General features: G+C 70.4%; 48 protein-coding genes and 2 pseudogenes (1 of these 50 running past the window's edge). 28 read left to right on the forward strand and 22 right to left on the reverse strand.

From position 1 onward, the window contains the following. Positions 1-738, reverse strand: a pseudogene (locus Aco03nite_RS25405) (hypothetical protein); the annotation flags it as partial. 427 nt (positions 739-1165) lie between these two features. Between Aco03nite_RS25405 and Aco03nite_RS25410 the strand changes: the two are divergent. Both Aco03nite_RS25410 and Aco03nite_RS25415 read left to right on the forward strand, forming a co-directional pair. Continuing rightward, on the forward strand, positions 1166-1573 hold the full coding sequence (locus tag Aco03nite_RS25410; RefSeq protein ID WP_203798591.1) for a hypothetical protein: 408 nt from the start codon (positions 1166-1168) through the stop codon (positions 1571-1573). A 21-nt stretch (positions 1574-1594) separates the two neighbouring features. Further along, on the forward strand, positions 1595-2014 hold the full coding sequence (locus tag Aco03nite_RS25415; RefSeq protein ID WP_203798592.1) for a hypothetical protein: 420 nt from the start codon (positions 1595-1597) through the stop codon (positions 2012-2014). Here Aco03nite_RS25415 and Aco03nite_RS25420 read toward each other — a convergent pair. From Aco03nite_RS25420 to Aco03nite_RS25440, 5 genes are read right to left on the reverse strand one after another with little or no spacing between them, the layout of a single operon-like run. Next, positions 1928-2833, reverse strand: coding sequence for an STM4011 family radical SAM protein (locus tag Aco03nite_RS25420; protein WP_203798593.1), 906 nt, complete (start codon positions 2831-2833; stop codon positions 1928-1930). The genes Aco03nite_RS25415 and Aco03nite_RS25420 overlap by 87 nt on opposite strands. Then, the gene (locus Aco03nite_RS25425) at positions 2830-4134 is read right to left on the reverse strand and encodes an STM4012 family radical SAM protein (RefSeq protein WP_203798594.1); all 1305 of its coding nucleotides are present in this window, start codon (positions 4132-4134) and stop codon (positions 2830-2832) included. The genes Aco03nite_RS25420 and Aco03nite_RS25425 overlap by 4 nt, the downstream gene beginning before the upstream one ends. Next, positions 4131-4916 (reverse strand): STM4013/SEN3800 family hydrolase, encoded by a 786-nt coding sequence (locus Aco03nite_RS25430; protein WP_203798596.1) that lies wholly within the window; start codon positions 4914-4916, stop codon positions 4131-4133. Before Aco03nite_RS25430 ends, Aco03nite_RS25425 begins: the two co-directional genes overlap by 4 nt. Next, positions 4904-5941 (reverse strand): STM4014 family protein, encoded by a 1038-nt coding sequence (locus Aco03nite_RS25435; RefSeq protein WP_203798598.1) that lies wholly within the window; start codon positions 5939-5941, stop codon positions 4904-4906. Before Aco03nite_RS25435 ends, Aco03nite_RS25430 begins: the two co-directional genes overlap by 13 nt. A 1-nt stretch (position 5942) precedes the next feature. Further along, positions 5943-6860: an STM4015 family protein gene (locus tag Aco03nite_RS25440; protein WP_203798600.1), complete on the reverse strand. Its 918-nt coding sequence runs from the start codon at positions 6858-6860 to the stop codon at positions 5943-5945. 102 nt (positions 6861-6962) lie between these two features. On the opposite strand from Aco03nite_RS25440, the gene Aco03nite_RS25445 reads away from it, so the two are divergent. From Aco03nite_RS25445 to Aco03nite_RS25485, 9 genes are all read left to right on the forward strand, one after another. Next, the gene (locus Aco03nite_RS25445) at positions 6963-8720 is read left to right on the forward strand and encodes a DUF6055 domain-containing protein (RefSeq protein WP_203798602.1); all 1758 of its coding nucleotides are present in this window, start codon (positions 6963-6965) and stop codon (positions 8718-8720) included. Between the two features lie 63 nt (positions 8721-8783). Further along, positions 8784-9659, forward strand: coding sequence for an ADP-ribosylglycohydrolase family protein (locus Aco03nite_RS25450; protein ID WP_239145419.1), 876 nt, complete (start codon positions 8784-8786; stop codon positions 9657-9659). Between the two features lie 165 nt (positions 9660-9824). Next, positions 9825-9989 (forward strand): hypothetical protein, encoded by a 165-nt coding sequence (locus tag Aco03nite_RS25455; protein ID WP_203798604.1) that lies wholly within the window; start codon positions 9825-9827, stop codon positions 9987-9989. Between the two features lie 442 nt (positions 9990-10431). Further along, the gene (gene ddaH, locus Aco03nite_RS25460; RefSeq protein ID WP_203798605.1) at positions 10432-11196 is read left to right on the forward strand and encodes a dimethylargininase; all 765 of its coding nucleotides are present in this window, start codon (positions 10432-10434) and stop codon (positions 11194-11196) included. Positions 11197-11311: 115 nt separating this feature from the next. Further along, positions 11312-13000, forward strand: a complete 1689-nt coding sequence (locus tag Aco03nite_RS25465; RefSeq protein ID WP_203798606.1) for an ABC transporter substrate-binding protein — start codon at positions 11312-11314, stop codon at positions 12998-13000. Position 13001: 1 nt separating this feature from the next. Continuing rightward, the gene (locus tag Aco03nite_RS25470) at positions 13002-13991 is read left to right on the forward strand and encodes an ABC transporter permease (RefSeq protein WP_203798607.1); all 990 of its coding nucleotides are present in this window, start codon (positions 13002-13004) and stop codon (positions 13989-13991) included. Then, on the forward strand, positions 13988-14866 hold the full coding sequence (locus Aco03nite_RS25475) for an ABC transporter permease (RefSeq protein WP_203798608.1): 879 nt from the start codon (positions 13988-13990) through the stop codon (positions 14864-14866). Before Aco03nite_RS25470 ends, Aco03nite_RS25475 begins: the two co-directional genes overlap by 4 nt. After that, positions 14863-15681 (forward strand): ABC transporter ATP-binding protein, encoded by an 819-nt coding sequence (locus tag Aco03nite_RS25480; RefSeq protein WP_203798609.1) that lies wholly within the window; start codon positions 14863-14865, stop codon positions 15679-15681. The genes Aco03nite_RS25475 and Aco03nite_RS25480 overlap by 4 nt, the downstream gene beginning before the upstream one ends. Beyond that, on the forward strand, positions 15678-16469 hold the full coding sequence (locus Aco03nite_RS25485) for an ABC transporter ATP-binding protein (protein ID WP_203798611.1): 792 nt from the start codon (positions 15678-15680) through the stop codon (positions 16467-16469). The genes Aco03nite_RS25480 and Aco03nite_RS25485 overlap by 4 nt, the downstream gene beginning before the upstream one ends. On the opposite strand, the gene Aco03nite_RS25490 is transcribed toward Aco03nite_RS25485, so the two are convergent. The 4 genes from Aco03nite_RS25490 to Aco03nite_RS25505 are packed head-to-tail and all read right to left on the reverse strand — an operon-like array spanning position 16442 to position 24494. Further along, complete coding sequence (locus Aco03nite_RS25490; protein WP_203798614.1) at positions 16442-19315, reverse strand: glycoside hydrolase family 2 TIM barrel-domain containing protein; 2874 nt, start codon at positions 19313-19315, stop codon at positions 16442-16444. The two genes, Aco03nite_RS25485 and Aco03nite_RS25490, sit on opposite strands and share 28 nt — an antisense overlap. Then, positions 19308-22397 carry an alpha-mannosidase gene (locus tag Aco03nite_RS25495; protein ID WP_203798617.1) on the reverse strand — a complete coding sequence of 1030 codons (3090 nt, stop codon included), beginning with the start codon at positions 22395-22397 and terminating at the stop codon, positions 19308-19310. Before Aco03nite_RS25495 ends, Aco03nite_RS25490 begins: the two co-directional genes overlap by 8 nt. A gap of 10 nt (positions 22398-22407) precedes the next feature. Then, a complete protein-coding gene (locus Aco03nite_RS25500) occupies positions 22408-23748 on the reverse strand; it encodes a 6-phospho-beta-glucosidase (RefSeq protein WP_203798619.1) in 1341 nt (446 codons plus the stop codon). Then, positions 23745-24494 (reverse strand): DeoR/GlpR family DNA-binding transcription regulator, encoded by a 750-nt coding sequence (locus Aco03nite_RS25505; RefSeq protein ID WP_203798622.1) that lies wholly within the window; start codon positions 24492-24494, stop codon positions 23745-23747. Before Aco03nite_RS25505 ends, Aco03nite_RS25500 begins: the two co-directional genes overlap by 4 nt. Before the next feature lie 163 nt (positions 24495-24657). On the opposite strand from Aco03nite_RS25505, the gene Aco03nite_RS25510 reads away from it, so the two are divergent. Genes Aco03nite_RS25510 through Aco03nite_RS25525 form a run of 4 tightly spaced genes read left to right on the forward strand, consistent with a single transcriptional unit; the run spans position 24658 to position 28655 of the window. Then, the gene (locus Aco03nite_RS25510) at positions 24658-25617 is read left to right on the forward strand and encodes a carbohydrate kinase family protein (protein ID WP_203798624.1); all 960 of its coding nucleotides are present in this window, start codon (positions 24658-24660) and stop codon (positions 25615-25617) included. Between the two features lie 28 nt (positions 25618-25645). Further along, complete coding sequence (locus Aco03nite_RS25515; RefSeq protein WP_203798626.1) at positions 25646-26935, forward strand: ABC transporter substrate-binding protein; 1290 nt, start codon at positions 25646-25648, stop codon at positions 26933-26935. Beyond that, entirely contained in the window at positions 26932-27834 is a 903-nt protein-coding gene (locus Aco03nite_RS25520; protein WP_203798628.1) for a carbohydrate ABC transporter permease, read from the forward strand. The genes Aco03nite_RS25515 and Aco03nite_RS25520 overlap by 4 nt, the downstream gene beginning before the upstream one ends. A gap of 11 nt (positions 27835-27845) precedes the next feature. Then, positions 27846-28655: a carbohydrate ABC transporter permease gene (locus tag Aco03nite_RS25525; RefSeq protein WP_203798630.1), complete on the forward strand. Its 810-nt coding sequence runs from the start codon at positions 27846-27848 to the stop codon at positions 28653-28655. Between the two features lie 112 nt (positions 28656-28767). Here the strand turns inward: Aco03nite_RS25525 and Aco03nite_RS25530 are convergent, their stop codons facing one another. The 6 genes from Aco03nite_RS25530 to Aco03nite_RS25555 form a co-directional block, all read right to left on the reverse strand. After that, the gene (locus Aco03nite_RS25530; RefSeq protein ID WP_203798632.1) at positions 28768-29373 is read right to left on the reverse strand and encodes a response regulator transcription factor; all 606 of its coding nucleotides are present in this window, start codon (positions 29371-29373) and stop codon (positions 28768-28770) included. Further along, on the reverse strand, positions 29370-30509 hold the full coding sequence (locus Aco03nite_RS25535; RefSeq protein ID WP_203798634.1) for a sensor histidine kinase: 1140 nt from the start codon (positions 30507-30509) through the stop codon (positions 29370-29372). The genes Aco03nite_RS25530 and Aco03nite_RS25535 overlap by 4 nt, the downstream gene beginning before the upstream one ends. 21 nt (positions 30510-30530) lie before the next feature. Then, the gene (locus tag Aco03nite_RS25540; protein WP_203798636.1) at positions 30531-31262 is read right to left on the reverse strand and encodes an ABC transporter permease; all 732 of its coding nucleotides are present in this window, start codon (positions 31260-31262) and stop codon (positions 30531-30533) included. After that, complete coding sequence (locus Aco03nite_RS25545; RefSeq protein WP_203798638.1) at positions 31262-32146, reverse strand: ABC transporter ATP-binding protein; 885 nt, start codon at positions 32144-32146, stop codon at positions 31262-31264. Before Aco03nite_RS25545 ends, Aco03nite_RS25540 begins: the two co-directional genes overlap by 1 nt. Positions 32147-32193: 47 nt before the next feature. Continuing rightward, a complete protein-coding gene (locus tag Aco03nite_RS54150; protein WP_203798640.1) occupies positions 32194-33669 on the reverse strand; it encodes a GGDEF domain-containing protein in 1476 nt (491 codons plus the stop codon). 89 nt (positions 33670-33758) lie between these two features. Then, positions 33759-35342: a flavin monoamine oxidase family protein gene (locus Aco03nite_RS25555; RefSeq protein ID WP_203798642.1), complete on the reverse strand. Its 1584-nt coding sequence runs from the start codon at positions 35340-35342 to the stop codon at positions 33759-33761. A gap of 64 nt (positions 35343-35406) precedes the next feature. On the opposite strand from Aco03nite_RS25555, the gene Aco03nite_RS25560 reads away from it, so the two are divergent. After that, entirely contained in the window at positions 35407-36249 is an 843-nt protein-coding gene (locus Aco03nite_RS25560) for a hypothetical protein (RefSeq protein WP_203798644.1), read from the forward strand. On the opposite strand, the gene Aco03nite_RS25565 is transcribed toward Aco03nite_RS25560, so the two are convergent. Next, positions 36240-37391 carry an ROK family transcriptional regulator gene (locus Aco03nite_RS25565; protein ID WP_203798646.1) on the reverse strand — a complete coding sequence of 384 codons (1152 nt, stop codon included), beginning with the start codon at positions 37389-37391 and terminating at the stop codon, positions 36240-36242. The two genes, Aco03nite_RS25560 and Aco03nite_RS25565, sit on opposite strands and share 10 nt — an antisense overlap. Further along, positions 37388-39526 carry an alpha-galactosidase gene (locus tag Aco03nite_RS25570; RefSeq protein ID WP_203798648.1) on the reverse strand — a complete coding sequence of 713 codons (2139 nt, stop codon included), beginning with the start codon at positions 39524-39526 and terminating at the stop codon, positions 37388-37390. The genes Aco03nite_RS25565 and Aco03nite_RS25570 overlap by 4 nt, the downstream gene beginning before the upstream one ends. A 92-nt stretch (positions 39527-39618) precedes the next feature. Here Aco03nite_RS25570 and Aco03nite_RS25575 point away from each other — a divergent pair, with 92 nt between their 5' ends. The 3 genes from Aco03nite_RS25575 to Aco03nite_RS25585 are packed head-to-tail and all read left to right on the forward strand — an operon-like array spanning position 39619 to position 44201. Continuing rightward, positions 39619-42048 carry a glycoside hydrolase family 2 protein gene (locus Aco03nite_RS25575; RefSeq protein ID WP_203798650.1) on the forward strand — a complete coding sequence of 810 codons (2430 nt, stop codon included), beginning with the start codon at positions 39619-39621 and terminating at the stop codon, positions 42046-42048. Next, the gene (locus Aco03nite_RS25580) at positions 42049-42858 is read left to right on the forward strand and encodes a LacI family DNA-binding transcriptional regulator (protein ID WP_203798652.1); all 810 of its coding nucleotides are present in this window, start codon (positions 42049-42051) and stop codon (positions 42856-42858) included. It begins immediately after the preceding gene. A 44-nt stretch (positions 42859-42902) separates the two neighbouring features. Beyond that, positions 42903-44201, forward strand: a complete 1299-nt coding sequence (locus tag Aco03nite_RS25585) for an aminotransferase class V-fold PLP-dependent enzyme (protein WP_203798654.1) — start codon at positions 42903-42905, stop codon at positions 44199-44201. 40 nt (positions 44202-44241) lie between these two features. Here Aco03nite_RS25585 and Aco03nite_RS25590 read toward each other — a convergent pair whose 3' ends face one another. Continuing rightward, a complete protein-coding gene (locus Aco03nite_RS25590) occupies positions 44242-45486 on the reverse strand; it encodes a serine hydrolase domain-containing protein (RefSeq protein WP_203798656.1) in 1245 nt (414 codons plus the stop codon). A gap of 87 nt (positions 45487-45573) precedes the next feature. On the opposite strand from Aco03nite_RS25590, the gene Aco03nite_RS25595 reads away from it, so the two are divergent. The 6 genes from Aco03nite_RS25595 (at position 45574) to Aco03nite_RS25620 (ending at position 51859) form a co-directional block, all read left to right on the forward strand. Further along, on the forward strand, positions 45574-46461 hold the full coding sequence (locus Aco03nite_RS25595; RefSeq protein WP_239145420.1) for a VanZ family protein: 888 nt from the start codon (positions 45574-45576) through the stop codon (positions 46459-46461). Between the two features lie 22 nt (positions 46462-46483). After that, complete coding sequence (locus tag Aco03nite_RS25600; protein WP_203798658.1) at positions 46484-47227, forward strand: response regulator transcription factor; 744 nt, start codon at positions 46484-46486, stop codon at positions 47225-47227. 71 nt (positions 47228-47298) lie between these two features. After that, entirely contained in the window at positions 47299-48324 is a 1026-nt protein-coding gene (locus Aco03nite_RS25605; RefSeq protein ID WP_275415902.1) for a sensor histidine kinase, read from the forward strand. 45 nt (positions 48325-48369) lie between these two features. Beyond that, positions 48370-48891, forward strand: coding sequence for a PadR family transcriptional regulator (locus Aco03nite_RS25610; RefSeq protein ID WP_203798660.1), 522 nt, complete (start codon positions 48370-48372; stop codon positions 48889-48891). Between the two features lie 38 nt (positions 48892-48929). Further along, on the forward strand, positions 48930-49613 hold the full coding sequence (locus tag Aco03nite_RS25615) for an ABC transporter ATP-binding protein (RefSeq protein WP_203798662.1): 684 nt from the start codon (positions 48930-48932) through the stop codon (positions 49611-49613). Next, entirely contained in the window at positions 49610-51859 is a 2250-nt protein-coding gene (locus tag Aco03nite_RS25620; protein ID WP_203798664.1) for an ABC transporter permease, read from the forward strand. Before Aco03nite_RS25615 ends, Aco03nite_RS25620 begins: the two co-directional genes overlap by 4 nt. Before the next feature lie 253 nt (positions 51860-52112). Here the strand turns inward: Aco03nite_RS25620 and Aco03nite_RS25625 are convergent, their stop codons facing one another. Continuing rightward, positions 52113-52727: a TetR/AcrR family transcriptional regulator gene (locus Aco03nite_RS25625; protein ID WP_203798666.1), complete on the reverse strand. Its 615-nt coding sequence runs from the start codon at positions 52725-52727 to the stop codon at positions 52113-52115. A gap of 41 nt (positions 52728-52768) precedes the next feature. Here Aco03nite_RS25625 and Aco03nite_RS55055 point away from each other — a divergent pair. Next, positions 52769-53077: pseudogene (locus tag Aco03nite_RS55055) on the forward strand (saccharopine dehydrogenase NADP-binding domain-containing protein); the annotation flags it as partial. Between the two features lie 1459 nt (positions 53078-54536). Here Aco03nite_RS55055 and Aco03nite_RS25635 read toward each other — a convergent pair. Both Aco03nite_RS25635 and Aco03nite_RS25640 read right to left on the reverse strand, forming a co-directional pair. Continuing rightward, positions 54537-55400 carry a TIGR03620 family F420-dependent LLM class oxidoreductase gene (locus Aco03nite_RS25635; RefSeq protein ID WP_203798668.1) on the reverse strand — a complete coding sequence of 288 codons (864 nt, stop codon included), beginning with the start codon at positions 55398-55400 and terminating at the stop codon, positions 54537-54539. Continuing rightward, entirely contained in the window at positions 55397-55819 is a 423-nt protein-coding gene (locus Aco03nite_RS25640) for a hypothetical protein (protein WP_203798669.1), read from the reverse strand. The genes Aco03nite_RS25635 and Aco03nite_RS25640 overlap by 4 nt, the downstream gene beginning before the upstream one ends. A gap of 84 nt (positions 55820-55903) precedes the next feature. Here Aco03nite_RS25640 and Aco03nite_RS25645 point away from each other — a divergent pair, with 84 nt between their 5' ends. Together Aco03nite_RS25645 and mgrA are read left to right on the forward strand one after the other, a co-directional pair. Beyond that, on the forward strand, positions 55904-56749 hold the full coding sequence (locus Aco03nite_RS25645) for an aldo/keto reductase (RefSeq protein WP_203798670.1): 846 nt from the start codon (positions 55904-55906) through the stop codon (positions 56747-56749). Positions 56750-56830: 81 nt separating this feature from the next. After that, positions 56831-57671 carry the 5' portion of an L-glyceraldehyde 3-phosphate reductase gene (gene mgrA, locus Aco03nite_RS25650; protein WP_203798671.1) on the forward strand. The gene runs 149 nt beyond the window's last position, so 841 of the gene's 990 nt are visible here — the first part of the coding sequence; it begins with the start codon at positions 56831-56833; its stop codon lies off the right edge, out of view.

Here is a 57671-nt window from a genome sequence, read left to right on the forward strand (position 1 = left end):
AGCACGCGGCGCAGCGGTGGCGCCAGCACGCGGCGCGGCGGTGGCGCCAGCACGCGGCGCGGCGGTGGCGCCAGCACGCGGCGCGGCGGTGGCGGTGTTGGCACGCGGCGCAGCGGCGGTGTCCGTGCGCGGGGCAACGGCGGTGCCTTCTTTGCGCAGGGCGACGGTGGTGTTCGGGCCGGGAGACGGGGGTGTGGGGCCGGGCCGGGTTCGGGTGACCTCGAGGAGGGCGTCTCGGGCCTGGAGGAAACGGGTGATCGCCGCGGCGTTGGGTGTGCGGCGTTTGGGGCGGACCAGGTCCTCGAAGGCGACCAGGAACGGGGTCCACTGGGCTTCGGCTGGGCGGGCGGCGTGGTACAGGGCCTCGGCGTCAGCCCGGGTCGCAGCGGTCAGGTGGGTTCCGGCCGTGTAGGAAGGCTCGTTCAGCAGCAGGTCGATGACCCGGGTGACCAGGAAGAACTCCTTGTCGATCAGGTGTACCCGGGCGCGTCCGGGCAGGCGCGCCAGGAACCATGCGGCGGCGGATACGGCACCGGCGCGCCGGAGGAAGTGACCGGACTTCAGCTCGTGCGGTGACAGGCGGAACTCGGTTCGCAACTCGGTGATCAGGGCGTGCGCTTCGTCCGGGGTCAGGTCGGTGCTCGCGTGGGTGATCACCGGCTCGGTCGAGCGGAGCAGATTGGTCCCGGAGAACCCGGACTCGTCACAGGCGACCTCGACGACAGCTCCGGTCAGCACCCCGGCCGGTGGTAGACCGCCTTGCATCCGGGCCGGTGGCAAACCGCCTTGCATTACGGCTGGTGTTAGGCCGCCCTGTATCCGGGCCGAGGGTATACCGCCTTGCAATCCGGCCGGTGGTAGCCCGCCGTGCATGTTGGCGGGTGGCGAACAGGCCTGCAGCGGCGACCTGGGTGTGCCCTCCGTCATGGCGACCATGCTGGTGCGGTCGGCGGGTGGTGACAACTCAATTGCGGAGGGCGCACGTCCGGTCCTGGGATGGAGCAGATAGGACGCAGGCCACAGGCGCATCGCCCGGTGAGGATGCGGGACGCTATTACGCGGACAACGGTGTCGTCTCCGAGTACGCCTGGCTGCTCGGCCTTCTGCTCTGGCTGCCGTCGCTGTTCACCGTGGCTGACCCCCTTCCGCACCCCCAATCGACTTCATGATCAACCTGGTGATGCTGCTGAGCTGGGTGCTCGCGTGGATGTTCTTCGCCCCGATCCTGTTCCATCAGGCGAACCGCTACATGCTGCCGGTGCTGATCCCGCCCGGAACGATGAAGATCGTGGCGGTCGGCGTCATCGTCGGTCTGCCGTCGGTCCTGATCTACCTGCTCCGCCGTCGTTTTGTGGCCGTCCTGCTGTGGAACCAGATCAACCCGCGCCATCTGGGCATCAGCGGCGTCGTGGTGCTGGTCGTCGCGCTGCTGCTGGCGCAGCTGGCCCGGTTCGTCGATCCGGCTACGGTCGGTGCCGGATTCTTCCTGATCCTGCTGTTCTTCTACGCGTGGGTGCTGCGCCGTCTGCACGGACGGTTCCCGCCGCCGGAGGACTGGAACCCGATGGCCTGAGAAAGCCCTGAGGAACCCCTGATGACTGTCGCACGCTGGCTGGCCGTCCCGGTCGCACTCGCCGCCGGTATCGCCGCCGGAGCCCACGTCACCGCACTCGACGCCGGTGAGCCGTGGCGGACCTTGCAGGAGGCGTTGCGCCCGGACGGCCTGGGCATCATCACCGTCAGTCTGGTCTGGCTGGTGGCCGGAGCCCTGGTGCAGACGCCTGTCGCGCTGCGCCGGGACGCCCGGGTCGGCACCGGCTGGATGGTGATCCTCTGGCTGGTGGCGATCACCCTTGTGGTCGCCGTGCTGCTCGCCACGGTGCTGCTCGCGCTGGTGGCCGGTGACCTGGTCACGCTGGTGGCGCCGCTAGGCCTGCCGATCGCTTACGGGTGGACGCTGCTGTATCTGCAGGAGCGATTTCCCGGGGCGAAGGCCGGGGATCCGCTCGAGTAGCCCGTCGGCATAGACGTCCCGCAGGTTCAGCGGTTTCAGGTGCACGTACCCGATGTGGCAGTCGCACCGGGAATTGGTGCAGTCACGTGGTTGCAGCCCGGCGCGCCAGCTCCCGTCGTACAGATTGCCGATCGGTGTCTTGATGAAGTGGCACCGCCGGACCGTGCCGTCGCCGAGGACCGAGATGGCCGTCTCGCCGGCGTGGCAGGGCCGGCCGAGCGACGGATGCGGCCGGACACTGTCGCCGAAGAGCGGGTCCAGCGCCGTCCACAGCGTCTCCTCCTCGGAGGTGTAGACGTGCCCTTCGGCGGCGTTGATCCACAGGTAGACGCCGGGGGAGAGGGCTTCGCGCAGCGCCACCGCCTCGGCGTGATGCTCGGGAAACCCGACGACCCCGACCGAGTAACGGATGCCGAGGGTGTCGAGTTCCCGGCAGCGGGCCAGGAACCGCTCCCGGGTCACCTGCCCCGGATGGTAGGTGGTCCACAACGCCGCCACCTGCGGGTTCGCGTCGGCGAGCCAGCCGGTGCGGGCGGCCAGGTTGGTCTGGATCGCGACCCGGGCCACGTGCGGCTGGTGCGAGAGCCGCACGACGGCGTCCCGGTACCAGGACCGGGTCAGGCCTTCGCCCCACGGCGTGAACAGGATCGACAGCCGCCGGTCGGTGGTCGCGGTGACCCAGCCGACGAACCGTTCCAGGTCGGCCCGGTCGGCGCGCAGCAGGTCCGGCGGGTCGACCTTCTTGGCGAATGGGCAGTACGGACAGTCGTAGTTGCAGCTGGCGAGCGGCCCCCGGTAGAGCACGTAGAGATCGTTCATCGGGCCACGTACGCCGTCATCGCCGCCCGAACCGTCCCGGACACCAGCCACGGCCCGATCGTGTCGGACTGTGCCAGCCCCGCCGAGGTCAGCGTGGTGCGCGAGGCGTCCAACCAGCCCCGCGACTCCAGCTCGGCGAGCTGCGGGAAGTCGTCGTCGTGGGTGGTCCCGAACCGCTGCCGGTAGGCGGCCGCGTCCACCCCGTCGGCCCGCAGCAGCGATTTCAGCAGCCAGCGCCGTCGTTGCTCGACCGCGTCCAGGTGGAAGCCGATCTCGGCGAACCGGAAGTCGTCGGCCGGCCGCGACAGGTAGTCGTCGATCACCGCGCGCACCTCGGACACCGCCACCGCGTAGTCGAACGAGTAGTGCAGCGACGTGGTGTACGACCGGGCCCCGCACCCCAGCCCGACCATGCCGTCGTCCTGGCAGCAGTAGTCCGGGCCGTCCGGCTGTGGGGCGTCGGCCCGCCGGAACTGGCGCATCGAATGCCGCACGTAGCCCGCGGCGGTGAGCACCTCGACCGCCTGCCGGTACAGCTCCTGGCGCTGCCGGTCCCAGTCGGCGCGCGCGTGGGCCCGCCGCCCGAGCCCGGTCAGTGGCCGCACGTACAGCGGGTACAGGTACAGCTCCTCGGGGTGCCATTTCAGCGCCTCGTCGAGGGAGTGCTGCCAGCTCTGCGGGGTCTGCCCGTCGATGCCGTAGATCAGGTCGATGTTGAGGACCGGGATCCGCGCGTCCCGGATGGCCTGCAGCGCGCCGAGCACCTCGGTCAGCTGTTGCGGCCGCCCGGCGGCGTGCGCCTCGGGGTCGAGGAAGGACTGCACGCCCATGCTGATCCGGGTGGTCTGATGCTCGGCGAGCACGGCCAGCCGGTCGGGGGTGGCGGTCGCCGGTGACGTCTCCACCGACAGTGGCACCGGTGTGGCCCCGAACGTGTCGTGCACGATGCCGAACAGCGTCTCCAGCTCGGGCGCGGTCAGGTAGGTGGGGGTGCCGCCGCCGATGGCGACGCGGGAGAAGACCGCGCCGGGGGAGAGGCTGTCCCGAACCGCCGAGGCCTGCCGGCGCAGCTGTTTCAGGTACGCCGTGACCTGCTCCTCCGGCGGGTTGGCCCGGGTGAAGAGGTTGCAGAATCCGCAGCGCATCTCACAGAACGGCAGATGCACGTACCCGAAGAGCGAGTCCTGCCCTTCGGCCTGCCACACGTCGGTGAGGGTGGGCCGCGGTTCCAGACGACGGTAGGCGGTCTTGTGCGGGTACGCGTACAGGTACCCCTGGTAGGGAGAGTCGTCGAGGTTCATGGCGCTCCCAGGATGAAGTCGGCGTAGGGCACGGTCCACACGGCCTCGTGGGCGACCCGGTGGCCGACGTGACCGTCCTCGCCGTAGAGGGTTCCGTGGTCCGAGCAGATGATCACCTGGCAGGGCCGTCCACGGCCGCTGACCAGGTCGAAGAGCCGTCCGAGTCGCCCGTCGACGTACTCCAGGGCGGCCGTGTGGGTGGACAGGCCGTCCTCGGCGGCGCCGGGGACGTAGTGCCGGTTGGGCTGGTGCATCGCGGCCACGTTGAGGAACGTGAACAGCGGTCTCGACGGCGGCAGCTCGCCGATGATCTTCTCCAGCCGGTCGAGCTGGGCGCCCACACAGTCCGGCGCGGTCACACCGAACGCCGGCTCCCAGTGCGACTCGGCGAACAGCCCCGGCAGCACCCGGCCCAGGGGCGCGGCCGGGTTGAAGAAGCCGACCCCGCCCAGGCAGACCGTGTGGTAACCCTCGGCGGCCAGCGCGGTCGGCAGATCCGGATGGTCGAACACGTAGGTCCGCGGGCCGCTGCTCTCGCTGCCGCCGAACCGGGCCGCGAACAGCCGCTCGTGCGGCCCCGGCGTCACCGGGGTCGGCAGGAAACCCGCGAAGAACGCGTGATGCGCCGCGTAGGTGAACGAGGCCGGCGTGTGCCGCCGCTGCCAGGCCCCGCCGGGCAGCACCGACGCCAGCGTGGGGGTGTCGGCGGCGACTGCCGCGTCGTACCGCAGCGTGTCCAGGGTGACGAACAGCAGGTCATGGGTGCCGATCAGCGCACGCATGCGGCCACCTGCGCGTCATAGGTGTCCTGCCCGTCGGCCAGCACCCCGGGCAGCAGGTCACCGAACGCGTTCACCTCGGCCACCGCGTGCCGCCGCCACCCGACACCGAACATCAGGTCCACCCCGACCTGCAGGGTCTGCGGGAAACACGCGGCCGCCCGCTCGCACGTCGCCATCGCCGCGGCCCACTCGCGCTCCCCGGCGGCTGCCCGGACCGCGGCCACGTCACCCCGGGCGTTGCCCAGGTGCAGGTTCGTCATCGGGGTCGTGCTGGTGCGCACCACCACGTGCCGGGCCCGGCCGGCGATCACCACCACCCGCAGGTCGAGGACCCGGCCGCCGAGCCCGGCTTTCGGGAACCAGCGCTCCACGTGCAGCCCGTCCGGGGCCAGCAGGTCGACGATCGACGCGACGACCTCCTCGTCGGCATACCGGCGTACTGCCAGATTGTTGAACAGCGACCCGCCGCTGACCTCGACCGAGGTGACCGCGGTTACCTTCGGCCCGGCGACGGCGACCGCCATCACCCCGGACGCCGACGAGCCGTGCGACGGCTTGACGAAGAACCGGCGCCAGCCGCTGGCGCGCAGCGCCGCCCAGCCGCCGACCGGGCCGAACGCCTCCGGGACCGGCACACCGGCCGCCGACAGCAGCGCGTGACAGCGCGGCTTGTCGGTCATGGTCAGGATGTCGGCGGGCTGGTTGAGCAGCCGCCCGCCGCCCGCCTCGATCCGGGCCAGGGCGGCCCGCAGCCCGGCGAACCAGTCGGCCGCGCCGGTGATCCGGCCGTGCTCGGCGACCTCGGCCGGGCGGCCGCTGCCCAGCTCGCGCAGCAGCCGGTCGACCTCCGGATCCTCACCGGGGGAGTCGATACGGACCAGCGTGCCCGGCCCGGGCACCCGGCCGGTGGTCAGCACGTCGCGCCAGCCGAAGACCTCCGGCGGCGGGAGGCCGGCCCGCTCGGCGGCGGCACGGAACAGGGCGACCCGGCGGTTCTCCGGGATGCCGACGACGGCGAGGCGCACCTTACTCGGCCACCACCGTGTAGCGGCCGTGCCGTGTCTCGTCCTGTGGGTCGGAGACGTCGACGGCGACCCCGGGCAGCTCGTCGACGACCCGCTGGGCCATCTCCTTGGTCATGAAGTGGTGGTGCAGGTCGAGCGCGGTCAGGTGGGTGAGCGGCTGCCCGGCCAGCAGCGACTCGGCGCCCGCGTCACCGAGCACGCCCAGCGACAGGGCCAGCGAGTCCAGCCGGGCCACCACCGGCGCCGACGCGACGGCCGCCGCCAGGTCCTCGGCGATCTCCGAGTTGCACAGGCCCAGGTGGGTGAGGGCGGGGAAGGCGCGGCCGGACAGGATCGGGGCCAGGTCGTCGACGGTGATGTCGCCGCCGTAGTTGTCCACGCCCAGCCACAGCTCCAGACGACTCAGGTTGGGCAGGTCGCAGGCGAGGATGCCGGTCAGCACCGGGGTGCTCAGCCCGCCGCTCTGGATCACCAGCTCCCGCAGGCCCTCGTGACGCAGCGGGCTGAACGCCAGCCCCTGCGCGCCGCGGATCCAGAGCCGCTCCAGCGCCGGGAACGCGGCGAGCAGCGGCTGGTAGTCGCCCTGGTTGATCCAGGAGATCTCGCACTGCTCGTAGCTCATCTCGCCGACGAACAGCGACCGCAGCCCGGTGAGCCGCCCGGCGTTGCCGATCAGCAGCTCGGCGGGGAACTGGGTGTCGTAGGCCTCGCCCCACTCGCCGATGATCAGCGCGGTCGGGCCGGCCGGGCCGGTGCGCTCCAGCAGCCTGTCGAAGGCCCGCTGCAGCTCGCCCTCCTCGGCCTCGTACTCCAGGTCGATGCGCCAGGCCACGGCGGACGGGTCGGCGGGACGGTCGTCGTCCTCCACGGCCACGACGGGCAGGCCCGCGAACGTCGTCAGAAAGTGATGGATGGTCATCGGGACTCCCCCTCTAGCAGTGCCGGAAAGCTAGCAGGACCCTCCGACACTTTTCTCGACGAGACCTGGGAGCGTTCCCAGAATTGGTCTATTGTCCGTTCCATGCCGATCCCCCGAAGAAATTCGCGGCACAAGTCCTGGTTCATCATCGCTTGTGCATTCGTCCTGCTGGCCGGCGCCAGCGTGATCCCCCAGGTCATGCCGACGGCGAACGCCGCGGCCAAGACCGTCTACATCCCCGCCCGCTGGACCCAGACCGGCGAGGTCCCGTGGACCGCCGACCGCAGCAAGGAATCGACCAACTTCATTCTGCTCTGGGGTGAGAAATCGGGCACCAGCCCCAAAACGGCCCCGTCCCCCTACAACTTCGACCCCGACAACATCATCAGCCAGCTGGAGAACCTGTACAGCTTCTACGTGAACACCATGCAGTTCACGCCGGAGACCGGGCTGCTCGCCCAACACAAGATCATCGTGATCGTGACCAACACCTGGAACCGCGCCGAACTCAACGCCTGGGCCACCGGCGGCTCGGTCGACGGCCGGGTCGGCGTGATCAACGTGGCGCCCGGCGCGGCCCTGCCCGGATCCTGGGGCCTCGCCCACGAACTGGCCCACGTCTTCCAGAACTACACGTTCCTCGGGCGCAGCGGGTACGGGTTCACCGACGCGTCGGCGGGCACGTTCTGGGAGACCAGCGCCGAGTTCATGGCCATGCAGACACTGCCCACCACCGCGGCCGGCGACCTGTCCCGCTGGCTGCGCTCGGAGAACCTGTACTACAGCTCCAGCCGGCACCACTACGGCAACTGGATGCTCGCGCAGTACATCAAGGACCGGGACGGCCTGGGCATGTTCAACCGGATCTGGAACGAGGCCCGCAGCAACGAGCACCCGCTCGAGGTCTACCGCCGGATCGCCGGCATCGACCAGACCGAACTCAACCGCCGGATCGGTGAGTACGCCACCCGCACGGTCACCTACGACTTCGGCAACCGGCCGACCCTGATGCCGTTCATCACCAACGTCTACGGCGCCGGGTTCCTCAACAGTGCCTACAACGGCGGCAACGTCGAAGCCGTCGACCAGAGCCTGAGCCACTACCGGATCAACGCCCGGGTCGCGCCCTCCGACTACGGCTTCAACAAGATCAAGCTGGTGCCGTCCGGCAGCACCGTGAAGCTGCGCCTCAAAGGACACGCCGAGACCGGGGCCACCGGCTGGACGTTCGGGCTGGTCGCGGTCAAGAACGGCGTCCCGCGTTACTCGGCGCTCAAGACCGGCACGGACGCGCAGATCGACTTCCCGCTGCAGTCCGGCGAGACCGAGGTGTGGCTGGTGGTGACCGGCACCCCGAGCGCCGTGCCGCACTACGCCTTCCTCGACGGCTACACCAAGGCACGACGGTTCCCGTACGAGTTCCGCGTCTCCGGAGCCACCCCGTCCGGTTTCGAACCCGGATACGTCAAACCGGCCGCCACCAACGGCGGGCGCTGGCACTCCAACGGCGGCGGCTGGGTGGCCGGCAACGCCAGTGTGGCCGCCACCGCGTACGTCGGCCCGAAAGCCGCGGTGATGGCCGGAACCGTCACCGGCAACGCCCGCATCGAGGGCCTGGGCTGGGTCAACGGCGGCACCGTCGGCGGCAACGCGGTGGTCAAGGACAACGCCCTGATCCAGGGCGGCGCCAACCTGTCCGGCAGCATCGTCGTCGGCGGTGACGCCGAGATCGCCTTCGCCTGCTCCACGGGCACCTACCTGCTGTTCAACCCCGACCGGCGCTGTGACGGCGCGGGCGGGGAAACAGACGTCAACCCCTCTTTCAACCCCTTCCCGAGTACGGATCTCGCACTGTCCTGAGCACGTCCCGCCGCGGGTGCCGCCGAACTTCCGCAACGGCATCCGCGGCGTACCGTGACGCCGGTGAACACGAACGCTGCCGCCGCGTCGACGGCGATGCGGGGTCTCGCCCTGGGCGACGCCTTCGGGGAGTCCTGGCTGCTCCAGCCGTCCGATCAGGTGACCGCCGCGCTCGGTGAACGCCGGGTGGCGGACGGCCCGTGGCCGTGGACCGACGACACCGCGATGGCACTCGCGCTGCTGGGCGTCCTGCGACAGCACGGGCACGTCGACCAGGACGCGCTGGCGACGGCGTTCGCCGACTCCTACGCCGCTGATCCGTATCGGTCGTACGGCGGGTCAATGCACGAGGTGCTGCGCTCCCTCGGCCGGGGTGAGCCGTGGCCCGAGGTGACCCGGCGCAAGTTCGGTGGCATGGGGTCCTGGGGCAACGGCGCGGCGATGCGGGTCGCGCCGTTGGGCGCCTGGTTCGCCGGCGATCTCGACACGGTCGCGGAGGAGGCCGGCCGCTCGGCGCAGGTCACCCACGCCCACCCGGAGGCGGTGGCCGGCGCGGTGGCGGTGGCGATCGCGGCGGCCCTGAGCGTCACCGGCATCGACGCCGGCCTGCTGATCACCGCGACGGCGGCCCGCACCCCGGACAGCGAGGTCGCCTCCCGGCTGCGGCGGGTGTCCCGGGTCGCGCTCACCGCCGACCCGCGCCACGTGGCCGCGATGGTCGGCTGCGGCGAGCAGATCTCCGCCGTCGACACCGTCCCCTTCACGATCTGGTGCGCCGCGGCCCACCTCGACGACCTGCCGGAAGCCCTGTGGGCCACCGCGAGCGCCGGCGGCGACACCGACACCACCTGCGCCATCGTCGGCGGGATCGTCGCCGCCCGCACCGGCCTGGACGCCGTGCCCGCCGCCTGGCTGGAGGCGTGCGAGCCGATCGACTAGGTTGTGCGCCCAGCCGGGTGGTCCTGGGCGCACACGCTGATCGCCGAGGTGCGCCTCAGCGAGGTCCCCGGCACCGGCACCGGCGCGGCCGACGGTCCCGCGGCCGGGCCTGGGCCTGGGCCTGGGCCTGGGACTGGGACTGGGACTGGGACCGGGACCGGCCGGGTGTGGCCCACCGCGCGGATGTTCGCGACGACAGCCGGCGTCCTCTGCTTCCTCGACGGCGTAGACGGCCTCACCAGCGGCGGCCAGGCCGTGCTCACCGCCGTCCGCTGGTCCCTGCCGGCCACCCTGCTCCCCGCCACCGCGCTCACCCTCCTACTGCCCTGACCGGCAGCCGACCCGCCGCCGAGGAGGAGGGGGGAGGGCCGCGAGGACGGCGGTGAGCCGCGAGGAGAGCGGTGAGCCGTGATGAGGGCGGAAGCCGCCAGGGCGGCAGTGAGCCGCGAGGAGAGCGGAAGCCGTAAGGGGAGCGGCGGGCCATAACGAGGGCGGAAAGCCGCCAGGGCGGCTGTGGGCCGTAACGAGGGCGGAAAGCCGTAAGGGGAGCGGTGAGCCGTAACGAGCGCGGAAAGCCGGGGCGGCGGTGAGACGTGAGGAGGGTTGGCGGGCCGCCAGGAGGGCGGAAAGCCGCGAAATGAGCAGAAAGCCGCGAGGTGGGCGGAAAGTCGCCAGGGCAAAGGGCGGCTGCCAGGGCAGCGGATGGCAGCCGGTCCGGTGCGACCATGGATCTCGGTGGCGCGCCGTGTGGCGGCGCCGGGAGGAGAACGCCATGAGCAAGCGGTTCGCCCTGGTCCGCAAGCCCGCCGAGAGCCTCGCCGACGGAATGGTCACCTTCGTCGAGCGCCGGCCCGTGGACCTGGAACTGGCGCGCCGGCAGTGGGCGGCCTACGTCGCGGCCCTGGAGGCCAACGGCTGGCCGACCGTGGAGGTGGACGCCGACGACACCCTGCCGGACTCGGTGTTCGTCGAGGACACCGTGGTCATGTTCGGGCCGGTCGCGGTGCTGACGAACCCGTCCCGCGCGGCCCGCCACGCCGAGGTCGCCGGCACCGGACGCAAACTGCGCGAACTCGGCCTCGAACCGCTGGCGCTGACCGAGGGGCATCTGGACGGCGGCGACGTGCTCAAGGTCGGCCGCACCGTCTACGTCGGCCTGGGCGGCACCTCCGACAGGTCCGCGATCGACCAGCTGCGGCGCATCCTGCGACCGCGCGGCTGGACCGTCGTCGCCGTGCCGGTCACGAAGGCGCTGCACCTCAAGAGCGCCCTGACCGCCCTGCCGGACGGGACGATCATCGGTTACGGCCCGCTGGTCGACGACCCATCGCTCTTCCCCTGTTTCCTGGACGTGCCCGAGGAGCCGGGCGCCCACGTGGTGGTCCTGGACGACGACACCGTGCTGATGAGCGACCGTGCGCCGGAGACCGAATCTATCCTCCGGTCCCGCGGCCTGCGAGTGGTCCCTGTGGATATCAGTGAGTACCAGAAGCTCGAAGGCTGTGTGACCTGCCTGTCCGTCCGCGTGCGTCAGTAGTTTGACCGATATCGATCAGAAAGTTATCCACAGCTGGGCAGACGCGGCCTTGACATCGCAAACTTAAGCAGCTTAATAATGGCGCCGTCGATCGATCCGACGGAGGGAATCCCCGATGCCATTCCTCCCCCCACGGGCCAGGCGTGCCGCCACGGCACTGGCCGCCGTGACCCTCGTCCTCGCCGCCTGCTCCAGTCCCGACAGTGACAAGACCGGCAAAGCCGGCGACAGTTCGATCACCATCTTCAACGGTGCCAACGGCACCATCGTGGAGAACTGGAATCCGTTCTCCCCGACCCAGCTGCAGCCCACCCAGGGCCCGCTCTACGAGGCCCTGTTCTGGTACAACGTGGCCACCGAGGCGGAGCGCCAGCCGATGCTCGGCACCGCCGCCGCGTGGAACGCCGACGGCACCGAGCTGACCATCACCACCCGCGAGGGCGTGAAGTGGTCGGACGGGCAGCCGTTCTCGGCCAAGGACGTGGCGTTCACCTTCGACCTGATCATGAAGAACAAGGCGATCAACGCCACCGGCCTGACCCTGACCAGCTCGGTGGCCAAGAGCGACACCACCGCCGTGCTGACCTTCAAGAACAAGTCGTTCACCGACGAGGCCTCGATCGTCGGCTACACGCCGATCATCCCGGAGCACGTCTGGAGCAAGATCGACGACCCGGCGAAGACGATCAACCAGAACCCGATCGGCACCGGCCCGTTCACCCTGAAGACGTTCTCGTCGCAGAGCTACGTGCTGCAGAAGAACCCGAACTACTGGCAGGCCGGCAAACCGAAGATCCAGAACGTCAGGTACATCTCGCTGGCCACCGCCGACGCCGCCAGCGCCGCGCTCACCGCCGGTCAGGTCGACTGGATGAGCAGCTTCCTGCCCGGCCTGGAGCAACTGCTGCAGAACCACAAGGACCTGTCGTACGTGAACACGCCGGTGCTCACCGCCTCGATCTTCACGTGCGCGAACAAGGAGCTGGGCTGCACCGGGCCGCAGACCGACACCGCCGTGCGCCAGGCGATCCACCACGCACTCAACCGGGACCAGCTGAACAAGCTGGCCGGCGGCGGTTTCGCGGCAACCGCCTCACCGACGCTGCTGCTGCCGGAGCGGGACAAGAAGTGGATCGCCGACCCGTCCCAGGTGACCATCCCCGGCACCCCGGACGTGGCGAAGGCGAACCAGATCCTCGACGACGGCGGGTGGGTCAAGGGCGCCGACGGTATCCGTACCAAAAACGGTCAGAAGTTGTCGTTGACCATCCAGACCGTGACCGGCTGGAGCGACTTCATCTCGCTCAACGACGCGATGGCCCAGCAGCTCAAGGAGGTCGGCATCGAGCTGAAGCCGACCCAGCTGTCCTGGAACGAGTGGAACAACAACCAGGTGCAGGGCAGGTACCAGCTGTCGCTGGACTCGATCGGGCTCGGCGCCAGCGCCAACCCCTACTACACCTACCAGCCGAAGTACGCCACGGTGACCACCGCGAAGGTCGGTGAGGCCGCCGGCACCAGCGGGAACTACTCGCGCTACAGCAACCCGGTGGTGGACAGGGCGGTGGAGATCGCGGCCGGCACCAACGACGAGGCCGCGCAGCGGGAGCAGTACACGATCATCCAGAAGGAGATCACCCGCGACCTGCCGTACATCCCGATCTACGTGAACTCGCTGCTCACCGAGTTCAACACCAGCCGCGCCACCGGCTGGCCGACGAACGAGAACAAGTACGCGCTGCCCGCCTCCTGGAAGGTCTGGGACAACGGCATCGTCCTGGCCACCATCGAACCGGTCGCATGACGTGTACCACCTGCTCCGCAAGCTCGGGTTCTACCTGGTGGCGCTCTGGGCGGCACTGACCGTCAACTTCGCCATCCCCCGGATGATGCCCGGTGACCCGGTCGAGATCATGCTGTCCAAACTCGGACAGAAGGGCCCGGTCACCGAGGACACCCGGGAGGCGATCGAGGCGCTGCTCGGCACCGGCGCCGGCCGGCCGCTGTGGTCGCAGTACCGCGACTACCTGGCCGGCCTGGCGCACGGCGACCTGGGCGTGTCGGTGGTGTTCTTCCCGGCCCCGGTCAGCACGATCATCGGGCAGACCCTGCCCTGGACGATCGGGCTGATCGGGCTGGCCACCGTCATCAGCTTCCTGACCGGCGTCGGCCTGGGCACCCTGGCCGGCTGGAAACGGGGCTCGTGGATGGACAACCTGATCCCGGTCACCACGATGTTCCAGTCGGTGCCGTACTTCTGGCTGGCCCTGATCCTGCTCTTCCTGCTCGGCAGCGTGTGGCCGCTGTTCCCGCTCAACGGCGGGTACGACGTCTACGAGGTGACACCCGGCTGGACCGGGGAGTTCCTCGGCTCGGTCGTCTACTACGGCACGCTGCCCGCGCTCACCATCATCATCTCGTCGATCGGCGGCTGGATGCTCGGCATGCGCAACATGATGGTCTCCACCCTCTCCGAGGACTACATGCTCACCGCGGAGGCGAAAGGACTGCGCCCGGGGCGGATCATGCGGCGGTACGCGGCCCGGAACGCCGTACTCCCGTCGGTGTCCGGTTTTGCCATCTCGCTCGGTTTTGTGGTCGCGGGCTCGATCGTCACCGAGGCGGTCTTCTCCTATCCCGGCATCGGCTCGGCGCTGCTGCAGGCGGTCGGCGGCAACGACTACGCGCTGATGCAGGGCATCTTCCTGATCATCACGCTGTCGGTGCTCGGTGCGAACCTGCTGGTCGACCTGCTCTACTCGGTGATCGACCCCCGCACCCGGGCCCAGTCATGAGCCCGAAACTGATCGCCGGGCTGGCCCTGGGCGCGCCGATCGTGATCTTCGGGTTGGTCGGGCCGCTGCTCGTGCAGGATCCGGCGCGGGTCGGCGACATCGGCCTGAGCGGTCCCGGCGGGGAGCACCTGCTCGGCACCACCCAGACCGGACAGGACATTCTGGCCCAATTGGCGTACGCCACCCGGGGCTCGCTGATCGTGGGCGCCATCGTCGGGGCGCTCACCCTGCTGCTGTCCGGGTTCTTCGGCATCGTCGGCGCCTACGCGGGCGGCTGGACCGACGAGGCATTCTCCCTGTTCACCAACGTCATGCTGGTCATCCCCGGCCTGCCGCTGGTGATCGTGATCTCCACCTACCTGCCGGAGCGCAGCCTCACCCTGGTCGCGATCGTCCTGGCGATCACCAGTTGGGCCGGCTCCGCCCGGGTGCTGCGCGGGTCGACACTCAGCCTGCGCAACCGCGACTACGTCAAGGCCAGCCGGGTCGCCGGGGAGAAACGCTGGCGGATCCTGCTCGTCGAGATCCTGCCCAACCTGATCCCGCTGCTGGCCGCGCAGGTGGTGTTCGCGGTCATCTTCGCGATCCTCGGCGAGGCCGGGCTCTCCTACCTCGGGCTCGGCGCGACCGGCTCGTTCACCTGGGGGACCATGCTCTACTACGCGCAGAACGGGCTGGCCCTGCGACTGGGCGCGTGGTGGTGGTTCGTACCGCCGGGTCTGCTCCTGGCCCTGTTCGGCGCGGCTCTGGCACTGATCAACTTCTCGATCGACGAGATCATCAACCCGAAGCTGCGTAATCAGACCCGGTCCGCCCGGCGTGGCTGGCGGATGTCGCGGGAGCAGCTGCGCAAGGCCAAGGAGGCGACGCTGTGAGCGGGCCGGTGCTGTCGGTCGAGGACTTCAGCGTCGACTACCTGGTCGATCCGGTGGTCCACGCGGTGCGCAACGTCTCCTTCACCCTGGCGCGGGGCGAGGTCCTCGGTCTGGCGGGGGAGAGCGGCTGCGGCAAGAGCACCCTGGCGTACGGCATGGTCCGCCTGCTGAAACCCCCGGCGGCCGTCACGTCGGGGCGGGTCGTCGCCGGGGACGTGGACTGGGGGAGACTCGGCCCGGAACAGCTGCGGGCGGCCCGCTGGGACCGGATCTCGATGGTGTTCCAGGGCGCGATGAACTCGCTCAACCCGGTGATCCCGATCCGCGAGCAGCTGGAGGACGTCTTCGTCACCCACCGCCCCCGGATGAGCCGCCGGGACCGCCGCGACAGGTGCGGTGAGCTGCTGGAACGGGTCGGGGTGGACCGGGCCCGGCTGCGGTCCTACCCGCACGAGCTGTCCGGCGGCATGCGGCAGCGGGTGATGATCGCGATGGCGATGGCCCTGGAACCCCAGGTCATGATCATGGATGAGCCGACCACCGCGCTCGACGTGGTGGTGCAGCGCGACATCCTGCGGGAGATCTCCCGGCTGCGCGACGAGCTGGGCTTCGCGGTCCTGTTCATCACCCACGACCTGCCGCTGCTGCTGGAGATCAGCGACCGGATCGCGGTGATGAAGGACGGATCGATCGTCGAGCTGGCCGCCGCCACCAGGCTGTTCCAGGATCCGCGACACCCCTACACCAGGCAGCTGCTGGAGTCGTTCCCCAGCCTGACCGGGGACCGCGGCTCGTTCCTGCGGGCGGCGTCATGAGCACCCTGGAGGCGCGTGGCCTGGTCAAGGACTACCGGGGCGGGATCCGGGCGGTCGACGACGTCAGCTTCACCCTCGTCCACGGGCGGACCACCGCGCTGGTCGGGCAGAGCGGCAGCGGCAAGTCGACGATCGCGAACCTGCTGCTCCAGTTGGAGCGACCGACCGCCGGGCAGATCCTGCTGGACGGCGAGCCGGTGACCCGGCGGAAGCTGAAGCAGTACCGGCGCACCGTCCAGATGGTCTTCCAGGACCCGTTCGCCTCACTGAACCCGTTCCACACCGTGGCGCACCACCTGGCCCGCCCGCTACGGCTGCACCAGCCCGGCCTGTCCGGCGTCCAGATCGCCGGCCGGGTCGCCCACCTGCTCGAACGGGTGCGTCTCGACCCGGTGCTGGCCGCCCGGCGGCCGCACGAACTCTCCGGCGGGCAGCGGCAGCGGGTCGCCATCGCCCGCGCGCTCGCTCCGGAGCCGGGCATCCTGATCGCCGACGAGCCGGTCTCGATGCTCGACGTCTCGATCCGTCTCGGTGTGCTCAACCTGCTCGCCGGCCTGCAACGCGAGGAGGATCTCGGCGTCCTCTACATCACCCACGACCTGGCCACCGCCCGGCACTTCTCCGATGACATCCTGGTCATGCACCAGGGCCGGATCGTCGAGCGGGGGCCGGCCGACGAGGTCATCCTGCGCCCGCAACACGAGTACACGAAGACCCTCGCCGACGCGTCCCCCGATCCCGAGCGCCGTCTGGGAGGTGGTCAGCCCAGGGACCACTCCCAGCGGTAGACACCCGCGGTCACCAGGTACTGCGGGAGCGTGTCCGGGCCGCACGACGCGGTGCCGAGGCCGCGATGGGCCGCGTCCAGGTGCACCACCGCCTCGGCCCGGGGTGTCAGCTCGTCGTGGTGGGCCGCCGTGTCCAGGTCGGCCGCGGTGAACCGGGTGACGCTGACCTGCCGTGGCTCGCCGGTGGTCAGCTCCACGGGTGGGACGTCCGGGCCGGTCAGGCTCAGGCGCTGGACCCCGTGACGGCCTCCGCTCTCCTGCGGGCGCAGGTACGGGGTGAACGCGTCGTCGATCCGGCAGTCGTAGGCGCCCACCGGGCCGCCGGCGTGCCGGTCCGGGTAGGTGTCGCGGGGGCCGTGACCGAACCAGGACATCTCGTCGTATCCGGCCCGGACGTGGAAGACCGTCCCGACCCGGGGCACGTCGTCGAGGCCGTCGGGGAGGGTCACCTCTTCCTGGACGACGACGACGCCCTGCAGCAGGCGGCTGGTCTGACGATGCAGCACCGGGCCCGCCGCTGTCTCGTAGACGGCCTCGACGACCGTGCGGTCCGCTTCCCGGCGGATCTCCGTCACGCGGCGCGAGGGGGAGACCAGACCGAGGTCGCGCCACCGGGCGGCCTGCCCACCGATCCGGTCGTTGTCGGTCGGGGCCCGCCACAGGCTGAGCCGGGGCGACGAGGCGAGGGCGGGATGGATCAGCAGACCGTCGTCGTCGACCTCGGCGGGTGTGCCGGCGGTGACGGCGAGGGCCCGGACCGGCGGCCGGAGCTGGATCTGGGGGCTGGCGAGCGGGGTGCCGGCCGGCGCCCACGGCTGGTCCTGCCCGACGGACACCCGCAGCGTCAGCCACGACGCGTCGCCGGGCACCGGGACCATTGCTTCCTCGCCCGGGCCGAGGTCCGGCAGCGTCATCGGCACCGGCGAACCGTCCACGTCCCAGACCGCGCTCAGCCAGTCCAGGCCACGGAAACCGAGCCGGTTGACGATCCGCACCAGGCCGTCGCCGGCATCCGAGATCCGGATCGGGGAGGCCAGTTCCCGGTGCTCGTCCATCGCCGGTTTCGGGGTCCGGTCCGGGAAGACCAGGCCGTCGGCGCAGAACGTCCCGTCGTTCGGGGTGTCCCCGAAGTCCCCGCCGTAGGCCCACCGGTACCCCGGGTCGGCCACACCGTCGCGGAAGAACGAGCCCCCGGCCGGCCGGCCGTCGGAGAGCCGCTGCAGGATCCCGTGATCCCAGAACTCCCAGATGAACCCGCCCTGCAGGCCGGGGGTGGACTCGATCGCGGCCCAGTGATCGGCGAGGGTGCCGTTGCTGTTGCCCATCGCGTGCGAGTACTCGCACATGATCAGCGGCCGGTTCTGCTCACCGGAGCGGGCGTGCTCGACGATCTGCGGCAGTGTCGGGTACATCGGGCAGACGATGTCGCTGCCCGCGATCCCGCCGGTCCAGTTGTCCTTGATCGCCCCCTCGTACTGCAGGGGTCGGGTCGGGTCGGCCCGGCGCAGCCATCCGGCCGCCGCGTCGTGGTTGGCGCCGTAGTCGCTCTCGTTGCCCAGCGACCAGATGATCACACTGGGGTGGTTGCGGTCCCGGGACACCATCCGCGCCACCCGGTCCACGAACGCGGGCAGGTACCGCACGTCGTCGCAGATCTCGTGCGCGTGGTCGTGCACCTCGATGTTCGCTTCGTCGACGACGTACAGGCCCAGTTCGTCGGCGAGATCGAGCAGCACCGGATCGTTCGGGTAGTGCGAGGTGCGGACCGCGTTGAACCCGTGCCGTTTCATCAGCACCAGATCGGCCCGCATCTGCTCCGCGGTGACGGTCCGGCCGGTGACGGGGTCGAAATCGTGCCGGTTGACGCCGCGGATCATCACCCGTACGCCGTTGACCAACAGGTCCAGCCCTCTGATCTCGACATCCCGGAAACCCACCCGGTTTTCGGTACGGTCCAGCTCGGCCCCGTCGGCGTCGTGCAGCACGACGGTCAGCGTGTGCAGCGCGGGTGTCTCGTCCGACCAGGGCACCACGTCCGGTACGACGGTGGTGAACCGCGGCTCGGCCCACCAGTCCGACACCCGGTCGTCGGCGATCTGCGCCTGCTCGTGCGCGGTGTCCCGGGGAACCGGCACACCGTCCAGCTCGGTGGTGACCCCCCACCCCTCGGGCAGCACCGATCCGGTGGTGAGCACCCGCGCGTCGACCTGGAGACGGCCGTCCGCGGACGCGACGGTCCGCAGATCACCCAGGTACGTGGTGCCGGTGCTGTACAGGAACACCGAACGGGTCAGCCCCGCGTGCCACCACTGGTCCTGGTCCTCGATCGCGGACGCGTCCGACCACTTGATCACTGTCAGGCGGACCGTGTTGGCCTGCCCCACCCGTACCGCCGCGGTGATGTCGAATTCGCCGGCCAGGTGCGAATCCTTGCCCCAGCCCACCTCGACACCGTTGACCCGGGCCAGCAGCACGCTCTCGGCCGCCCCGACGTGCAGCACGATCCGGCGGCCGGCCCACGCCGCGGGCACGTCGAAGTCCCGCTCGTAGACACCTGTCGGGTTGTGCTCGGGCAGCAGCAGCGGCGCGCCCGGCCAGGGCATCGTCACGTTGGTGTAGTGCGGCAGGTCGTCACCGCCGGCGTCCTGCACGGTCCACGCGCCGGGCACCCGGATGCCGGTCCAGTCGTCGCCGGCCGCCTGCTCCGGGTTGCCGAGCAGCTGGAACCGCCACGTGCCGTCCAGCGACAGGCGACGGTCCGGCCCGTCCAGGTCGTGCCGGACGGCGTGTGCCGGCACCCGCCGCCAGCCGGTGATCTCCGGGGTGTCCCAGATCCGCTCAACCACGGCGCAGCCGCAGGGTCTGCACCTCGAACGCGCGGAGTCCGAGAACGATCTCGTCGCCGTCGACCGTGACGGTCTCCTCAACCGGTCGCTCCAGAAGGTCGGTCCGGACCGCTCCGGCCAGGGCGAAACCGATCTTCAGGCGGCCGGTGGCGCGGGCGCCGAGCGACTCGTAGAGCCGCACCACCACGTCCCCGGAACCGTCGTCGGCGAGCTTGACGGCCTCGACGACGATCGCGTCGCCGCTGGTCTCCACCAGAGGAGCAACGGCTTCGCCGCCGGAAACCGAGCGGAGCGGCAGGTTCAGCGCGTACGCCTCGGCGACGGTCGTGGCGATGTCGGCGCCGGGCACGATGGCGTACGAGAACGTGTGCCGGCCCTGGTCAGCGTCCGGGTCGGGGCTGCGCGGGGCACGGAGCAGGCTCAGTCGTACCGTAGTCGTGGTCCCGCCTTCGTCCCTGGTCTCCCGGCGCGAGTCGTGACCGTAGGTGGAATCGGTCAGCAGCGCCACCCCGTAACCGGGCTCGCCGGCGTGGATCCACCGGTGCCCGCTGACCTCGAACCGGGCCGCGTCCCAGCCGGTGTTGGTGTGGGTGGGCCGGAAGACGTGACCGAACTGGATCTCGGCGGCCACCCGGTCCGCGTGCACGTCGAGCGGGAAGGCGGCCTTCAGGAACTTCTCCCGCTCGTGCCAGTCGGCGTCGGTGCCGATCTCGACACGCCTGCTGCCCGCGGTGAGCCGGATCGTCTGGGTGATGGTCGACTCGCCGTGACTGCGGACCACCGTGACCGCGGCCAGCAGCGGACCGTTCTCGGTCAGCGTCACCGAGTCGGCCTTGTCCAGATCGGTGCTCTGATGGGCGTAGTGCCGTTCGACGTCCCAGGCGTCCCACTGGCTCGGCCGGTCCGGGTGGATCTGCAGCAGGTTGCCCGCCGAGCCCGGCGCCAGGGCCTCGCGCCCGCTGGCATGGTCACGCAGCGAGCGGATCAGCCCGGCCCCGTCCACCACGACCCGGACCAGGCCGTTGTCCAGCACGATGCCGTCGGCGCCGTGCTCCGCGGTCACCGGGGTGTCCGCGAACAGGCCGGGGACCGGTGCGGCGGCGGCTCCGGCCGGCACGTCGACGGCGACCGCCCAGCTGCCGTCGGTGAGCTGCTGCGCCTGCTCCGGCGCGGATTCGCCGGTGACGACGGCGACCTCGCGGCGCGGGCGGGGGCTGGTGTTCAGCAGCAGCTGACCGTTGTCGGTCCCGAGCTGCCCGGCCGCTGCCACGATCAGTGTCTCGAGCTCGGCCGCCACCCGGGCGTACGTCTCCTCGGCCTCGCGGTGCACCCAGGCGATCGAGCTGCCCGGCAGGATGTCGTGGAACTGGTTGAGCAGCACCGTCTTCCACAGCCGGTCCAGTTCGGCGTACGGATAAGGCGCTCCGGTCCTGATCGTGGCCGTCGCCGCCCACAGCTCGGCCTCGCGCAGCAGGTGCTCGCTGCGCCGGTTGCCGGCCTTGGTCCGGGCCTGGCTGGTGTAGGTCGCCCGGTGCAGCTCCAGGTACAGCTCGCCGGACCAGACCGGGGCGTCCGGGTACTCGGCCCGCGCCTTGGCGAAGAACGCGTCCGGGGTCTCGATCTCGACCTTGGGCGCGCCTTCCAGGTCACGGAACCGGCGGGCGCGTTCCATCATCTCGCGGGTGGGGCCGCCACCGCCGTCCCCGTGCCCGAACGGCGCGAGCGAGCGGGTGGCCCTACCCTTGTCGGCGAAGTTGCGGACCGCGTGCGCGAGTTCGTCACCGGTCATCGCGGCGTTGTAGGTGTCGATCGGCGGGAAGTGCGTGAAGATCCGGGTGCCGTCGATGCCCTCCCACCAGAACGTGTGGTGCGGCAGCGGGTTCGACTCGTTCCAGGACAGCTTCTGGGTCAGGAACCACTCCATCCCGGCGAGCCGGGCCAGCTGCGGGTACGCCCCGTTGTAACCGAACGAGTCGGGCAGCCAGACGCCCTTGGTCTCGACGCCGAACTCGTCGAGGAAGAACTTCTTGCCGTGTACGAGCTGACGCGCGAGGGCCTCGCCGCCGGGCAGGTTGCCGTCGGCCTCCACCCACTGGCCGCCGACCGGCACCCACTGGCCGGCCGTGATCGCGTCGCGGATCCGCTGGTAGACCTCCGGGTAGTGCTGCTTGACCCACGCGTACTGCTGGGCCTGCGAGCAGGCGAAGATGAACTCCGGGTAGTCCTTGGCCAGCGCGGTCACGTTGGAGAAGGTGCGTGACGTCTTGCGGATCGTCTCGCGCAGCGGCCACAGCCAGGCGCTGTCGATGTGCGCGTGCCCGACCGCGGACAGGGTGTGCGCGCTGGCGTGCGCCGGGCGGGCCAGCATCGGTGCGAGGGCGGCGCGCGCCGCCGGTGCGGCGACCGCGACCGGCTCGGCGTCCAGCAGGTCCAGGGCCTTCTCCAGCGCGCGCAGGATCTCGTGCCGGCGCGGGTCGCCGACGGCGAGCTCCAGCATCAGCTCGCGCAGCACGCTCAGGTCCAGGCCCAGGTGCCAGACCTCCTCGTCCAGGACGGCCAGGTCGGCGGAGGCGAACTTGTAGAGCGGCTCGTCCCCGGCGGTCAGCTTGTCGCCCAGCGGGGTCGGCTTGAACTCGTCGGCCAGGATGTCCGGGTTGGCGGCCGCCTCCAGCAGCAGATCGATCTTCGAAGACCCGGCCGGCGGTACGACGTACTGGTTCTGCGGGTTGATCGCCTTGATCGGCACCCCGGCCGCGTCGTACACCAGCGCCTCGGCCTGGTTGCCCGGCCAGTCACCGACGAAGCCGATGTCGAAGACCGCCTCGACCCGGCGGCCGGCCCAGCCCGCCGGGATCTCGCCCTCGGCCCGGAACCACGTGGTGGACCAGGGCGGGCCCCACGGGCTGCCCAGGGTGAACGGCTCGTAGGTCGCGGTCAGCGCCTCGGCCACCGGGACCGGCTCGCCGGGCACGTTCCAGGCGGACAGCCGCAGCGGAACCCGTTCGGAGTACGCGGCCGGCAGCACCCGCTCCTTGAGCACCCGGTCGAGACGTCGTTCGACCAGAGTCCGGTCGTCGTGCATATGCCTTCTCCTAGCTCAGGTAGCCGAGTTGCGGCAGCTGGTTCTGGTACTCGTCGAGCAGCCGGCGGGCCACCGCCACCGAATCGACCAGGGGGTGCACGGCGAAGGCGCGCAGAGCGGCCTGCCGGCTGCCGGTGTTCGCCGCCTCGATGACCGCGCGCTCGACCGCCTTCACGCTGGCGACCAGCGCGGCGGCGTGATCCGGCAGCGGGTCCACGGCGGTGGCCCGGGGCCCTTCCGCGCCGACCGTGCAGGGCACCTCGACCACGGCGTTCTCGTCCAGCCCGGCGAGGGTGCCGCGGTTGCGGATGTTCAGGATCAGGGTGGCCCGCTGGTCCAGCGCGATCGCCCGCATCAGCGCCAGGGCGATCTGCTCGTAGCCGCCGGACTCCAGGTCGCTCTCGTCGCGTTCCCCGGCGCCGGCCGCGTCCCGGTTCTCCGCCATGTAGGTGGTCTCCCGCTCCAGCAGGGTGGACTGCCACGCGGCCAGGGCGCCGGTGTCACAGCCGGCCACCGTCGCGTAGAAGCGGCTCTGCTGGTCGAGCAGGAACGAACCGCGGGTCTGTGCGGCGCCCTTGGTGGCGGCGACGCCCTCGCGGCCGAAGTAGTAGTAGTGCAGGTACTCGTTCGGGACGGCGCCGAGCGTGCGGATCCAGTCCGCCCCGAACAGCTTGCCCTCCTCCAGCGAGAGCAGGGCGGCGTCGTCGGCGAGCAGGCCGGGCAGCCGGTCGACGCCGTCCACCTCCACCTTGCGCAGCCAGCCCAGGTGGTTGAGCCCGGCGTAGTCCAGCCGGACCGCCTTCGGGTCGGCGCCGAGCGCGCGTGCCACCCGTTTGCCGAGGCCGGAGGGGGAGTCGCAGATGCCGATCACCCGGTCGCCGAGGTGCCGGGACATCGCCTCGGTGACCATGCCGGCCGGGTTGGTGAAGTTGATGACCCAGGCCTGCGGCGCCAGTTCGGCGATCCGCTCGGCGATGTGCAGGGCGACGGGCAGGGTCCGCAGCCCGTACGCGATACCACCGGCGCCGACGGTCTCCTGCCCGAGGACACCCTCGGCCAGCGCGACCCGTTCGTCGATCACCCGGCCCTCCAGGCCGTGCACCCGGATCGCGGAGAACACGAAGTCGGCGTCCCGGATGGCGTCGTCCAGATCGGTGGTGGTGTCCACGACCGGGGCGTCCGGGATGCCCTCGGCCTGTTCGGCGAGCACCCGGCCGATCGCGGCCAGCCGGACCGGGTCCAGGTCGTGCAGGGTGACCCGGGTGACCCGGCCGGGCTCGTGGTCGGCGAGCAGCGCCCGGTAGACCAGGGGAACCCGGAAACCACCGCCGCCGAGAATCGTCAGTTTCATACGGTGAGCACCTCCACGCCGGCCTCACGCAGGGCGGCACACGTCGTCGGGTCGGCGTCGTGGTTGGTGACCACGACGTTCAGATCGTCCGGTCCGCAGATGCGCGCCACACCGGAACCGGGAAACTTCGCCGCGTCGGCGACCAGGGTGACCTGGTCACTGGCGGCGATCATGGCTCGTTTGATCGGCACCTGGACCACCGTCGTGTCGACGATCTGCCCGGTGGCCTGGATGCCGCTGGTGCTCAGGATGAGCCGGTCGGCGTGCACCTGGCGCAGGTTGTCCTCGGTGAGGAACCCGACGACGCAGCGGTAGTCGCGCCGGACCACGCCGCCCAGCATGATCAGCTGCACGGTCGGGTCGTCCTCCAGCTCCTCCTGCACCGCGAGGCTGCTGGTGATGACGGTGAGCGACCGGCCGTGCAGCAGCCTGGCCACCTGATGGGTGGTGGTGCCGATGTCCAGCAGAACGGTCTCGCCGTCCCTGATCAGTTGTGCGCACCGCTGCGCGACCGCTTCCTTCTCGCCTGCGCGCACAGCCGCCACGTCGGCGAACGGGTCGTCGGTGTCCTGCACCAGGGAAGCGCCCCCGTGCACCCGGCGCAGCTGGCCCTGCCCGTCGAGTATCAGCAGGTCACGGCGGATCGTGGCCTGGCTGACACCCAACCGGTCGGAGAGCGTGACGACTGACAGCGGGCCGTCGCGAAGGCCCCGCAGGATCAGATCGTGTCGTTGCTGCTGAAGCATGCCGTGAGCCTACACAGCAGATTCGATCATTTCCATGCTCACTTTTGATTGACTCTTGATAAAAACGATCAGCTGTCCCACGATCATGCTTACCTTTGCAGACATCAGCTCGAAACCCGGGGGTCATCGCCCTCTTGGTGTTCGGTCCCCGAAAGGAGCCGTCGTGGAAGACTCCACTCCGGTCACCGACGTGTTCCTGTCCGGACTGCTCTTCGTGGACGTCGTCTTCGGCGGCCTCCCGAGCGCACCCGAGCTGGGCACCGAGACCTGGGCGACCGGCTTCGACACCGGGCCCGGCGGCATCGCCAACCTGGCCGTCGCGGTCCGCCGCCTCGGCCTGCACACCACCCTGGCCGCCGCGTTCGGCGACGACTTCTACGGCGACTGGTGCTGGAACGCCCTGAGCAGCCGCGAGGACATCGACCTGTCCCGGTCGCGGAAGTTCCCGGACTGGCCCATGCCGGTGACCGCTGCCCTGGCGTACGACGGCGATCGTGCTCTGGTCACCCATGAGAAACCGGCGCCGATCACCCTGAACGAGATGATCGGCGAACCGCCCGCCTGCCGCGCCGCGATGGTGCACCTCGGGCAGGACCCGCCACAGTGGCTGGCCCCGGTCTCCGCCGCCGGCGGGCTGGTCTTCGCCGACGTCGGCTGGGATCCGGCCGGCCGGTGGCCCGAGGAGCTGCTCGACCTGCTCACGCACTGCCACGCCTTCATGCCCAACGAGCACGAGGCCATGGCGTACACCAGGAAATCGACGCCGGAGGCGGCTCTCGCCCGGATCGCCGACCTGGTGCCCCTCGCCGTGGTGACCCTCGGTGGCCGGGGCGCCCTGGCCATCGACTCCGGGACCGGTGAGACCGCCGAGGTCCCCGGGATGCCGGTCGCCGCTGTCGACACCACCGGCGCCGGAGACGTCTTCGGCGCCGCCATGATCACCGCAACTCTCGCCGGCTGGCCCCTGGCCGACCGGCTGCGCTTCGCCAACCTCTGCGCCGCCCTGTCCGTCCAGGGCCTGGGCGGCGCCAACTCGGCACCCGACCGGCCCCGCCTGCGGAGCTGGTGGAAGGCCGCCCCGACATCGCTTCAGCACGAGTACAGCTTCCTGGAAACGCTCTGACCTCCCCCTTTGTTTGGAAGGAATCGAGATGGCCCTTTCACGACGCAACTTCCTCCGGTACGGCACCGCCGGTCTCGCCGCGGTAGCCGTCCCCGGTCTCGCCGCCTGCACGTCCAGCACCGCCACCACCGGTTCGACGGACGCCGGCAAGACCGCCCTCTGGTACTGGGGAGACGGCCTCAGCGACAAGGTGGTGGAAGCCGCCAAGACCCAGTTCGCCGGGCAGACCACCCTGGAACCCACCAAGGTCGGCGGCGACTTCAAGCAGAAACTCACCACCACCCTGTCGTCGCGGCAGTTCGTCCCGGACATCACCGGCATCAAGGGTGAGGACATGGCGAACTTCCGGGCCAACGCCGACCAGTTCGCCGACCTCAACGAACTCGGCTTCAAGGACCTGTCGTCGCAGTACCTGGAGTGGAAGGTCAAGCAGGCCACCACCGCCGACGGCAAGGTCATCGGCTTCCCGATCGACATCGGCCCGACCGGCATGTTCTACCGCGAGGACGTCTTCGCCAAGGCCGGGCTGCCCACCGACCCGGCCGCCGTCAGCGCGCAGCTGAGCACCTGGGACGCCTTCTACGACGCGGCCGTCGCGGCCAAGTCCAAGGTCCCCGGCACCTTCATGGTGATCAACGCCGGCGCCATCTTCAACCTGGTCATCGGGCAGGGCACCAAGCGGTTCATCGACGAGAGCAACACGTTCATCGGCGACCAGCCGCACGTCAAGGCCGCCTGGGACCTCGCCGTCAAGGCGCACACCCTGGGCATCTCCGGCAAGACCGAGGACGGCTCCGCCGACTGGACCGCCGGCATCAGCAAGGGCACCCTGCCGTCGGTGATCGGCGCCGCCTGGGCCGGCATCGACATCCGCAACAACGCCGCCGACACCTCCGGCAAGTGGCGGGTCGCCGCGGCCCCCGGCGGCCCCGGCAACTTCGGCGGCTCGTTCCTGGCCATCACCAAGCAGGCCAAGAACCCGCAGGTGGCGTTCGACATCATCAAGTGGATCCTGAGCCCGGAGAAGGCCGCCGAGAACTTCACCGACGCGTCGCTCTTCCCGGCCAGCCCGTCCACCTACACCTCGGCCGCGCTCACCGCAGGCGACGACTTCTTCGGCGGCCAGAAGACCATCGACATCTTCGGCCCGGCCGCGCAGAAGATCCCGATCGCGTACGAGGCCGGTGCCGACGCCGCCGTCTCCGCCCCCTACTTCAACCAGCTCGGCAACGTGGAACAGGGCAAGAACGCCGACGAGGCGTGGGCCGAGGCGGTCAAGGAGGCCAAGCAGATCGGTTCGCGACAGGGAGTCAAGTGACACGCGCCCGGTCACTGCGGGCGAGCTGGCCGCAGTACCTGGCCATCTCCCCGTTCTACCTGCTGTTCACCGTCTTCCTGCTCGGGCCGACGCTGTTCTCGCTGTACCTGGCGTTCCACCGCTGGGACGGCATCGGCGAGATGCAGTACGTCGGACTGGACCAGTTCCGCTATCTGATCGACGACGGGACGTTCTGGCTGTCGGTGCGCAACACCCTGGTCATCTGGGTGCTGAGCACCGTCCCGATGCTCTTCATGGCCCTGGTGCTGGCGGCGCTGCTGAACAACACCAAACGATTCGTCGGCTTCTACCGGGTGGCGCTGTTCATCCCGAACATCACCTCGGTGGTGGCCATCGCGATCGTGTTCGGAGCGCTGTTCGCCAACAACTCCGGCCTGGTGAACGTCACCCTGCAGGGGCTCGGCCTGTCCGGGATCCCGTGGCTGACCGACCCCTGGGCCATCAAGGTCGTCATCGCGATGCTGATGACCTGGCAGTGGACCGGATACAACGCCCTGATCTACCTCGCCGGCATGCAATCCGTGCCGAGCGAGCTGTACGAGGCCGCGAAGATCGACGGCGCCGGACCGGTGCGCGCGTTCTTCTCGGTCACCGTCCCGATGCTGCGGCCGATCATCCTGTTCACCGTGGTGGTCTCCACCATCACCGGCATGCAGAGCTTCACCGAGCCACAGGTGCTGTTCGGCAACAACTCCGCGGTCAACGCCAACTCCGGCGGCCCCGGACAGGCCGGCCTGACCATGGTCCTCTACTTCTACCGGACCGCGTTCGGGCAGAACGACTACGGCTACGGCGCCGCCATCGCCTGGGCCGTGTTCCTCATCGTCATGGTGTTCACCATCCTGAACTGGCGCCTCGTGCAGCGCCGGGCGGATTGAGGAGGGGCCCTGTGCGCAAGTTCCTGCTCCACGCCAGCCTCGGTGTGGCGGTGCTGCTGTCGCTGTTCCCGTTCTACTGGACCGTGGTCATGGCCACGAACACCACCCAGGACGTGTTCCGCAACCCGCCGAAACTGACGATCGGCCCGCACCTGGTCGACAACATCCAGACCGTGCTGCAGAGCGTCGACCTGATCGCGCCGATCGTGAACACCATCCTGGTCGCGGTCTGCACCACCCTCCTGGTGCTGTTCTTCGACTCGCTGGCGGCGTTCGCGTTCGCCAAGTTCGACTTCCCCGGCCGGAAGATGCTGTTCGGCCTGCTCCTGCTGATGTTCATGGTGCCCACCCAGCTGGCCCTGATCCCGCAGTTCGTGATCATGGCCGAGCTGGGCTGGGTGGGCGAACTCAAAGCCCTGGTGGTGCCGGCCGCCGCCAACGCGTTCGGCATCTTCTGGATGCGGCAGTACATCAGCAGCGCCGTCCCCGACGAGATGCTCGACGCGGCGAACCTGGACGGCGCCGGCTTCTTCCGGATCTACTGGAGCGTGATCCTGCCCGTCATCCGCCCCGGCCTGGCATTCCTCGGCATCTTCACGTTCATCGCCGCCTGGAACGACTACGTCTGGCCCCTGATCGTCCTGCTGAACCCGAACAAGGTCACCCTCCAGGTGGCGCTGTCCCAGCTCAACGTGGGCCTCAAGCAGGACTACTCGGTCCTGATGGCCGGAGCCCTGATCGGCGTCCTCCCGCTGGTGATCCTGTTCGTCCTGTTCGCCCGCAACTTCATCGGCGACGCCATCAAGGGCGCCGTCAAGTGATCCCCCGGCGACAGCGTGCCCCCACGCCGTCGCCGGGGACCACCACCCGACAAGCCCACCCCATCACCGCGACCGTCATCCGGCGTCGCCTGCTGTCACCCGGGAACGGCGGTCAGATCCAGCCCTTGTCCCGGGCACTGCGCGCCGCCTCGACCCGGTTGCGGGTGCCGGTCTTGCCGATCGCCGCGGACAGATAGTTCCGGACGGTGTGCCGCGACAGCTGCAGCGTCCCGGCGATGTCGGCGACCGTGGCCCCGTCCACCGCGGCGGCCAGGACGTCCCTCTCCCGATCGGTGAGCGGGTTCGGCCCGTCCGACAGCGCCGCCGCGGCCAGAGCCGGATCGATGACCCGCTCCCCGGCCAGCACCCGCCGGATCGCGCCGGCCAGGTTCTCCACCGGCCCGTCCTTCACCAGAAACCCCGAAGCCCCCGCCTCCATGGCCCGCCGCAGATAACCGGGCCGCCCGAACGTGGTCAGAATCAGCACCCGGCAACCAGGCACCCGCTCCCGCAGCTCGGCCGCGAGATCCAGCCCGTTCCCACCGGGCATCTCGATGTCCAGCAGAGCCACCTCGGGTGCCGTCCGCAGAGCGGCCTGCAGAGCCTCCGCCGCGGTGGCGGCCTGCGCCACCACGCTGATGTCCGGCTCCCGGTCCAACAACAGAGCCAGAGCCCCACGCATCATGCCCTGATCCTCAGCGAGCAGCAGCCGAATCATCGGCTCACCGTGCCGGGTGACCGCGCGGGCAGGGCGGCCATCGGCACCCGGGCGGTCAGCAGCAGACCGCCGCCGGTCGCCGGGCCGACCAGCAGGGTGCCGCCGACCTGGCCCAGGCGTTCGGTGAGGCCGCGCAGTCCGTTTCCCGGCCGGGGCTGCCCGCCCACCCCGTCGTCCCGGACGGTCAGCACCGAACCACCGTCGTCCCGGTCGATCGTGATGTCACAGCGCGACGCCCGGCTGTGCCGCAGCACATTGGTCAGCGCCTCCCGCAACACCCAACGGAACACGTCGTCAGCCTCGACACCGACAGAAGAGCCCCCGCCGGCGTGGGTGTTCTCGGTGACCGTGACGTCGATGCCGACTGCCGCCAGCACGGCGCGGGCGTTCTCCAGCTCCCCGGCCAGGGTCTGCTCGCGGTAACCGGAGACGGCCTCGCGCACGTCGGTGAGCGCGGTGCGCCCGATGCGTTCGATGTCGGCCGCCTCGGTTGCCGCCCGTGCCGGGTCGGTGCTGGTCAGGTGGCGCACCACCTGCGCTTTCACCACCACCAGGGACAGGGTGTGGCCGAGCAGGTCGTGCAGGTCCTTGGCGAAGCGCAGTCGCTCCTTCTCCACCATGGTCCGGGCCAGCTCCTGCTGGGTCCGGCGGAGCTCGCCGACCAGCCGGTCCAGCCGGGCGAACGCGACGGTCACGGTGCCCGCCAACAGGGTGATCACCGCCGTGGTCATGGCATCGTCGGCCGGCAGGTCACGGACCGCCGCGATGACCAGGACCGCGGTGACGCTGCCACCGATCCAGAGGAACGCGGCGACCGGGCGGGCCAGCCCGGCAGCACCCGCCGCGGCCACGAACAGGAACAGGATCAGCCACTCCGCCGGGCTGTCGGCGAACGCGGCCAGCCCGACACCGAGCAGCGCGAGCCCGGCCAGCCCGGCCCGGTGCACGCCGGGCCGGATCGGCAGGTCGGTCACCGTCGCGCCCGCCGCGGCCAGCGAGAGCAGCACGAACAGGGCCAGCCCCACCGCGGGCAGGACGTCACCGCGCTCGATCGTCAGGGCGGGCGGCAGCAGGAACCACAGCCACAGGGTGTGCGCGGCCAGCAGAACCCACCCGCGCCGTCGCTGTCCCGTCACGACCGTCACCGTACCGGGACGTCAGCCACGACCGGCCGACCGCCGATAGGCCCACGCCGCGACCAGTCCGAACACGACCGACCACGCGACGAGGATCAGCAAACCGGCCGTTGGTGGCGCCTGCCCTGCGGCTGTGGACCAGCCGAGTTCGGCATACCGGTACGTCGGCAGCGCGTGTGCCAGCCGCTGCAACGCCTCCGGGAAGTAGGCCGCCGGCGCCAGCAGACCACCCAGGACGGCGAGCACCAGGAACACCAGGAAGTTGGCGGGCTGGGCGATCTGTGGCGTGAGCCCGTAGCCCATGGCCAGCCCGAGCAGTGCGAACGGCACCGTGCCGGCCCACATCAGCGTCAGCAGCACGGCCCAGCGGCCGGCGGACAGCGCGACGTCGTGCTGGATCCGGGCGGCGAGACCCACCGCGATCACCGGCGGGAACGCGCTCACCGACGCGAGCAGCGCTTTCACCGTGACCACCCGGCTCGCCGGCAACGGGGTGACCCGCAGCTGCCGCAGCCACCCGGCCGCCCGCTCCTGCGAGACCGTCGCGCCGACCATGAGCACACCGGCCACCGCGCCGTAACCGGCCAGCCCGATCATCACCGCGACCGCCGGGTCCAGACCCTCCAGACGGTCGCCCGAGGACCAGCCGGAGAAGATCACATAGGTCACGACCGGGCCCAGGACGGAGAACAGCAGCAGACGTGGATCCCGGATCAGCCGGCGTGACTCGAAGCGCAGGTACGCGTACATCATCAATCGTCCTTTCCGGTTGTCAGGCTCTTGAACGCGGCGTCCAGCGAGCCGGTCACCTCCAGGCCCCGGAAACCGCGGCCGGCCAGGGCGGCGTCCGTGGTGTCGGCGTCATCGGTGGTGAGCACCACGCGGTCCCCGCGGATCTCCACCGACCGCACACCCGGAAGCCCGGCCAGGTCGTCGGCGGGCGTGCCGTCCCGGTCGAAGGCGACCGTCCGGCCACCGGCCAGCGCCCGGATCTCGGCGGGCGAACCGTCCGCCACCAGGCGGCCCGCGGCGAGCACCACGATCCGGTCGGCGAACCGGTCCGCCTCGTGCAGCTGATGGGTGCTGAACAGGACGGTGTGCCCGTCGGCGGCGTAACTGTGGACGGTCTCCCAGAACAGGTCACGGGCGGCGACGTCCATCGCGGTGGTGGGCTCGTCGAGCACCAGCAGCTCCGGCGCCCCGGCCAGCGCGAATCCGAACCGGACCCGTTGCGCCTCCCCGCCGGACAGCCGGTCCCACCGGCGCCCGGCCAGATCGGTGAGCCCGGCGGTGTGCAGGAGCCGGTCGAGGGGGAGTGGATCCGGGTAGAGCGACCGGGCCAGCTCCACCACCTCCCGCACGGTGGCGACGGGCACGACCCCGGCGTCCTGCATCATCGCGCCGACCCGCCCGGCCCGGACCGCTGCCGCCGGGGTCTGACCGAAGACGGTCACCGTGCCGGTGCCGGGGGACGTCAGCCCGAGCATGATCGAGACGGCGGTGGTCTTGCCCGCTCCGTTCGGCCCCAGGAGCGCGACGACGCTGCCCCGTTCGATGGTCAGATCGAGCCCGTCCAGGGCCCGCACCGCCCCGAAGCGCCGGCCGATCCCGCTGAGCCGTACCGCGACGTCATTCATGCGGACAACGCTACGAAGATGCCGGCTCGCCGGACAGAGCCATCGATCTACTCCTGGCCGTGACAAATGTACCGGTCAGATATCGGGGCAGAACGGGTCAAGGGGCATGCATGACGACGCGGCCCTTGCCGGTGGCCCCGGTAGAGGGCCGCGTCGGCGTCGCTGAGCATCGAGCCCAGGGTGGCCCGGCCGGCCGGTTCGTAAGCCAGGCCGACACTGGCCCCGACCCGGCCCGCGGCGCTGATCAGCGCGACGATCCGCTCGCCCACGGCGGCCGCCTCGGCCAGCGGCGGGGCCGGTTCCAGGACCACCGCGAACTCGTCGCCACCGAGACGGCTCGCGGTGTGCCCGGCCGGCACCACCGCGGTCAGCACCGCCGCCACCTCTACCAGGACCTCGTCACCGACGGCGTGCCCGAAACGGTCGTTGATCTGTTTGAAGCCGTCCAAATCGAGCAGCAGCAGGGCGATCGGAGCGCCGGCCCGGCCCCAGCCGGTGGCACGTTCGTAGAGATACTTCCGGTTCGTCAGCCCGGTCAGGTGGTCGTGGGTGGCCTGGTACTGCAGCTCCGCACGAGCCGCGCCGACCTCGGCCAGCAGCAGCGAGTTGCCGTACAGCGCAAGGAACTGCCGAAGGAGGACCAACAGGAACAGAACCGCCATGGCGGTGAACAGCACCCCGTCGAACGCGCCGGTGAACCAGCTGGTCACGGCCACCGGAAAGGCGCCGAGCACCGGAAGGTAGGGCAGTCCGGCCCGGATCCCGGTCGCGGCCCCGCTCCACGGCGGCACGTCGGTCGGCATCGGACAACGGCCCATCCGCAGCAGCAGGTAGGTGCCGACGGTCATCAGCGCCGACACCGACGCCATCTGGTTCGAGGCGCCGCGCAGCACAAAACCGCAGTAGACGACGGTGGTGATGCCGAAGACGCCGAACGCGGCGGCCAGCATGGTGAACGCGGTGGGGCCGTCGGCGCGACGCCGGGACAGCAGCACCAGCGACACCGCAGTCGTGCAGATCTGCACACACACCGCGACGGCGATGAGGGTGGTGAAGAGGCCGCCGACGTCCCGGTACCCGGGCGCCAGCAGGTACGTCCAGGCCGGCACGAACATCGCGGTGGCGGCCATCGCGCCCTCGGCGACCATCCGCAGCCGTTCCCGCCGGCGCAGAGCCGGCCCCGGCCCGACGATCGGGCAGAACATCGCCAGCGTAGCGCCCAGCCCACCGATGATCGCCTCCGGCCGGGGCGGTGGGCTCTGATCGCCGCGGATCGCCGTGACCAGGCTCAACACCGTCCCCACCAGCCACAACAGGGTGCCTACGGCGACCAGGGTCCAGGCCAGGCGCTCACGGCCGGTCGCGCCGGCGGCCCGGCGGGCGAGCACCCACACGGCTCCGGCGGCGACCGCCACGGCCACCACGCCGGCGATCACCAGCAGCGGCCTCGGGAAGCCCGCCGAGACCAGCACCACCTGGGACGCCACGCCGAATCCGGCCACCGCCACCAGGCCAGCCCTCATACCGGCCCCATCGGCCGACGCGCGGCAGGTCTTCGCCCCGCTCCCGACCGCGGCCCCGTGGGGTCACCAAACTTCCCGATCAAAATCCGTCACCGGGGTACGCCGGTGGAGAGCACCCGTTGATGCAGGGCGGTCACCGCGGCCCGTGCCGAGACGAAGGCGCCGTGTTGCCAGGCCACCTCGTGGCTCAGCCAGTCGCCGGCGAAATAGACGCGTCCCGCGGGTTCCAGCAGCAGGCGATAGGCGGGGGTGGTCCACGGCGGCGAGGTCCAGGCGCCCTCCAGGAACGGCGTGCGATGCCAGGCGATCGAGAACGCCGACGACAATTCCGAACGGTACTTCTCGCCGTGGATCTTCACGCCCTGCATGACGGCACGATCGGTGCGTTCGGCGGGGGTCAGGGCGCCGTAGGCGCGGGCCGCCGTCCCGGTGTTGTAGTAGCCGACGATCAGGCCCCGGGCGGCGTGGAAATCGTGCGACGGGTACCAGACGTGGGCCAGGTCCAGATCGGTTTCGGTGATGCCACCGTAGATCCGCAGATCGGTTTCCCACCAGCGGCTGCGGTATCCCAGACCGATCTTCCCGGAGGCCGCCGCCGGGAACGACGACAGCGCCGACGTCACGCCGGCGCCGAGATTGTGCGGCACCCGGGCCATCAGATGCGGCGGCAGTGTCGCCACACAGAAATCGGCGGTCAGCGCGCGGGTCCGGCCGCCCTGCCGATAGGTGACCGTCACCTGCGAGGAACGGCCGGTCACCTCCAGCACCTCGGCGCCCAGCCGCACCCGGCGGGCGCCGATCGCCGTGGTCAGCGCCGCCGCGATCCGGTCCATGCCACCGACCGGCTGGAACATCATCATCGCCTGGTCGTAGCCGAGTTCGAAACTGAAATAGCGGCCCACATTGCCGGCGAAGACGTCCGACAGGGCCGGTGGCCCGGGCAGCGGAGTGCCCTCGTTCAAACCCGCGCCCGGGTACGCCTGGAAGCCCCGCCGATTGGTACCGCCGTATTCGTGGGCCGCCCCGATCGCCCCGAATCCCTCCAGGAACGACAGCAGCCGCGTCTTGTCCTCAGCGGTCAGCCGGCCGTCGAGCGCGCCCTGATCGGTGGCCTTGGCCAGAAGTTCGGAGACGTAGCCGTACACGTCGGCCTTCGCCGTTCGGTATCGCACCGGTGCGCCGTTCGCCTCGTTGTAGATCAGCGCGTCGGCATTGGCGTTGACGAACGGCTGGATCGGCACACCGAGTTCCCGGCAGTAGTCCATGGTGACCATCCACTGGGCGATGCGGGCCGGGCCGGCGTTGAGATAGACGCCGGGGGAATAGGCCGCTTTCTGCGTGTGCCCGTCGAGATCGGTCTGTGTGGTGCCGCCGCGAACGGTGAAATTGCGCCCGCCGGTGACGGCGCGAGCTTCCAGGACCGTACAGTCGTAGCCGGCTTTTCCCAGTTCGTAGGCGGCCGTCAGGCCGGCGATCCCGCCGCCCAGGACGACCACGGTGCGGGCCGCCCGCCCGGTCAGATGAAAATCGGACAGCCGGGGAGCCTGGAACGCGGGTGTCGCGGCCTGCGCGGGCGCCAGCCCGAGCGCTCCCATGGTGGCGAACATGGCCCCGGCCCCGCCGCTGGCCCCCACCGCTCGAAGGAATCGACGTCGAGTGATCTCATCGCGCATGTCCCCGAGTCTCGCCACGCCCGATTGCATCGGCGTCCGTCAACTGTTGCGGGATCATTACGGGATGGATGTGCTGCTGGACGCTCTCGTGCATGTGCAATATCGCTTTCTCTACCTGGCCGAGGACGAGGCCGACCTGCCGGATCTGACGACTGCGCGAGCCGGCCAGCGCAACGGTCTGTGCGGGGCCAACGCTCCCGGTGTCCTGTCGATGATCGTCGGGCGGAACTACGGCCGGATCCCGGTCCGCGTCGAGTGGCACGACGCCGAGCCCCCGCTCGCCGGCGAGTGGGAGGAGGTCGTCGAGGTCCCGTTCCGGCCGACCGGCACCGAGCTGGCCCTCACCTCGTTCGACGACCATCATCCGGTGCGCCTGCCCGGGGCCCCGAGTCTCCGAGCCCGGTTCTGCGGCACCGCGATGGACGCCGCCGGAGATGAGGTCGCCATGCTCGATGTCGACCCGTCCGTCGACCGATACCTGCTGGCGCTGTGGCCCGCCGATCCGGCGCCGGAGACGGTCGTCCGGCAGACCAGTGATCTCGCCGGGCGCTGGCACGAGGAGGCCCGGAGCAAACCCGTGCCGGACCCGCGGATCTGGATCGGCGACGACGTGGATCGCTACGAATGGGACTGGCGGGACCGTCCGCTGCCGGACCGCCTGCGCGCCCTGGGCGGTGATGTCCTCGTCGTGGCCGAGCAGCACCGCGGCCTGCTGGAGGTCTTCGCGTCGTGGCCGCCCGAGATGCAGCGGGACGCCACCGGCTGGCTGGCCGGCCTGGCGCCCGAGGCCGCCGCCGAATCCGATGATCCGCTACGGGCGCTGGTCGAGACGTTCGGCGCCGCCGAGCCGATCCTGCGCGAACAGGGGCGGGATCTGGTGGCCGAGCTGGTCGACCACTACTGCTGACGGCGCAGGTGGGACTGCAGGACCACGGCCGCCGCCCCGGTCGCGGAGGCGGTGGCGGCGGCCGAGGAGACGGTGACCGTCACCGAGCGGTTCCAGGTCCGGGCGCCGGCGGGCTGGACGCGGCGCATGATGGCCGGGCCGTAGACGAACGACGCCGCCGCGAAACCGGGGCCGGTCAGCACCAGCAGGTCCAGGTCGAGCAGGTTCACCACCGATTCGGCGGCTGCCGCGACGTACGACGCCGAGGTCTCCAGCAACGCCAGGCACCGCGGACCGTGCGCTCGCGCCGCCCGGGCCACCGCCGCGAAGTCGGCGGTCACGCCGCGGGACACCGACCGGTCCAGGCCGGCTTCCGCGGCGGCCGCCGGATCGGCGCGGGCCGCCGCCACCACCGCCTCCGGGCCGGCCAGCGTCTCCAGGCAGCCGCGGCTGCCGCACCAGCATTCCGGTCCGTCCGCCTGGACACAGACGTGACCGAAACCGCCCACGCTTCCACGCAGCGCCCGGCCGTCCACGACGATGCCGGCGCCGATGCTCGAGCCCATGTGCAGGGCCGCGAACGGGCGGTCCGCGCCGATCCGGGCCACCCAGTACTCGCCGACCGCCGCAGCGGTCGCGCCGTCCTCCACCAGTACCGGCCGGCCGCTCTCCTCGGCGAGCCGTTTACGCAGCTCGGTGGGATCCCAGCCGCGCAGGTGCGGCACGTCGTCGCGTGGTCCGGGCCAGACCACCCCGATGCCGAGACAGCGGGCCCGGTCCACCCCCGAGGCGGTCAGCAGCAGGTCGATGCCGTCGGCGAGGTCCGCCGCGAGGGCCGGCCGGGCCAGCCGGGAGATGACGCCGCCGGTCTGCCCGGTCAGCACGAACGTGGTCACGTCCCGGTCCAGGTGGACGCCGACGGCCAGGCGGGCCGCCGGGTCCAGGCGGAGCATCGTGCGTGGTTTGCCGCCGGTCGGGGTGCGACCGGTTTCGATCAGCAGGCCCTCGTCCAGCAGGCGGCGCACCGTCATCGACACCGCGGCCTCGGTGAGCCCGGTGACGGCGGCCAGTTCGACCCGGCTCAGCTGCTCGGCGGCGCGGATCGCGTCGAGGATGCTCTCGCGAGCCGCCGGACGGTGCCCGCGACCGGGACGATCTCTCACACCGGCCCCCTCGACAGCACGGCGGTGGCCCGGATCAGCAGCACCCGGTCCGGGTAGAGGACCGGGAGCCGCAGGCCGGAGCCGCCGAGCACCCGCCCGCTCAGGCGCACGCCCCGCGGAGTGCACCAGGGTAGCGCGGCTCCCCACGCCGCCGCGTTGCCGTCCGCGACGTCGGCGGGCGGCTGGGGGCGGACGTGCCAGACGGTGTCCGGGTCAAGACCGGGAAGGATCATCGCCCCGGGCGGATAGGAGACGCTGGTCGCGGTGGCGGTCAGCGCGAAGAGGGCGTCGGTTCCGGTCACCACACCCGTCAGCGAGTACGCCGGATCGCTCTCGTCCCCGTGCACCAGCGTGCCGGTGTGCAGCAGGTCGCGCAGCTCCTTGTAGAGCGCCACCCACTCGGCGAGCCGCGCGCGGTCCTCGGCGGAGGCCGAGGTCAGGTCCCACTCGATGCCGAAGTGCCCGAAGATCGCGTTGCCGGCCTGCATGTCCAGCGGCAGATGCCGGTGGGTGGTGTGCGACACCGGCGCCCCGACGTGCGACCCGATCAGCTCGAGGGGCAGCAGCAGCGAGGTCCACCGCTGGATGGCGACCCGTTCGTGCGCGTCGATGCAGTCCGAGGCCCAGACCCGGTCGGTGCGTTCCAGGATCTCCAGGTCGACCCGCCCGCCGCCGGACGAGCACGACTCGATCTCCACCACCGGATGCCGTTCCCGCAGCTCGTCGAGCAGCCGGTAGACGGCCCGGGTCTGATCGTGGACCCCGGCCCGGCCGCTGCCCGGATGCCCGGCCTCCACCAGATCCCGGTTGTGGTCCCACTTCAGATAGGCGATGTCGTATTCGGTCAGCAGCGCGTCGAGGCGGCCGAGGATGTAGGCGTACGCCGCCGGATTGTGCAGATCCAGAACCTGCTGCGACCGCGCGGCCCCGGGCAGCCGGTGACCGATACCCATCATCCAGTCCGGGTGGGCGCGGGCCAGCTCCGAATCGGGGTTGATCATCTCGGGTTCCACCCAGAGCCCGAACTCCATGCCCAGCTCACACACCACGTCGATGAGCGGCGACAGCCCGTCCGGCCACACGTCGGCGGACACGAACCAGTCCCCGAGCCCGGTGTCGTCGGTGCGCCGCGACCCGAACCACCCGTCGTCGAGCACGAACCGCTCCGCCCCCACCTCCGCGGCAGCCTGGGCAAGAGCGGTCAGGCGGTCCAGATCGTGATCGAAGTAGACGGCCTCCCAGGTGTTGACCACCACCGGCCGCGGCGACGCCGGATGATGCGGCCGGGACCGCAGCAGATCGTGGAACCGCGCCGAGATCCCGTCCAGCCCGGACGCCGAGAACGCCCCGTGGATCCACGGCGTGGTGTAGGAATCGCCCTCGGCCAGACCGATCTCACCGGGCAGCAGCAGCTCGCCACCACCGAGCGCCGAGTGCCCGTGATAGTTACGCTCGGCAATGGTCCGCGCCCCGCCGGAGAACGCGGTGTGCAGGCCCCACACCTGGCCCTGCCGGTTCGAGAACCCGGCCGTCCCGGCACACAGCAGGTAGGCCGCGTCGTACCCGGTGCGCCCGGTCCGGTTCTCCCGCACCCGCAGTCCGTGTGTGAACGCGGTCCGTTGCGGCGACCGTTCGCGCAGATGGTGACCGGTGAAGTCGAGCAGCTCCACCGTCGCGGACGGCACCGGCAGGAAGACCGTCAGATGCTCCAGCCAGTACGTGCCGGGCGCGACGCTGGTCAGCCGCGACCGCGCCCGCAGCACCCCGGAGGGCGTCAGCTCCAGCTCGATGCGCAGCCGCAGACCGGCCTCAGGATCGAAGGCATTGATGTGTACGTATGAATCGCCCCGATCGATTCCGGTCACCTGGAACGCGGTGGACCACGCCCGCCCGTCCCGGTGCCCGGCCAGCCCGGGGGAACCGAGCCACCCGGCCGACTGCTCCGGCACCATCGACACCCGAACCGCCCCGTCCACCGAGAACCCGATCGGCTGTGGCGCGGTGGAGAGCAGCAGATCCTCCGCGGTGAACGTGCCGAGTGCCTCACCCCAGTGCACGATGGAGGGCAGCGCGGTGCCGCGGCAGTCCAGCACCACGCTCGTTCCGGCGGCGGTCAGATGTACCAGATCGACCATTTGTGGGACGCCTCCACCAGCGTTGACGGGCTTCGTTCAGTTGCTTAAGAATGTGGGAACCCCGGTGCGGCGACAACCCTAGGAGCGACCCGATGCTCAAGACCGACCTGCACACGGGCTGGACCGTCCGTGCCGCAGCAGGGCCCGTTCCGGACACGATCGCCGCGGCGCGGGTGCCCGCGACGGTGCCCGGCACGGTGCACACCGACCTGCTCGCCGCCGGGCTGATCCCGGACCCCTACCTGGGCGCCCACGAGGCCGATCTGGTCTGGTTCCACCGCAGCTCGTGGATCTACGACAGCACCGTCACCGCCGCGCCGGCCGGTGACGGCGAACGTGTCGACCTGGTCTTCGACGGGCTCGACACGGTGGCCACGGTGTCGTTCGCCGGATCCGAGCTGGGGCGCACCCGCAACATGCACCGCGGCTACCGCTTCGACGTGCGGCACCTGCTGCACGACGGCGGCATCCCGCTGAGTGTGCGGTTCGACTCGGCGCTGGAATATGCGGAGCAGATCGAGAAAGAACTGGGCAGCCGGCCGCGGCCGTACCCGCATCCGTTCAACGCCGTCCGCAAGATGGCCTGCTCGTTCGGGTGGGACTGGGGCCCCGATCTGCAGACGGCGGGCATCTGGAAGGGCGTGCGCCTGGAACGCTGGCACACCGCCCGGCTGGCGTCGGTGCGCCCGCTCGCCGGCCGCGACCGGCTCACCGTGCACGTCGACGTGGAACGCGCCGCCGACGGCCCGCTGACCGTCGAGGTGACCGCCGGTGATCACAGCGCCGTGATCGAACTGCCCGGCGGCACCGATCAGGGCGCCGTCGAGCTCGCCGTGCCGGACGCCCCGCTCTGGTGGCCCGCCGGGCACGGTGACCAGCCACTCGTTCCGGTCGCGGTGATCCTGCGCGACGGCGCCGAGACCCTCGACGAGCACCACACCCGGGTCGGCTTCCGGGACGTGCACCTGGACGAGAGCGCCGACGAGCACGGCAGCCGGTTCACCCTGTCCGTGAACGACAAGGAGATCTTCGTTCTCGGGCTGAACTGGATCCCGGAGGACCATCTGCTCACCCGGATCACCCGGGAACGCCTCGAAACCGCCGTCGATCGAGCGGTCGCCGCCAATGCCAATCTGCTGCGGATCTGGGGCGGCGGCATCTGGGAGACCGACGACTTCTACGACGTCTGCGACGAGCGCGGCATTCTGGTCTGGCAGGACTTCCCGCTCGCCTGCGCGGCCTATGCCGAAGAGGAACCACTCCGGTCGGAGATTCTCGCCGAGGCCCGGGAGAACGTGACCCGGCTCGCCCCGCACCCGTCGCTGATCCTGTGGAACGGCGGCAACGAGAACATCTGGGGGCACGAGGACTGGGGCTGGAAAGAGCAGTTGCAAGGCGCGACCTGGGGCGCCCGTTACTACTACGAGGACTTCCCGGCGCTGCTCAGCGAACTCGACCAGACCCGGCCGTACCACCCGGGCAGCCCGTCCAGCCCGCTCTTCGCCGGCGTGCATCCCAACGACGACAGGCACGGCACCCGGCACGAATGGGAAGCCTGGAATCGGCAGGACTACACCTATCACGACAATTTCGTACCCCGGTTCTGCTCCGAATTCGGCTGGCAGGCGCCACCCACCTGGGCCACCCTGACCGCCGCGCTCGCACCCGGGGATCTGCACAAGGAATCGGCCGCTTTCCTGCTGCACCAGAAGGCCGAGGACGGCAACGGGAAACTCGATCGCGGGCTCGCGCACCACATGCGGGTGCCGGCTGAATTCGGGGACTGGCACTGGGCCACCCAGCTCAATCAGGCGCGCGCCACCGCCTATGCGGTCCGGCATCTGCGCAGTCACGCCCCGCGGACCATGGGCAGCATCATCTGGCAGCTCAACGACTGCTGGCCGGTCACCTCGTGGGCCGTGGTGGACGGCGGCGGGCGACGGAAACCCGCGTGGTTCGCGCTGCGGGACGCGTACGCCCAGCAATTGATCTGCTTTGTCCGCCGGGACGACCGCACGCTGCTCGCAGCGATCAACGACAGCGATCTGCCGTGGAATTTCACCGCTCGGATGCGGCGCTTGCGTTTCGACGGCACGCCGCTTGCGTCCGACTCCCCGGAGATTTCGGTCGGGCCGCGGTCGGTGACGCTTGTCGAGCTCGATCCGGCGCTGCTCGCCGCCGCCACGCCCGCGTCCGAGGTGCTGGTCGCCGACGCCGGTGAGCTTCGCGCCACGCACCTGTTCGCCGAGGACAAGGACCTCGACTACGACCCCGCCGCGGTACGGGCCCACACGGTCGCCGTGGACGGTGGATACTCGGTGACCGTGACCGCAGCGTCGTTCGCCAGGGACGTGGCGGTCCTCGCCGACCGGGTCGCGCCGGACGCCGTCGTCGACCACATGCTCGTCGACCTGCTGCCGGGGGAGACCCGCACGTTCCACGTCGCGACCACGGCGCCGGTGGACGGGGAATCGTTCAGTGCGCCCGAGGTGCTGCGCTCGGCGAACTCGCTGGCCGGCTGAATGCTCGTCGGCCTCGTCCTCACCGAGAACGCCGCCCGGGTCGGCGTCGAGCCGTTCTTCCTGGAACTCATCGCCGGGATGGAGGAGGCGCTCACCCCGCACGGGATCACGGTGTTGCTCCTGGTGGTGCCGTCGGCCGACGCCGAACGGGACACCTACCGGCGGTGGGCGTCGGATCGGACGGTGCGGGCCGTGGTCGTGGTCAACCTGGTCCACGACGATCCCCGGCCCGCGTTCGTCGCCTCGCTGGGGCTGCCCGCGGTGCTGGCCGGGCGGTCCGCTTTCGACGGATTCTCCCGGGTCGTCACCGACGATGCGGGGGCGTTGACCGTTGCCGTGGATCTGCTGGCCTCGCTCGGACACCGGGTGGTCGGGCGGGTCACCGGGCCCGCTGATCTGGTGCACACCGCTGACCGGACCGAGGCCATGGTCGCCGCGGCGGGGCGGCACGACATCCGCGTGCACCTGGTCGAAGGCGACTACAGCGCGTCATCGGGGGTGCGGGGGATCGAGGAGTTGCTGGCTGTGGTGCCGCCGCCCACCGCTGTCATCTTCGACAACGATGTGATGGCCGTCGCGGCCTCCCGGTCCGGGATCGACGTTCCCGGGCAGGTCAGTCTGCTGGTACACGACGATTCGCCGCTCTGTGAACTCGCGGTGCCGCCGCTGGCCGCGCTCAGCATCGACGTGCATGAGCATGGGCTGACGCTCGGGCGGGTGGTGCTGGCCGCTCTGGACGGGGCGGCGCCCGCGGAACATCCCGGTCCACCGGTCCGGGTTCTGCGCCGGGCCAGCATCTCGCCGGTCTGACTCGCTCAGCCCGTCCCGCCCGGGGCGCTCGTATAGTCGGCCTGGTGAGCTTCGACGTCACCGCTTTTCGCGCCCACTTCCCCTCCCTCGACTCCGGCCTGGCGTTCTTCGACGGGCCCGGCGGCACCCAGACCCCGCGACCGGTCGCCGAGGCGATCGTCGCGACGATGACCGGGCCGCTCTCCAACCGGGGCGCGGTCAGCGCCTCCGAACGCAACGCCGACCGGGCCGTCACCGAGTTCCGGGCCGCCTACGCCGACCTGCTCGGGGTGCCCGCGAACGGGATCGTGCACGGGCGCAGCGCCACCCAGCTCACCTACGACTTCTCCCGCCACCTGGCCAGGACGTGGCAGCCGGGGGACGAGATCGTGGTCAGCCGACTCGACCACGACAGCAACATCCGGCCGTGGGTGCAAGCCGCGGCATCCCGTGGCGTCACGGTGCGCTGGATCGAGATCGATCCTTTCACCACCGAGCTGGAACTTTCCGACCTCTCGCCCTTCTCGCCGCGAACCCGACTGGTTGCGGTGACCGCGGCCTCCAATGTGCTCGGCACCGTCACGCCACTGCGGAAGATCGCGGACATGGCCCATGCGGTGGGGGCACTGCTCTACGTTGACGGGGTGCACTACACGGCGCATCGGTTCGTTGATGTTTCCGCGCTCGGGGCTGATTTTTTCGTGTGTTCGCCCTATAAATTCCTTGGGCCGCACTGTGGGGTGCTTGCCGCTGACCCGGCGCTGCTGGAGACGTTGCGACCGGACAAGCTGATCCCGTCATCGGACAGCGTTCCCGAGCGATTCGAGTTCGGCACCCTGCCGTATGAGCAGCTCGCGGGCGCCACCGCGGCCGTCGACTTCCTCGCCGCCGCCGTTCCCTCTTCCCCCGCTGTCTCCTCTCCGTCTGCTTCTGCCAGCTCCGCCACCTCCTCTTCTCCCGGCACCTCCTCCTCTAGCCTCGCCTCTCCTACCTCCTTCTCCGGCGCCGCCGTTGCCGGGCGTCGGCAGCGTCTGGCGACCTCGTTCGCGGCGCTCCACTCCCATGAAGGGGCGTTGCGGGCCCGGATCGAGAACGGTCTTCCCGCGGTCACCCTCCACTCCCTCGCCGCGGATCGCACTCCCACGCTGCTGATGAGCTTCGAGGGGCGGGACGCCCGGGACGCCCAGTTGTTCCTGGCGGCCCGGGACGTCCTGGCTCCGGCCGGATCCTTCTACGCCCAGGAGCCGTTCGCGGCGCTCAAGTTGCCGACGCCCGCGTTGCGGGTGGGGCTGGCGCCGTACAACACGGTGGAAGAAGTTGATCGGCTCTTGGAAGGCCTTGCCGCGTTCTCGACCGGTTCCTGACCTTCAGCATCCCGCTTTCAGCTGCCTGTTCTTCGGCCCTTTACCCGCCCGTTCCGGAGTCCGGGGCCACGCCGGTGATCGCCTCGGTCTCCTTTGCGAGCATGCCGATGAGATCACCGGCGTCCCGGTTGATGAGGATGGCGCCGGTCCATCCCGTCTCCGGGAAGACGGTCCAGTTCGCGCCCACCCCCGGATTGCCGCCGGCCCGCTGATAGGTCCACTGACCTGCGAAGATCTCCACCCCGATGCCGTACGCCCCGAACGACGCCGGCCCGGTCGGAGCCTTCGGGGCGATCAGCACGTCCAGCCACTGCCTGCTCAGCAGGGTGCCGTCGTGCAGGGCCCGGACGAACCGCACCAGATCCGGGGCGGTCGCGAACCCGCCGTCACCCGGAGCGTCGATGAAGATCCGCCCCGGATTCTTGCCGGCGATGTGGTCCAACGGACTGCCCTCGTCCAGATTTCTCAGCGCGTCGACATAGCTTCCGTCAGCCAATTGCATGTACGGGTGCGCGATCGTCCGGTCGTTGAGCCACTGCGTCCGGGTGAAGAATCCCGAGTCCGTCATGCCGGCCCGCCGAAAGATGAACTTCTCGACATAATCCCAGTACGACAGACCGGACACCGCCTCCACGATCAGCGCCGGAATCGTGGTGTTCGCCTCCTGATGCGTCTCGCTGGGTAGCCCCGGGGTGCCGGTGAGCCGCGCCTGCCGGGCCCGCTGCGCGTAGAAGTCGTGCACCTCCGCGCGGCTGTACGTGATGCGTTCCACCTCCTCCGGCGGGGCATCCGTTCCCGAGGCCCCGGACAGCAGGTGATGAATGGTCACCCGCTCGGCGACATCCGCCGGGAAGCCGGTCAGATGCTTGCCCACCGGGTCGTCGAGCCGCAGTTTGCCCTGCTGCGCCAGTTGAAGTACGGCGATCGTGTGGAAAGGCTTGCCCGCCGAGGTGAGGGTGAACCGGGTCTTCGCGCTGTTCCGGATACCGCGCTCCTCGTCGGCCATGCCGTAGGCGCGGGACAGCATCGTCCGCCCGTTCTGGGACAGCATCACGACTCCGGAGAACCGGCCGTGAGCAGCGAGATCACGCACATACCTGTCGTATTCGGCGATCCGCTCCGCCGTGGTCCCCGATCCGTCCGGCCCCTTTCCGGATGCCGCCGTCGCCGAGCTGGACGCGGCCGTCGCCGGGCCGGACGTGGCCGTCGCCGCCCCGGACACGATCAGCGGGGTGGCCCCGACCGCAGTCAGCAGGGTGCGCCGCCGTACAGAATTGTCATTCATGTCTTTCATCGAATTACTCCGGATGTTGCGTCGGCGTATCCGATTTTTCATACGCCCCCGCAACATCCCGTCGTCTCCAATGACCTGATGACCCGCAGGATTCTGTTGTACGCCGCGGCGCTGGCGACCGTCGCCGTAGTGCTGTTCGTGGCCCGTCGCCCACTGCTGATGTCGGCCCCGGCCTGCCTGTCCGGCGACTGGCCCCACTGTCTGGGCAACGAGAACGGCATAGTCCTGATGACCCTGCTGGGAATGCCCGTGGCGTTCCTGGTGGTGGCCGTCCTGGCGCTGCTCCGGAAGGCGTTCGGCAGCACGGCCCCGTGGCGGAACTCGCTGGCCGAGGTCGGCATGGTCTACGGAACGGCCCCGATGCTCTGGATGACGATGTCCCCGGGCCCGGGAGCGGGCGTCGTCCCCGGAAGGGTGAGCCTGATCCCGCTGGTGGACCTGATCGGCATGGGCCCACTGGGCATCTTCGTGAACCTGCTGATCCTCGCCGCCCTGGGTTTCTTCGCCCCGATCCGCTTCGCAGCCCTGACCACACTCCCGCGAGTCCTGGCCCTGGGAGCCGTGTGTTCCGCCCTGATCGAAACGGCCCAGTACACATTCCAGCTGGACAGAGTCTCCTCAATCGACGACGTCCTCCTGAACGCCACCGGAGCCGCCCTGGCCGCAGCCCTGTCCCACCGCTGGTGGCGAACCACCTTCCCCACCGCAGCCCCGACCGGTTCCCCGACCATCTCCCCAGCCGCAGCCCCGACCGTGTCCCGGGCCGCCGCGTCGGCGGCCTCCTCAGCTGCGGCCGCGGCCGATTCTTTGACTGCTTCTTGGGACGTGTCCCCGGCTGCCTCGTCGGCCGCTTCCCCGGCTGCGGTCCCGGCCGATTCTCCGAGTGCTTCCCCGGCCACTCTGCCGCCTGCCTCCTCGTCGCCTGGTGCGGAGCTGCTGGATTCCGCGCCGGGTCCGGTCCGGTGAGCTGCCGACCTAGGGTGCAGGCATGCGCGTACTGATCGTGGAAGACGAGCCCTACCTGGCGGAAGCCGTCCGCGACGGTCTGCGCCTGGAGGCGATCGCCGCCGACATCGCCGGTGACGGTGACGCCGCGCTGGAGATGCTCAGCGTCAACTCCTACGACATCGCGGTCCTGGACCGTGACATCCCCGGACCGTCCGGTGACGAGGTCGCCCGGCACATCGTCGCCTCCGGCAGCGGCATGCCGATCCTCATGCTCACCGCCGCCGCCCGCCTCGACGACAAGACGTCCGGTTTCGGCCTGGGCGCCGACGACTACCTCACCAAGCCGTTCGACCTCCGCGAACTCGTCCTCCGCCTACGGGCCCTCGACCGCCGGCGCGCTTACGCCCGCCCGCCGGTCCGGGAGATCGCCGGCCTGCGACTCGACCCGTTCCGCCGGGAGGTGTTCCGCGACGGCCGTTACGTGGCCCTCACCCGGAAGCAGTTCGCCGTCCTCGAGGTCCTGACCGCAGCCGAGGGCGGCGTGGTCAGCGCCGAGGACCTGTTGGAGCGGGCTTGGGACGAAAACGCCGACCCCTTGACCAACGCGGTACGCATCACAGTCTCCGCCCTCCGCAAACGCCTCGGCGAACCCTGGGTGATCGGAACCGTCGCAGGCTCCGGCTACCGCATCGAGGCCCCCACTCCCGCCCACGACGCCGAGACGGACAAGCACCGCAGAATCGACAGCGACACCCGCCACGGTGTCGAGGGGGACAGGCCTTGAGCGCCCGCCTCAAGCTAACCCTCAGCTACGCCGGGTTCCTCATGGTCGCGGGATTTCTCCTCCTCGCTGCCGTGTGGATCTTTCTCCTGAGTTACGTCCCCGATCGTCTGCTCATCGATCCCGTCCACACCGAGAACACCGGTGTCTTCCCGGTCCGCTCCAATCTGCTCCGGATCTTCGCTCCGCCGGCCGCCGCCGTACTCCTGCTTCTTCTGGTCTTCGGTCTGGTGGGTGGGTGGTTCCTTGCCGGCCGGATGCTCGCCCCACTGGTCCGGATCACCAAGGCCACCCGCACGGCCGCCGGTGGCTCGCTGACCCACCGCATCGGCCCGACCGGGCGCCGAGACGAATTCGGTGAACTCGCCGTCGCTTTCGACGTCATGCTCGAACGGCTCGAAGCCCACGTCGGCGAGCAGCGACGATTCGCCGCCAACGCCTCCCACGAACTGCGCACCCCGCTGGCGATCAGCCGCACGATCCTCGAGGTCGCCCGCCACGACCCGACCCCGGAACACATCGAGCGCCTGCACGCCGTCAACACCCGGGCGATCGATCTCACCGAGGCTCTGCTGCTGCTCAGCCGCGCCTCCGCCATCCAGCCCGGTGGCCCGCTCCCGGCCGAGGGCGATCTCTTCCCCGCGGCCGATGTCGACCTCTCCCTCCTCGTCGAGGAGGCCGTCGAGACGCTGCTGCCGCTCGCCGAACAGCGCGGCCTGGCCATCGAGGTCACCGGCGAGCCGGCCCGGACCCGTGGCTCCGCGGAACTGCTCGCGAGGATGGCGACCAACCTCGTCCAGAACGCCATCGTCCACAATCTGCCCACCGGTGGCACCGTGACGGCCCACACCGAGGAACGCGGTGACGTGAGTGTGCTGCGTATCGAGAACACCGGCCGCACCCTCCCTCCCTCGTTGATGCCGAGCCTGATCGAACCCTTCCAGCGAGGAGCCGAACGCACCCGCACGGCCGATCACGCCGGTGCCGGACTCGGGCTGGCCATCGTGCACAGCGTGGTCCGAGCCCACGGCGGAGCACTCGACCTCGCCGCTTGTCCGGGCGGTGGCCTCCTCGTCACGGTGCACCTTACTCGCTCCTGAACTGGATATGCATCCGGTTTATAAACGGCGTGTATAGTCGTCGGCATGTCAGTCAGCTTCGCTCTGCTGGGCCTGTTGGAGAACGGTCCCCGGCATGGATACGACCTCAAGCGCACCTACGACGACACGTTCGGGCGTGACCGCTCCCTGCACTACGGGCAGGTCTACTCGACGATGGCCCGCCTGCTGAAGAACGGGCACGTCGAGGTGGAGTCGGAGCCGGGCGACGGCCCGGATCGGAAGAGGTATGCGATCACCGACGCCGGGATCACCGATGTCGCCGAGTGGATCGCCCGCCCGGAGAAACCCGAGCTGTATCTGCAGAGCACCCTCTACACCAAGGTGGTGCTCGCCCTGCTGACCGGGCGCGACGCCGCCGAGGTCCTCGACAGCCAGCGTGCCGAGCACCTGCGCCTGATGCGGGAGCTGACCCGGCGCAAGAGCGCCGGCGACCTCGCCGACGAGTTGATCTGTGACCACGCCCTCTTCCATCTGGAAGCCGACCTGCGCTGGCTGGAGCTGACCGCCGCCCGCCTGGATCGCCTGGCCGCGCAGGTCAAACCGTGAGCACCCATCCCGTTACCCCCGACGACGGAGCCCCCGCGATGACCGATCAAGCCCTGCTCAGCGCCGAGGATCTGCACCTCAGCTTCGGCGAGACCAAAGCACTCGACGGCGCCTCCCTGCACGTGCGGGCCGGCGAGGTGGTGGCGCTGATGGGGCCGTCCGGTTCCGGCAAGTCGACGCTGCTGCACTGCCTGGCGGGCATCCTGTCGCCGGAGTCCGGCCGGGTGGCTTACGCCGGGCGCGACCTGACCGCGATGTCCGACAGCGAGCGCAGCGGATTGCGCCGGGGCGAGTTCGGTTTCGTGTTCCAGTTCGGGCAGCTGGTTCCCGAGCTGACCTGCCTGGAGAACGTGGCGTTGCCACTGCGCCTGTCCGGGACGAGCCGTCGTGCCGCCCACCGGATCGCCGGCGAGTGGCTGGATCGCCTCGAGGTCGGCGACGTCGCCGGGAAACGGCCCGGTCAGGCGTCCGGTGGTCAGGGCCAGCGGGTCGCGGTGGCCCGGGCGCTGGTCGCCAAGCCCCGGGTCGTCTTCGCCGACGAGCCCACCGGCGCACTGGACTCCCTCAACGGCGAGCTGGTGATGAAACTGTTCATCGCCGCGGCCAAGGAGACCGGCGCGGCTGTCGTGCTGGTCACCCACGAGGCCCGGGTCGCTGCCTGGTCCGACCGGGAGGCCGTGGTCCGCGACGGCAAGGTCCGCGAGCAGGAGTATGCCCGATGACCACGATCAGACGCTGGTTCTTCGAGCTCGGGCTCGGCGCGCGGATGAGTGTCGCCGGCGGCCGGGCCGGCTGGACCAGGCTCGCGCTGATCGCCGCCGGAGTGGGCATCGGCGTGGCCGTGCTGCTGTCCGTCGCGACCCTGCCCGCCGCGATCGCGGCGAGCACCGCCCGCGAGGAGGCCCGCACCGACAACGCACAGGAGGACACGCCGAAAGGCGACAACACCCTGCTGATCGGTAACGCCACCACCATGTTCGGCACCGAGTCCGTGCACGGCCGGATGCTGCAGCCGGAGGGTGCGAACCCGCCGGTCCCGCCCGGTGTGACCACGCTGCCCGCCCCGGGTCAGATGATCGTCTCCCCGGCGCTGGCCGCGCTGATGCGGGACAACCCGCTGCTCGCGCAGCGGTGGGATGCCGAGATCGTCGGCACCATCGGCGAGCAGGGCCTGCGAGGGCCCGCCGAACTCGCCTTCTACCTCGGCGCCGACACCCTCACCGAGGAGACCGGCGAGCGGCTCGACCGATTCGGGTTCGCCGTCACCGGCGAGGACGAGGGCCCCGGAACCCCGGCGATGCTCCTGCTCAGTGCCGTCGGCATCGTGGTGCTGCTGATGCCGGTGATGGTCTTCATGGCCAGCGCCGTGCGGTTCGGCGGCGAGGCCCGGGACCGCCGGCTGGCCGCGCTGCGGCTGGTCGGCTCGGATGCCGCGATGACCCGGCGGATCGCCGCCGGCGAGACCCTGGCCGGCGCGCTCCTCGGTCTCGGCGTCGGCGCGGTGCTCGCGGTGGGCGCGGCGCTTGCCGCCAACCGGTGGGCCTCCGGAGCACTCAGCTTCTATCTGTACGACATGCGCCCGGTGCCCGCCCTGGCCGCCCTGATCGTGGTGGCCGTTCCCGCGATCGCCGTGCTGGTCACCCTGTCGGCCATGCGGCGGGTGGTGGTGCAGCCGCTCGGCGTGGTCCGGCTCAGCACGACGGTGCGCCGGCGGCTGTGGTGGCGACTGGTCCTCCCGGTCATCGGCGTGGTCCTTCTCTGGCCGCTCCGCAACGGCCTGGACCAGCAGAACCCGTCGTCGGGAGTGGAGTTCCAGGCCGCGGCCGGGGTCGCGCTGCTGCTGATCGGCCTGGCCCTGCTGCTGCCGTGGCTGGTCGAGGCGACGGTGGACCGCCTCGGTGGCGGCAGCCTGGCCTGGGAGCTGGCGATCCGCCGGCTCCAGTTCGACAGCGGCACCGCTGTCCGTGCCGTCTCCGGTATCGCCGTCTCGGTGGCCGGGGTGATAGCCCTGCAGGGGCTGGTCTCCGGCATCGAGAGCGTGGTCGCGACCGGTGGCACCGAGACCGGCCGGTTCCAGCACCAGATCCTGCCGGCCGCCGACGTCCCGGACGGCACCTGGACAGCCGCGCTGAGCAAGACCCCGGGAGTCCTGGACACCAGGACGATCAGGACGGTCCACGGGGAGCGCGACGGTGACTCGGTCGCGATCCGGATCGCCGACTGCGCGGCCCTGAGCCGTTACGCCGACCTGACCGGCTGTGCCGACGGAGAGGTCTACGGCATCGCCGTGCCCGACGGCCGGACCGAGTACCAGCTGCGGGACGAGACCACCTGGACACCACCCGCGCCGACCCGGCAGGTGGCGCCTTCCGCCGAGGTGGAGGGTTTCGGTTCGATGCTCCTGGTGACCCCGGCCGCGCTGGCCGGTGCCAAGGTGCCGCCGGCCGATCCGACGTTCGCCGTCGACCTGGACACCAGCCGCCCGGAAGCGCTGGAGCAGTTGCGGAACACGGCCGCGCTCCTCGATCCGCAGGCGCTCGTCATCGACCCGGGCAACGCCAGCGTGGCCGATGTCATGCGGACCAGTCGGCAGGGCCTGCTGGCCGGCACGATCGTCCTGCTCGTGCTGATCGGCGCCAGCATGCTCGTCAACGTCGCCGAGCAGCTTCGTGAGCGCCGCCGTGTGCTGGCCGTCCTGGTCGCTTTCGGAACCCGCCGCCGCACCCTGACCGGTTCGGTCCTGCTCCAGGCGACGGTCCCGGTCCTGATCGGAATGGTCATGGCAGTGTCGATGGGCAGCTCGTTGGCAGCCGTCCTGATGGCAGCCGTCGACGCCCCGGTGACCATCGACTGGTTCGGCATCGGCACCACGTCAGCGGTAGCGGCCCTGGTCGTCCTCGGCACCACAGCCGCGGCCCTGCCATCCCTGATGCGCCTGACCCGCCCGGGCAACCTACGCAACGAGTGACCGACCATGCCCACCTGAAGAAGCGCGGGCCGCCGAACCCGCCCCGTCGGCCCGCCCCCGCCCGCTGCCCCGCTGGCCTGCTGGCCCGCGCATCTCTCCAGCTTGACGCGCGCGGTTTCCCACGCGGCGGGTGTGGTTTCCCGCGCGCCGGGCGTGGTCTTCCACGCGGCGGGTGTGGTCTCTCGTGATATGTGCGGTCTCCGGTGACGCGTGCGGTTTCCCGTGGCACTTGCGGTTTCCGTGCGATTGGACGTTAGGTGATCAGTGTGCGGATCATGCAGTCTGCGGCCCAGGAGCGCCAGCGTTCGTGGGACCAGCCCAAGTGGTCCACCAGCAGTAGGTAGGTCTCGGGGGACAGCAGGGCGACTGTGGTGTCTGTGGTGGTGCTGACGTCCGTACGCAAAGTGGCCTTGGTTTTCAGAGCCTTGGCGAAGACCTCTTGGACCTCGCGGTGATGTCCGATAGCGGTCGCGCACACCTCGGCCAGCTCGGGGTCGGTGGCGGCGTTGCGGATGATGTCCAGCAACCGGGCCGCTCGGCGTAACACCTCGCCCACGCCCTCTACCTGGCGCTCGATCTGCCGGTGCGGATCGCTTTCGGCCAGGGCTGCGTGCACCCATGGGCGGCTCAGGGTGGGGATCGGCTCGTCGTCGCCGGCTATCGCCCGGTCCAGGGCGGCGATCAGGACGGCTCGTTTGTTGCCGAACGAGTAGTACACCGTCTGCTCGCTCACCCCGGCTGCGGATGCGATGGCGTTGATGCTGGTCGTGGCGTATCCGGACGTGGTGAACGTCGCGGTCGCGGCGGCGGTGATGCGGGCTCGGGTGGCGCGGGCCCGCTCGGCGCGCCCGTCGGTCTTTCCGGTCACAGTGCTTGACTATAGCGGCACTACAAAAACATTCTTAGAGCATGACTACAAAAACTTTGATCCTTGGCGGGTACGGCGCGGTCGGCAGGGAGGCAGCTGCGGCCCTGGCCCCGCACACGACCGTCGTGGTGGCCGGCCGCAACCCGTCGAAAGCTCCGGAGGGGGTGGAGGCACTCCGCGTCGACCTGACCGATTTTGCCCAGGTGGAGGCCGCACTCGACGGCGTGGACGCGGTCCTGATGTGCGCCGAGATCGACAACGCCCGGGTGGCGAGGGCCGCCCTCGAACGAGGCATCAACTATGCCGACGTCTCCGCGACCCCGTCAGTCCTCGCAGCCATCGCATCCCTCCGTCCCGGGACCAGGACCGAGACCAACGCCAAGACCGAGAGCGCGAGCGGCGAAAGGAGAGGGAGGGCGTTCGCGGACTCGCGCGAAGGAGGCCCGGGAGAGATCGTCGCGGGCTTGGGCGAAGGAGGCTTGGGAGAGGTGGTTGCGGGCTCGCGCGAGGGAAACCGGGTGGAGCGCGAGGGAAACCGGGTGGGACACGAGGGAGGTCGGGCGGAGCGCGAGGGCGGCCGGGTGGGACACGAGGAAAACCGCGTGGGACACGAGGGCGGCCGGGTGGGACGCGAGGGAAACCGGGTGGGACACGAGGGCGGCCAGGTGGGACGCGAGGGAAACCGGGTGGGACACGAGGGCGGCCAGGTGGGACGCGAGGGCGGCCAGGTGGGAGTGGTTGCGGGAACGCGTGGTGGTGAAGGAGCGAGCGACTCGGCGGTGGGTGGGGCGGCCTCGGGGTGGGATCGGGCGGGTGGCTCGGGGGCTACCGCGGTTCTCAGTGTTGGGATTGCTCCGGGGGTTACCAACCTGCTGGCTCGGTATGTCAGTGAGCGGGCTCCGGGGCAGCCGGTTCGGATCGGGGTGTTGCTCGGGTCCGGGGAGAAGCATGGGGCCGCGGCCGTCGGGTGGACCGTGGATGGGCTGGGGCAGGAGCGTGGGTCGTGGGTGGCGGAGTTTCCGGTGCCGTACGGGCGGCGCACGGTTCATCGGTTTCCGTTCTCGGATCAGCACACCTTGAATCTGGCTGACGTTCGGACCGGGCTGGCTCTGGACTCGCGGGCGTCGACCGTACTGCTGGGGCTTGCCAATCGTCCTGGTCTTGCTTCCTTCCTGCGTCGGCCTGGGTTGCGGGCGTTCACCGAGAAGGTCTTCGGTGGGCTGCATCTGGGGAGTGACGGGTTTGCGGTGATGGCGGAGGCCGGGGGAGTTCGGGCCTCGTTCGCCGGGAATCGGCAGAGTCTTGCCACCGGGCTGTTCGCCGCGCACGTGATCCGCCGGGTATGCGGGATGCGGGCCGGCGTCGCCCACATCGAGGACCTGGTCGACCCGGCCGAATTCCTCACCGCCCTCGCCGCCGACGGATTCCGCCTGGAGATCTGAAGGCCCGAACCCGGACCCGAGCCAGAAAACCGAACCCGAAGCCGCTGCAAGGCGAGGGTAGAGAAGCCAGACAGGGCGAGGAAGGTGAGGGGCCGGGCAGGGCGAGGAGAGCAAGGGGCTGGGCAGGGCGAAAGGAGGGGAGAGGCCGGGCAGGGCAGGGCGAGGAGGGGAGAGGCCAGAACTCCGGAGGCGAGCGGAGAAGAAGCGAGCGGGGAAGAGGCGAGCGGAGAAGAAGCGAACGGGGAAGAGGCGAGCGGGGAAGAGGCGAGCGGAGAAGAAGCGAGCGGAGAAGAAGCGACTGGGGAAGAAGCGAGCGGAGAAGAGCGACTGAGGAAGAAGCAGGAAGAGCGAGAGGGAAGCGATTGGATCAGCGGGACAGGCCGAGCAAGGTGGCCAGCTGCCGCCACTCGGTGAGGGGCAGGGAGCGCGGGCTGCCGGAGTCGACGAGGACCTGGACCGCCACGTGGTCGGCGCCCGCGTCCAGGTGGGCGTCGATGCCGGCCCGAACCCGGTCGTCGGTGCCCCACACCACCGCCGAGTCGAGGAAGCGGTCGGTGCCGTCGCCGGTCAGGTCGGACTCGTCCAAGCCGAAAGCAGCCAACTGCCGCGTGTAATTGGGCAACGAGAGGTAGGGCCGCAACGCCCGCCGCCCGCCCGCCCGGGCCCGCACCGGATCGTCCCCCAGGAAGACCTTCTGCTCGGGCGCCAGCAGCGGCCCGTCCCCGAGAATCCGCCGCGCGGTGGCGGTGTGCGCCGGCGGCATCAGATAGGGCAGCGCCCCCGCCGTCAACGCGGCAGCGGTCTCCAACGTCCGGGGCCCGAGTGCCGCGATCAGCAGCTCCGACGCCGGCACCGCACCCAACGGCCCGGTCAAGAACTCCCGCAACCGGGACAACGGCCGGGTGTACGCCTGCCCCCGAGCCTCCGCGGTAGGCGCATGCCCGGACCCCACCCCCAGATAGAACCGCCCCGGAAACGCCCGCCGGATCCGCTCATGGGAAGCCGCCAGCCGGGCCCCGTCGCTGGTCCAGATGTCGACGATGCTGGTGCCGACCACGATGTCCCGGGTGGCGGCCAGCACCGCCTCGACGATCCGCAGGTCGTCCCGGGGACTGCCGCCGATCCACACGGTGCCGAACCCGAGTTCTTCGACCTCCCGTGCGGCGTCCGCCACGTCGTCCGGCCAGATCTGCCACGGGGCCCACACGCCGTACCGTCCCAGGCTCTTCATGGGGTCATCTTGCGACCCTCCGCGGCGGTCGGCAACAGCAGCAGGATCGACAGCAGCAACGGGATACTCAGCCCCACCATGTTGCCGACGGCGTGCGCGGTGGAGAAGACGTCCAGGTGCAGGGCGTGCCACAGCCAGTGCTCGACGTTGAAGATCAGCCACGCGCCGCCGGTGACCCGGAGCAGGGTGACAGTGGGCTGCCGGAAGGTCAGCACACTGAGTACGGCCAGCGCCAGGTAGAGCCCGCCGACGTCCCGGACCAGGTGCTCGTTGTACGGGCCGAGCAGGGACACCCAGTTCCATCCGGGCGCCGGGAAGTCCCGGTAGAACGACAGGGGCAGGACCGCCGCCCAGGTGCCGACGACGACGGCCTGCACCGCCAGCAGCAGGACACAGACGCGCTTTCCGAAAATGGTCATGCTCACAGGACGATCGGGTGCCGCTGAAAGTGACACCGGTGGGTAGGTAGAGGATGAGGAAACACCAGATCATCGGGAGGAACCATGCAGATCCGTCGCATCGGTGACGTCCCGGTCGGCGCGATCGGTCTCGGCGGCATGCCGATGTCGATCGAGGGCCGGCCGGACGAGGGGCGGTCCGTCCGGGCCGTGCACGCCGCGCTGGACGCCGGGATCACCCTGATCGACACCGCGGACGCGTACCACGTCGGCGCGGCCGAGGTCGGGCACAACGAGACGCTGATCGCGCACGCGCTGGCCACCTACGGCGGCGACACGTCACGGGTGCTGGTCGCGACCAAGGGCGGCCACCTGCGCCCCGGCGACGGGAGCTGGTACGTCGACGGCCACCCGGACTACCTGAAGCGTGCGTGTGAGTCGTCGCTGAAGCGGCTCGGTGTCGACGCGATCGGCCTCTACCAGCATCACCGCCCGGATCCGGCGGTGCCGTACGCGGATTCGATCGGCGCGATCCGGGACCTCCTGGACGCCGGCAAGATCCGGATGGCGGGTATCTCGAACGCGAACCCGGAGCAGATCCGGCAGGCGCGGGAGATCCTCGGCGGGCGGCTCGTGTCGGTGCAGAACCAGTTCTCGCCGGCGTTCCGGTCCTCGGAGGTGGAGCTGAAGCTCTGCACCGAGCTGGGCATCGCCTTCCTGCCCTGGTCGCCGCTGGGTGGCATCAAGTCGGCGGGTTCGCTGGGTGGCGCGTTCGCCGAGGTGGGCGCGCGGCACGGGGTCAGCCCGCAGCGGGTGGCCCTGGCCTGGCACCTGGCCAAGTCGCCGGTGAGCATCCCGATCCCGGGCGCCAGCCGCCCGGAGACGATCACCGACTCGGCGGCCGCGACCGAACTCCAGCTGACCGCGGAGGACCTGGCAGTCCTTCCGTGACGAAAGCCGTCCGTCCGCGGCGGAAGCCGTCCGTCCGGGACAGAAGCCGTCCTTCCGTAAGAGAACAGGCAAGGGAAAACCGTGGAATACCGACGTAGTGGCCGCAGCGGCCTGAAACTGCCCGTGGTCTCGCTCGGCCTGTGGCACAACTTCGGCGACGACAAGCCGGTCCAGACCCAGCGCGACATCCTGCGCCGCGCCTTCGAGCTGGGCATCACCCACTTCGACCTGGCCAACAACTACGGCCCGCCGTACGGGTCGGCGGAGGAGAACTTCGGCCGGATCCTGGCCACCGACTTCGCGGGCCGTCGCGACGAACTGGTCATCTCGACGAAGGCAGGCTACGACATGTGGCCCGGCCCGTACGGCAACGGTGGGTCCCGGAAGTATCTGACCGCCTCACTGGACCAGTCGCTGAAGCGGATGAACGTGGACTACGTCGACGTCTTCTACTCGCACCGTGTCGACCCGGAGACGCCGCTCGAGGAGACGATGGGGGCCCTGGACGCGGCGGTACGCGCGGGCAAGGCCCTGTACGTCGGCATCTCGTCGTACTCGCCGGCGAAGACCGCGGAGGCCGCCGCGATCCTGCGGGATCTGGGCACCCCGCTGCTGATCCACCAGCCGTCCTACTCGATGCTGAACCGCTGGATCGAGGACGGCCTGCTGGACGCCCTGGAGCAGGCCGGCGCGGGATGCATCGCGTTCTCGCCGCTGGCCCAGGGCATGCTCACCGACCGTTACCTCAAGGGTGTGCCGGCGGATTCCCGGGCGAGCGCCGACAAGTCGCTGAGCACGGATCTGCTCAGCGACGAGAACCTGGACAAGATCCGGGCTCTGAACGGCATCGCCGAGCGCCGCGGCCAGACCCTGGCCCAGCTGGCGATCGCCTGGGTGCTGCGGGACAAGCGGATGACGTCGA

The sequence above is a fragment of the Actinoplanes couchii genome, from assembly GCF_016862075.1.
GTDB lineage: Bacteria > Actinomycetota > Actinomycetes > Mycobacteriales > Micromonosporaceae > Actinoplanes > Actinoplanes couchii.

Excerpts from the sequence above, each read along its gene's own strand:
- Aco03nite_RS25500 (WP_203798619.1), bottom strand. The coding sequence starts at position 23,748 with ATGAAACTGACGATTCTCGGCGGCGGTGGTTTCCGGGTTCCCCTGGTC.
- Aco03nite_RS25430 (WP_203798596.1), bottom strand. The coding sequence starts at position 4,916 with ATGCGTGCGCTGATCGGCACCCATGACCTGCTGTTCGTCACCCTGGAC.
- Aco03nite_RS25445 (WP_203798602.1), top strand. The coding sequence starts at position 6,963 with ATGCCGATCCCCCGAAGAAATTCGCGGCACAAGTCCTGGTTCATCATC.
- Aco03nite_RS25555 (WP_203798642.1), bottom strand. The coding sequence starts at position 35,342 with ATGCGCGATGAGATCACTCGACGTCGATTCCTTCGAGCGGTGGGGGCC.
- Aco03nite_RS25640 (WP_203798669.1), bottom strand. The coding sequence starts at position 55,819 with ATGACCATTTTCGGAAAGCGCGTCTGTGTCCTGCTGCTGGCGGTGCAG.
- Aco03nite_RS25530 (WP_203798632.1), bottom strand. The coding sequence starts at position 29,373 with ATGATTCGGCTGCTGCTCGCTGAGGATCAGGGCATGATGCGTGGGGCT.
- Aco03nite_RS25635 (WP_203798668.1), bottom strand. The coding sequence starts at position 55,400 with ATGAAGAGCCTGGGACGGTACGGCGTGTGGGCCCCGTGGCAGATCTGG.
- Aco03nite_RS25545 (WP_203798638.1), bottom strand. The coding sequence starts at position 32,146 with ATGAATGACGTCGCGGTACGGCTCAGCGGGATCGGCCGGCGCTTCGGG.
- Aco03nite_RS25425 (WP_203798594.1), bottom strand. The coding sequence starts at position 4,134 with ATGAACCTCGACGACTCTCCCTACCAGGGGTACCTGTACGCGTACCCG.
- Aco03nite_RS25515 (WP_203798626.1), top strand. The coding sequence starts at position 25,646 with ATGGCCCTTTCACGACGCAACTTCCTCCGGTACGGCACCGCCGGTCTC.
- Aco03nite_RS25595 (WP_239145420.1), top strand. The coding sequence starts at position 45,574 with ATGACCCGCAGGATTCTGTTGTACGCCGCGGCGCTGGCGACCGTCGCC.
- Aco03nite_RS25600 (WP_203798658.1), top strand. The coding sequence starts at position 46,484 with ATGCGCGTACTGATCGTGGAAGACGAGCCCTACCTGGCGGAAGCCGTC.
- Aco03nite_RS25485 (WP_203798611.1), top strand. The coding sequence starts at position 15,678 with ATGAGCACCCTGGAGGCGCGTGGCCTGGTCAAGGACTACCGGGGCGGG.
- Aco03nite_RS25610 (WP_203798660.1), top strand. The coding sequence starts at position 48,370 with ATGTCAGTCAGCTTCGCTCTGCTGGGCCTGTTGGAGAACGGTCCCCGG.
- Aco03nite_RS25415 (WP_203798592.1), top strand. The coding sequence starts at position 1,595 with ATGACTGTCGCACGCTGGCTGGCCGTCCCGGTCGCACTCGCCGCCGGT.
- Aco03nite_RS25570 (WP_203798648.1), bottom strand. The coding sequence starts at position 39,526 with ATGGTCGATCTGGTACATCTGACCGCCGCCGGAACGAGCGTGGTGCTG.
- Aco03nite_RS25645 (WP_203798670.1), top strand. The coding sequence starts at position 55,904 with ATGCAGATCCGTCGCATCGGTGACGTCCCGGTCGGCGCGATCGGTCTC.
- Aco03nite_RS25440 (WP_203798600.1), bottom strand. The coding sequence starts at position 6,860 with ATGACCATCCATCACTTTCTGACGACGTTCGCGGGCCTGCCCGTCGTG.
- Aco03nite_RS25495 (WP_203798617.1), bottom strand. The coding sequence starts at position 22,397 with ATGCACGACGACCGGACTCTGGTCGAACGACGTCTCGACCGGGTGCTC.
- Aco03nite_RS25560 (WP_203798644.1), top strand. The coding sequence starts at position 35,407 with ATGGATGTGCTGCTGGACGCTCTCGTGCATGTGCAATATCGCTTTCTC.
- Aco03nite_RS25575 (WP_203798650.1), top strand. The coding sequence starts at position 39,619 with ATGCTCAAGACCGACCTGCACACGGGCTGGACCGTCCGTGCCGCAGCA.
- Aco03nite_RS25410 (WP_203798591.1), top strand. The coding sequence starts at position 1,166 with ATGATCAACCTGGTGATGCTGCTGAGCTGGGTGCTCGCGTGGATGTTC.
- Aco03nite_RS25420 (WP_203798593.1), bottom strand. The coding sequence starts at position 2,833 with ATGAACGATCTCTACGTGCTCTACCGGGGGCCGCTCGCCAGCTGCAAC.
- Aco03nite_RS25540 (WP_203798636.1), bottom strand. The coding sequence starts at position 31,262 with ATGATGTACGCGTACCTGCGCTTCGAGTCACGCCGGCTGATCCGGGAT.
- ddaH (WP_203798605.1), top strand. The coding sequence starts at position 10,432 with ATGAGCAAGCGGTTCGCCCTGGTCCGCAAGCCCGCCGAGAGCCTCGCC.
- Aco03nite_RS25615 (WP_203798662.1), top strand. The coding sequence starts at position 48,930 with ATGACCGATCAAGCCCTGCTCAGCGCCGAGGATCTGCACCTCAGCTTC.
- Aco03nite_RS25590 (WP_203798656.1), bottom strand. The coding sequence starts at position 45,486 with ATGAATGACAATTCTGTACGGCGGCGCACCCTGCTGACTGCGGTCGGG.
- Aco03nite_RS25505 (WP_203798622.1), bottom strand. The coding sequence starts at position 24,494 with ATGCTTCAGCAGCAACGACACGATCTGATCCTGCGGGGCCTTCGCGAC.
- Aco03nite_RS25620 (WP_203798664.1), top strand. The coding sequence starts at position 49,610 with ATGACCACGATCAGACGCTGGTTCTTCGAGCTCGGGCTCGGCGCGCGG.
- Aco03nite_RS54150 (WP_203798640.1), bottom strand. The coding sequence starts at position 33,669 with ATGAGGGCTGGCCTGGTGGCGGTGGCCGGATTCGGCGTGGCGTCCCAG.
- Aco03nite_RS25465 (WP_203798606.1), top strand. The coding sequence starts at position 11,312 with ATGCCATTCCTCCCCCCACGGGCCAGGCGTGCCGCCACGGCACTGGCC.
- Aco03nite_RS25475 (WP_203798608.1), top strand. The coding sequence starts at position 13,988 with ATGAGCCCGAAACTGATCGCCGGGCTGGCCCTGGGCGCGCCGATCGTG.
- Aco03nite_RS25580 (WP_203798652.1), top strand. The coding sequence starts at position 42,049 with ATGCTCGTCGGCCTCGTCCTCACCGAGAACGCCGCCCGGGTCGGCGTC.